General features: G+C 68.3%; 58 protein-coding genes, 1 pseudogene and 1 riboswitch (2 of these 60 only partly in view). Of the genes and pseudogenes, 32 read left to right on the forward strand and 27 right to left on the reverse strand.

Annotated elements, in window-relative coordinates:
• Positions 1-235, forward strand: the end of a protein-coding gene (locus tag MOM01_RS23190; RefSeq protein WP_308197008.1) for a DUF2156 domain-containing protein. 254 nt of this gene lie to the left of the window's left edge; only the last 235 of its 489 coding nucleotides appear in the window; its start codon lies off the left edge, out of view; it ends in the stop codon at positions 233-235.
• A gap of 184 nt (positions 236-419) precedes the next feature.
• Entirely contained in the window at positions 420-1,250 is an 831-nt protein-coding gene (locus MOM01_RS18340) for a pentapeptide repeat-containing protein (RefSeq protein ID WP_241386872.1), read from the forward strand.
• Here MOM01_RS18340 and MOM01_RS18345 read toward each other — a convergent pair.
• Entirely contained in the window at positions 1,240-1,440 is a 201-nt protein-coding gene (locus MOM01_RS18345; protein ID WP_241386873.1) for a DUF2188 domain-containing protein, read from the reverse strand. The genes MOM01_RS18340 and MOM01_RS18345 overlap by 11 nt on opposite strands.
• 59 nt (positions 1,441-1,499) lie before the next feature.
• On the opposite strand from MOM01_RS18345, the gene MOM01_RS18350 reads away from it, so the two are divergent.
• Positions 1,500-2,552, forward strand: coding sequence for a tyrosine-type recombinase/integrase (locus MOM01_RS18350; protein WP_241386874.1), 1,053 nt, complete (start codon positions 1,500-1,502; stop codon positions 2,550-2,552).
• A gap of 91 nt (positions 2,553-2,643) precedes the next feature.
• Positions 2,644-4,068 (forward strand): NAD(P)/FAD-dependent oxidoreductase, encoded by a 1,425-nt coding sequence (locus MOM01_RS18355; protein ID WP_241386875.1) that lies wholly within the window; start codon positions 2,644-2,646, stop codon positions 4,066-4,068.
• Between the two features lie 27 nt (positions 4,069-4,095).
• Here the strand turns inward: MOM01_RS18355 and MOM01_RS18360 are convergent, their stop codons facing one another.
• The 3 genes from MOM01_RS18360 to MOM01_RS18370 all read right to left on the reverse strand — a co-directional run bounded on the left by MOM01_RS18360 (position 4,096) and on the right by MOM01_RS18370 (position 5,469).
• A complete protein-coding gene (locus tag MOM01_RS18360; RefSeq protein WP_241386876.1) occupies positions 4,096-4,548 on the reverse strand; it encodes a PaaI family thioesterase in 453 nt (150 codons plus the stop codon).
• Between the two features lie 475 nt (positions 4,549-5,023).
• A complete protein-coding gene (locus MOM01_RS18365) occupies positions 5,024-5,179 on the reverse strand; it encodes a hypothetical protein (protein ID WP_241386877.1) in 156 nt (51 codons plus the stop codon).
• Complete coding sequence (locus tag MOM01_RS18370) at positions 5,176-5,469, reverse strand: hypothetical protein (protein WP_374112328.1); 294 nt, start codon at positions 5,467-5,469, stop codon at positions 5,176-5,178. Before MOM01_RS18370 ends, MOM01_RS18365 begins: the two co-directional genes overlap by 4 nt.
• 339 nt (positions 5,470-5,808) lie before the next feature.
• Between MOM01_RS18370 and MOM01_RS18375 the strand changes: the two genes are divergently transcribed.
• Positions 5,809-6,069, forward strand: coding sequence for a hypothetical protein (locus MOM01_RS18375; RefSeq protein ID WP_241386879.1), 261 nt, complete (start codon positions 5,809-5,811; stop codon positions 6,067-6,069).
• Between the two features lie 289 nt (positions 6,070-6,358).
• On the opposite strand, the gene MOM01_RS18380 is transcribed toward MOM01_RS18375, so the two are convergent.
• On the reverse strand, positions 6,359-6,700 hold the full coding sequence (locus MOM01_RS18380) for a hypothetical protein (RefSeq protein ID WP_241386880.1): 342 nt from the start codon (positions 6,698-6,700) through the stop codon (positions 6,359-6,361).
• A gap of 45 nt (positions 6,701-6,745) precedes the next feature.
• On the opposite strand from MOM01_RS18380, the gene MOM01_RS23195 reads away from it, so the two are divergent.
• The gene (locus MOM01_RS23195; RefSeq protein ID WP_277609925.1) at positions 6,746-6,868 is read left to right on the forward strand and encodes a hypothetical protein; all 123 of its coding nucleotides are present in this window, start codon (positions 6,746-6,748) and stop codon (positions 6,866-6,868) included.
• 166 nt (positions 6,869-7,034) lie between these two features.
• Here the strand turns inward: MOM01_RS23195 and MOM01_RS18385 are convergent, their stop codons facing one another.
• Positions 7,035-7,847 (reverse strand): hypothetical protein, encoded by an 813-nt coding sequence (locus tag MOM01_RS18385; protein ID WP_241386881.1) that lies wholly within the window; start codon positions 7,845-7,847, stop codon positions 7,035-7,037.
• Between the two features lie 173 nt (positions 7,848-8,020).
• On the opposite strand from MOM01_RS18385, the gene MOM01_RS18390 reads away from it, so the two are divergent.
• Complete coding sequence (locus tag MOM01_RS18390; RefSeq protein WP_241386882.1) at positions 8,021-8,665, forward strand: DUF1109 domain-containing protein; 645 nt, start codon at positions 8,021-8,023, stop codon at positions 8,663-8,665.
• 109 nt (positions 8,666-8,774) lie between these two features.
• On the opposite strand, the gene MOM01_RS18395 is transcribed toward MOM01_RS18390, so the two are convergent.
• Positions 8,775-9,383, reverse strand: a complete 609-nt coding sequence (locus MOM01_RS18395; RefSeq protein WP_241386883.1) for a DUF1109 domain-containing protein — start codon at positions 9,381-9,383, stop codon at positions 8,775-8,777.
• A 52-nt stretch (positions 9,384-9,435) separates the two neighbouring features.
• On the opposite strand from MOM01_RS18395, the gene MOM01_RS18400 reads away from it, so the two are divergent.
• Positions 9,436-10,050 carry a hypothetical protein gene (locus MOM01_RS18400; RefSeq protein WP_241386884.1) on the forward strand — a complete coding sequence of 205 codons (615 nt, stop codon included), beginning with the start codon at positions 9,436-9,438 and terminating at the stop codon, positions 10,048-10,050.
• 91 nt (positions 10,051-10,141) lie between these two features.
• Positions 10,142-11,143 carry a hypothetical protein gene (locus MOM01_RS18405; RefSeq protein ID WP_241386885.1) on the forward strand — a complete coding sequence of 334 codons (1,002 nt, stop codon included), beginning with the start codon at positions 10,142-10,144 and terminating at the stop codon, positions 11,141-11,143.
• Positions 11,144-11,180: 37 nt separating this feature from the next.
• Here MOM01_RS18405 and MOM01_RS18410 read toward each other — a convergent pair whose 3' ends face one another.
• On the reverse strand, positions 11,181-12,512 hold the full coding sequence (locus tag MOM01_RS18410; protein ID WP_241386886.1) for a hypothetical protein: 1,332 nt from the start codon (positions 12,510-12,512) through the stop codon (positions 11,181-11,183).
• Positions 12,513-12,555: 43 nt separating this feature from the next.
• Here MOM01_RS18410 and MOM01_RS18415 point away from each other — a divergent pair, with 43 nt between their 5' ends.
• The 3 genes from MOM01_RS18415 (at position 12,556) to MOM01_RS18425 (ending at position 16,058) form a co-directional block, all read left to right on the forward strand.
• The gene (locus MOM01_RS18415; protein ID WP_241386887.1) at positions 12,556-12,816 is read left to right on the forward strand and encodes a hypothetical protein; all 261 of its coding nucleotides are present in this window, start codon (positions 12,556-12,558) and stop codon (positions 12,814-12,816) included.
• 793 nt (positions 12,817-13,609) lie between these two features.
• A complete protein-coding gene (locus MOM01_RS18420) occupies positions 13,610-14,602 on the forward strand; it encodes a hypothetical protein (RefSeq protein ID WP_241386888.1) in 993 nt (330 codons plus the stop codon).
• Positions 14,595-16,058, forward strand: a complete 1,464-nt coding sequence (locus MOM01_RS18425; protein ID WP_241386889.1) for a hypothetical protein — start codon at positions 14,595-14,597, stop codon at positions 16,056-16,058. Before MOM01_RS18420 ends, MOM01_RS18425 begins: the two co-directional genes overlap by 8 nt.
• Positions 16,059-16,201: 143 nt before the next feature.
• Here MOM01_RS18425 and MOM01_RS18430 read toward each other — a convergent pair whose 3' ends face one another.
• Positions 16,202-16,933 carry a cold-shock protein gene (locus MOM01_RS18430; RefSeq protein ID WP_241386890.1) on the reverse strand — a complete coding sequence of 244 codons (732 nt, stop codon included), beginning with the start codon at positions 16,931-16,933 and terminating at the stop codon, positions 16,202-16,204.
• 397 nt (positions 16,934-17,330) lie between these two features.
• Positions 17,331-18,743: a hypothetical protein gene (locus tag MOM01_RS18435; RefSeq protein ID WP_241386891.1), complete on the reverse strand. Its 1,413-nt coding sequence runs from the start codon at positions 18,741-18,743 to the stop codon at positions 17,331-17,333.
• A gap of 488 nt (positions 18,744-19,231) precedes the next feature.
• Between MOM01_RS18435 and MOM01_RS18440 the strand changes: the two genes are divergently transcribed.
• From MOM01_RS18440 to MOM01_RS18450, 3 genes are all read left to right on the forward strand, one after another.
• Positions 19,232-19,609 carry a hypothetical protein gene (locus MOM01_RS18440; RefSeq protein ID WP_241386892.1) on the forward strand — a complete coding sequence of 126 codons (378 nt, stop codon included), beginning with the start codon at positions 19,232-19,234 and terminating at the stop codon, positions 19,607-19,609.
• Positions 19,610-19,707: 98 nt separating this feature from the next.
• Positions 19,708-20,307 (forward strand): hypothetical protein, encoded by a 600-nt coding sequence (locus MOM01_RS18445; RefSeq protein WP_241386893.1) that lies wholly within the window; start codon positions 19,708-19,710, stop codon positions 20,305-20,307.
• Complete coding sequence (locus MOM01_RS18450; protein ID WP_241386894.1) at positions 20,304-20,888, forward strand: hypothetical protein; 585 nt, start codon at positions 20,304-20,306, stop codon at positions 20,886-20,888. Before MOM01_RS18445 ends, MOM01_RS18450 begins: the two co-directional genes overlap by 4 nt.
• 225 nt (positions 20,889-21,113) lie before the next feature.
• Here MOM01_RS18450 and MOM01_RS18455 read toward each other — a convergent pair whose 3' ends face one another.
• Positions 21,114-22,151, reverse strand: coding sequence for a hypothetical protein (locus tag MOM01_RS18455; RefSeq protein WP_241386895.1), 1,038 nt, complete (start codon positions 22,149-22,151; stop codon positions 21,114-21,116).
• A gap of 70 nt (positions 22,152-22,221) precedes the next feature.
• Here MOM01_RS18455 and MOM01_RS18460 point away from each other — a divergent pair, with 70 nt between their 5' ends.
• Both MOM01_RS18460 and MOM01_RS18465 read left to right on the forward strand, forming a co-directional pair.
• Positions 22,222-22,581, forward strand: coding sequence for a hypothetical protein (locus MOM01_RS18460; RefSeq protein ID WP_241386896.1), 360 nt, complete (start codon positions 22,222-22,224; stop codon positions 22,579-22,581).
• Between the two features lie 334 nt (positions 22,582-22,915).
• A complete protein-coding gene (locus MOM01_RS18465; RefSeq protein ID WP_241386897.1) occupies positions 22,916-23,791 on the forward strand; it encodes a transposase in 876 nt (291 codons plus the stop codon).
• Between the two features lie 73 nt (positions 23,792-23,864).
• On the opposite strand, the gene MOM01_RS18470 is transcribed toward MOM01_RS18465, so the two are convergent.
• The 4 genes and pseudogenes from MOM01_RS18470 to MOM01_RS18485 all read right to left on the reverse strand — a co-directional run bounded on the left by MOM01_RS18470 (position 23,865) and on the right by MOM01_RS18485 (position 27,391).
• Positions 23,865-24,149, reverse strand: coding sequence for a hypothetical protein (locus MOM01_RS18470; RefSeq protein ID WP_241386898.1), 285 nt, complete (start codon positions 24,147-24,149; stop codon positions 23,865-23,867).
• Between the two features lie 2 nt (positions 24,150-24,151).
• Complete coding sequence (locus tag MOM01_RS18475) at positions 24,152-26,143, reverse strand: type IV secretory system conjugative DNA transfer family protein (protein ID WP_241386899.1); 1,992 nt, start codon at positions 26,141-26,143, stop codon at positions 24,152-24,154.
• Positions 26,144-26,158: 15 nt separating this feature from the next.
• Positions 26,159-26,467 (reverse strand): annotated as a pseudogene (locus MOM01_RS18480) (hypothetical protein); the annotation flags it as partial.
• A 207-nt stretch (positions 26,468-26,674) separates the two neighbouring features.
• A complete protein-coding gene (locus tag MOM01_RS18485) occupies positions 26,675-27,391 on the reverse strand; it encodes a hypothetical protein (protein WP_241386901.1) in 717 nt (238 codons plus the stop codon).
• A 198-nt stretch (positions 27,392-27,589) separates the two neighbouring features.
• Here MOM01_RS18485 and MOM01_RS18490 point away from each other — a divergent pair, with 198 nt between their 5' ends.
• The 7 genes from MOM01_RS18490 (at position 27,590) to MOM01_RS18520 (ending at position 34,886) form a co-directional block, all read left to right on the forward strand.
• On the forward strand, positions 27,590-29,011 hold the full coding sequence (locus tag MOM01_RS18490; RefSeq protein ID WP_241386902.1) for a FecCD family ABC transporter permease: 1,422 nt from the start codon (positions 27,590-27,592) through the stop codon (positions 29,009-29,011).
• A complete protein-coding gene (locus MOM01_RS18495; protein WP_241386903.1) occupies positions 29,008-30,138 on the forward strand; it encodes a FecCD family ABC transporter permease in 1,131 nt (376 codons plus the stop codon). Before MOM01_RS18490 ends, MOM01_RS18495 begins: the two co-directional genes overlap by 4 nt.
• Positions 30,135-31,004 carry an ABC transporter ATP-binding protein gene (locus MOM01_RS18500; protein WP_241386904.1) on the forward strand — a complete coding sequence of 290 codons (870 nt, stop codon included), beginning with the start codon at positions 30,135-30,137 and terminating at the stop codon, positions 31,002-31,004. The genes MOM01_RS18495 and MOM01_RS18500 overlap by 4 nt, the downstream gene beginning before the upstream one ends.
• Before the next feature lie 77 nt (positions 31,005-31,081).
• The gene (locus MOM01_RS18505; protein WP_241386905.1) at positions 31,082-31,492 is read left to right on the forward strand and encodes a BlaI/MecI/CopY family transcriptional regulator; all 411 of its coding nucleotides are present in this window, start codon (positions 31,082-31,084) and stop codon (positions 31,490-31,492) included.
• A gap of 13 nt (positions 31,493-31,505) precedes the next feature.
• Positions 31,506-32,456: a M56 family metallopeptidase gene (locus tag MOM01_RS18510; RefSeq protein ID WP_241386906.1), complete on the forward strand. Its 951-nt coding sequence runs from the start codon at positions 31,506-31,508 to the stop codon at positions 32,454-32,456.
• 73 nt (positions 32,457-32,529) lie between these two features.
• Positions 32,530-33,981 carry an NADP-dependent phosphogluconate dehydrogenase gene (gene gndA, locus MOM01_RS18515; protein WP_241386907.1) on the forward strand — a complete coding sequence of 484 codons (1,452 nt, stop codon included), beginning with the start codon at positions 32,530-32,532 and terminating at the stop codon, positions 33,979-33,981.
• The gene (locus tag MOM01_RS18520) at positions 33,981-34,886 is read left to right on the forward strand and encodes a DMT family transporter (protein ID WP_241386908.1); all 906 of its coding nucleotides are present in this window, start codon (positions 33,981-33,983) and stop codon (positions 34,884-34,886) included. Before gndA ends, MOM01_RS18520 begins: the two co-directional genes overlap by 1 nt.
• On the opposite strand, the gene MOM01_RS18525 is transcribed toward MOM01_RS18520, so the two are convergent.
• Positions 34,837-35,475 carry a class I SAM-dependent methyltransferase gene (locus MOM01_RS18525; RefSeq protein WP_241386909.1) on the reverse strand — a complete coding sequence of 213 codons (639 nt, stop codon included), beginning with the start codon at positions 35,473-35,475 and terminating at the stop codon, positions 34,837-34,839. The genes MOM01_RS18520 and MOM01_RS18525 overlap by 50 nt on opposite strands.
• A gap of 323 nt (positions 35,476-35,798) precedes the next feature.
• On the opposite strand from MOM01_RS18525, the gene MOM01_RS18530 reads away from it, so the two are divergent.
• The 6 genes from MOM01_RS18530 (at position 35,799) to MOM01_RS18555 (ending at position 44,625) form a co-directional block, all read left to right on the forward strand.
• Complete coding sequence (locus tag MOM01_RS18530; protein ID WP_241386910.1) at positions 35,799-37,169, forward strand: hemolysin family protein; 1,371 nt, start codon at positions 35,799-35,801, stop codon at positions 37,167-37,169.
• Positions 37,166-38,284, forward strand: coding sequence for a hemolysin family protein (locus MOM01_RS18535; protein ID WP_241386911.1), 1,119 nt, complete (start codon positions 37,166-37,168; stop codon positions 38,282-38,284). The genes MOM01_RS18530 and MOM01_RS18535 overlap by 4 nt, the downstream gene beginning before the upstream one ends.
• 88 nt (positions 38,285-38,372) lie before the next feature.
• Positions 38,373-39,314 (forward strand): 3-methyladenine DNA glycosylase, encoded by a 942-nt coding sequence (locus MOM01_RS18540; protein WP_241386912.1) that lies wholly within the window; start codon positions 38,373-38,375, stop codon positions 39,312-39,314.
• A gap of 81 nt (positions 39,315-39,395) precedes the next feature.
• Positions 39,396-41,579 carry a malate synthase G gene (locus MOM01_RS18545; RefSeq protein ID WP_241386913.1) on the forward strand — a complete coding sequence of 728 codons (2,184 nt, stop codon included), beginning with the start codon at positions 39,396-39,398 and terminating at the stop codon, positions 41,577-41,579.
• 203 nt (positions 41,580-41,782) lie between these two features.
• Complete coding sequence (locus MOM01_RS18550) at positions 41,783-43,462, forward strand: substrate-binding domain-containing protein (RefSeq protein WP_241386914.1); 1,680 nt, start codon at positions 41,783-41,785, stop codon at positions 43,460-43,462.
• A 2-nt stretch (positions 43,463-43,464) separates the two neighbouring features.
• Positions 43,465-44,625 carry a metallophosphoesterase gene (locus MOM01_RS18555; protein ID WP_241386915.1) on the forward strand — a complete coding sequence of 387 codons (1,161 nt, stop codon included), beginning with the start codon at positions 43,465-43,467 and terminating at the stop codon, positions 44,623-44,625.
• Between the two features lie 131 nt (positions 44,626-44,756).
• Here MOM01_RS18555 and gcvP read toward each other — a convergent pair whose 3' ends face one another.
• From gcvP to MOM01_RS18610, 11 genes are all read right to left on the reverse strand, one after another.
• Complete coding sequence (gene gcvP, locus MOM01_RS18560; RefSeq protein WP_241386916.1) at positions 44,757-47,612, reverse strand: aminomethyl-transferring glycine dehydrogenase; 2,856 nt, start codon at positions 47,610-47,612, stop codon at positions 44,757-44,759.
• A 164-nt stretch (positions 47,613-47,776) separates the two neighbouring features.
• Positions 47,777-47,871, reverse strand: a riboswitch (glycine riboswitch).
• A 71-nt stretch (positions 47,872-47,942) separates the two neighbouring features.
• Entirely contained in the window at positions 47,943-48,569 is a 627-nt protein-coding gene (locus MOM01_RS18565; protein WP_374112329.1) for a MerR family transcriptional regulator, read from the reverse strand.
• A 240-nt stretch (positions 48,570-48,809) separates the two neighbouring features.
• Positions 48,810-49,283 carry a bifunctional nuclease family protein gene (locus tag MOM01_RS18570; RefSeq protein ID WP_241386917.1) on the reverse strand — a complete coding sequence of 158 codons (474 nt, stop codon included), beginning with the start codon at positions 49,281-49,283 and terminating at the stop codon, positions 48,810-48,812.
• A 115-nt stretch (positions 49,284-49,398) separates the two neighbouring features.
• Positions 49,399-50,136 carry a transcriptional regulator FtsR gene (gene ftsR / locus MOM01_RS18575; RefSeq protein WP_241386918.1) on the reverse strand — a complete coding sequence of 246 codons (738 nt, stop codon included), beginning with the start codon at positions 50,134-50,136 and terminating at the stop codon, positions 49,399-49,401.
• A complete protein-coding gene (gene garA, locus MOM01_RS18580; RefSeq protein WP_241386919.1) occupies positions 50,136-50,597 on the reverse strand; it encodes a glycogen accumulation regulator GarA in 462 nt (153 codons plus the stop codon). The genes ftsR and garA overlap by 1 nt, the downstream gene beginning before the upstream one ends.
• A 139-nt stretch (positions 50,598-50,736) precedes the next feature.
• Positions 50,737-51,156, reverse strand: coding sequence for a glycine cleavage system protein GcvH (gene gcvH, locus MOM01_RS18585; RefSeq protein ID WP_241386920.1), 420 nt, complete (start codon positions 51,154-51,156; stop codon positions 50,737-50,739).
• Positions 51,157-51,198: 42 nt separating this feature from the next.
• Positions 51,199-51,963, reverse strand: a complete 765-nt coding sequence (locus MOM01_RS18590) for a DUF881 domain-containing protein (RefSeq protein WP_241386921.1) — start codon at positions 51,961-51,963, stop codon at positions 51,199-51,201.
• A 3-nt stretch (positions 51,964-51,966) separates the two neighbouring features.
• Positions 51,967-52,326, reverse strand: coding sequence for a small basic family protein (locus MOM01_RS18595; RefSeq protein ID WP_241386922.1), 360 nt, complete (start codon positions 52,324-52,326; stop codon positions 51,967-51,969).
• Entirely contained in the window at positions 52,323-53,186 is an 864-nt protein-coding gene (locus tag MOM01_RS18600; RefSeq protein ID WP_241386923.1) for a DUF881 domain-containing protein, read from the reverse strand. The genes MOM01_RS18595 and MOM01_RS18600 overlap by 4 nt, the downstream gene beginning before the upstream one ends.
• Before the next feature lie 4 nt (positions 53,187-53,190).
• Complete coding sequence (locus MOM01_RS18605) at positions 53,191-53,793, reverse strand: CDP-alcohol phosphatidyltransferase family protein (RefSeq protein ID WP_241386924.1); 603 nt, start codon at positions 53,791-53,793, stop codon at positions 53,191-53,193.
• A 99-nt stretch (positions 53,794-53,892) separates the two neighbouring features.
• Positions 53,893-54,510 (reverse strand): NUDIX hydrolase, encoded by a 618-nt coding sequence (locus MOM01_RS18610; RefSeq protein WP_241386925.1) that lies wholly within the window; start codon positions 54,508-54,510, stop codon positions 53,893-53,895.
• A 198-nt stretch (positions 54,511-54,708) separates the two neighbouring features.
• Between MOM01_RS18610 and MOM01_RS18615 the strand changes: the two genes are divergently transcribed.
• Both MOM01_RS18615 and MOM01_RS18620 read left to right on the forward strand, forming a co-directional pair.
• Positions 54,709-55,731 (forward strand): phosphotransferase family protein, encoded by a 1,023-nt coding sequence (locus tag MOM01_RS18615; protein WP_241386926.1) that lies wholly within the window; start codon positions 54,709-54,711, stop codon positions 55,729-55,731.
• 46 nt (positions 55,732-55,777) lie between these two features.
• On the forward strand, positions 55,778-56,062 hold the 5' portion of the coding sequence (locus MOM01_RS18620; protein ID WP_241386927.1) for an MmcQ/YjbR family DNA-binding protein. 111 nt of this gene lie beyond the right edge of the window; only the first 285 of its 396 coding nucleotides appear in the window; it begins with the start codon at positions 55,778-55,780; its stop codon lies beyond the right edge, outside the window.

Consider the following 56,062-nt stretch of genomic DNA (forward strand, 5'->3'; position numbering starts at 1 on the left):
CAGCGGTCTCGAGGCGATGCTCGATCTGCTCGGGGCCACCCTCGAGCCGGTCTACGGGTTCCGGTCGTTGCTGGCTTTCAAGGCGAAATTCCAGCCCCGTTACCGGCCGCTGTATCTGGTGTTTCCCGATCCGGCGGCGTTGCCGGCCATCGGGGTGGCCGTCACCCGCGCGTATCTGCCGCGACTGTCGCTCCACGACAGCCGCCGGTTGCTGGCCCGGTTGCTGCAGCGGTGAGTCCTTCAGGGTCTGCTATCGTCCCGAACCAGTGAACAATCTTCTTGTCGCGTGAGAGTGCTCCTGCGCGCCGACCGTGGCCTGCGCCGCCCGGGTGCGGCGGTGATCGCGTGCGTCCCGGGAGGGAACCCGCCGTCGGGTTCCCCGTGTCCGTCCTCGACCGGAACACTGCCCTGGAGTTCACATGACCATTTCCCGTTTTCCTCTCACGGTTCCCTCCCGCACCGACCTGCGGGGTGACTGCCGACGCTGTGTCGCCTTGTGCTGCACCGCCTTCGGGTTCACCCGGTCCGCCGATTTCGCGGTGGACAAGGAACCCGGCATCCCGTGCTCGCATCTGTCCCCGGAGTTCTCGTGCACCATCCACGACAGCCTGCTCGGCCGCGGTTATCGTGGCTGCACCGTCTTCGACTGTTTCGGGGCGGGACAGCAGGTGTCCGAGCACCTGTTCCCCGATAGGGCCGCGCACAGCCTGCCGCCGGTGCGGCGCCGGATGTTCGCGGTGTTCGCGGCGGTGAAGCAGCTGCACGAAATGTTGTGGCATCTCGGTGAGGCCGCGCGGCGCACCTACGATCCGGACGTCGTCGAGCGCGCCCACGCCACGGCCGCGTCGATCACGGCGCTGACCCGCAGCGCCGACGAGGTGCTCGCCGCCGACATCGCGGGCCTGCACGATCGGGTGCGCACCCTGTTGATCGACGTGAGCGCCGAGGTGCGGGCGTGCCATCTCGCCGCTGGGGAGCCGCCGGATCCGGCGTTGCGGGCCGGTGCCGATCTTGCCGGTCGCCGCCTGCGCGGACGGCGGTTGTGCGGCGCCGATCTGCGCGGGGCATGTCTGATCGGGGCGGATCTGCGCGACTGTGATCTGACCGCGGTGGATCTGCTCGGCGCGGACCTGCGTGATTCCCGCCTGCACGGCGCGGACCTGTCGGCGGCATTGTTCGTCACCGGCCCTCAGCTGGCGGCCGCGCACACCGATCGGCGCACGCGCCTGCCGGCGGGGATCACCCCGTGATGTCGCGGGGGTCGTGGCCGTAGGTCTTGCGTTCGCCGATGATGCCGTCGAGGTGGTGGACGAGATGCTCGACCTCGCGGCGCCGCGCTTCGTCGTGGCCCGCCTCCACCGCCTCCTCGCGGGTGGGATTGCACGGCCTGCTTCCTGTGCGGATCGGCGCCCCGGCGGTCACGTCGGTCCCTGCTGTCACACTGGTCTCGCACATGTGTACGAGTGCGGTGCGGGTGGACGGTCGAGAGGGAGGACATCGTGAGCGGCAGTGCGCAGCCGGGTCTGACGGACTGGATCGGGTCGTATCTGGAGACCCTGCAGACCGCCAAACGGTCCCCGCACACCGTCAAGGCGTATCGGCTGGATCTGCATGCGGTGTGCGCCGAGCTGGCGACGGTGTGCGCGAAACCGGAGACCGCGCTGCGACTCGAGGACGTGACGGTGCGGACGTTGCGTTCGGGTTTCGCGGCGTTCGCCGCCGAGCGTCAACCGGCCTCGGTGCGCCGCGCCTGGTCGGTGTGGAACAACTTCTGCAACTTCCTGGTCTCCGAAGGCGTATCGGAGGGCAACCCGATGGCGTCGATCGCGCAGCCGAAGAAACCGCAGCACACCCCCAAGGCGTTCACCCCCACCGCGATCGGCCGGCTCGTGGACACGATCACGGTGGAAGCGCAGCGCCCGGCGGAATCGTCGCGGGACTGGCCGCAACGGGATCTGGCGTTGATCGCGACCCTGCTGCTGACCGGAATCCGCTCCGACGAGCTGATCCGCCTCGATGTCGGCAGCATCCTCGGTGGACGCCGGGCCCCGGTGTTGCGGGTGCTCGGCAAGGGCGCCATCGAACGCGAGATCCCCCTCGAGGACAGCTGGACGGCCATCGTCTCGGCCTATCTCACCGAACGCTACGCGCGGTTTCCCCCCGGACGGCGCCGCGACCGCGACGGAGACGACCTGCCGGTGTGGGAGCGGCACGACCCCGCCGATCCGCTGTTCGTCGGCGCGGACGGCAAGCGCATCACCCGCGGCACCCTCCAGTACCGGGTGCGCCGTATCTACCGGCGCGCCGGGATCGAATCGGAACGCAAACGCGGGGCGCTCGCCCACGCCCTGCGGCACACCTTCGCCACGAGCCTGGCCGACAGCGGCGCGACGATGGTCGAGTTGCAGCAGCTGCTCGGACACCGTTCGTTGCAGACGGTGCAGGTGTACACCTCGGCGACGAACGACGCGGTGCGGCACGCGGCGCGGCACAACCCGGTGTACGGGCTGCTCGGGCCGGGCCGCGAGGCGGGCGGCGACAGGCAGGTCTAGGACGGAGGGGCGGCTCGCCGGTTGGGCTGTGGGCAAACGTGGTAACTGCAAGACTGGAGAACGATCCATCCGGCAACGTGAAGGAGCATCCATGAGTGTCGAGCAGACCGAACCCCGCCGTCATCGAGTGGTCGTGATCGGATCCGGTTTCGGTGGGCTGTTCGCAACCCAGGCCCTGGCTCGTGCCGAGGTGGACGTCACGCTCGTGGCCCGCACCAGCCATCATCTGTTCCAGCCGCTGCTGTACCAGGTGGCCACGGGCATCCTGTCGGTCGGCGACATCGCCCCCGCGACCCGGATGATCCTGCGCAAGCAGAAGAACGCGCAGGTGCTGCTCGGCGAGGTCGAGACGATCGATCTGGACAACCGGACGGTGACCTCCCGGTTCCTCGAGCGGTACACCACCATCCCCTTCGACAGCCTCATCGTCGCGGCCGGGGCCGGGCAGTCGTATTTCGGCAACGACCGGTTCGCCGAGTTCGCGCCCGGCATGAAGACCATCGACGACGCCCTGGAGTTGCGGGGCCGCATCCTCGGCGCGTTCGAACAGGCCGAACTCTCCCACGATCCGGTCGAACGGGCCCGGCTGCTGACCTTCGTGGTGGTCGGGGCCGGCCCCACCGGCGTGGAGCTGGCGGGGCAGATCGCGGAGCTGTCGCGGCGCACTCTCGAGGGCGCCTTCCGCAACATCGACCCGTCGGAGGCGCGGGTGGTGCTGCTCGACGGCGCCTCCGACGTGCTGCCGGTCTACGGCGGCAAACTCAGCCGCAAGGCCCGCACCACCCTCGAACGGCTCGGGGTGGAGATCCAGCTCGGGGCGATGGTCACCGACGTCGACGCCGACGGTCTGACGATCAAGGAGAAGGACGGTTCGCAGCGCCGCATCGAATCGCAGTGCAAGGTGTGGTCGGCGGGGGTGTCGGCGAGCCCGCTCGGCAAGCAGCTCGCCGAGCAGTCCGGCGCCGGCATCGACCGGGCGGGCCGGGTGGAGGTCCTGCCGGATCTGACGCTGCCCGGGCATCCGAACGTGTTCGTCATCGGCGACATGATGTCGCTGAACAAACTGCCCGGGCTGGCGCAGGTGGCGATGCAGGGCGGCAAGTACGCGGCCCGGCAGATCATCGCGTCGCTGGACGGCGCCACTCCGACACATCGGGAACCGTTCAAGTACTTCGACAAGGGCAGCATGGCCACGATCTCGCGGTTCAGTGCGGTCGCGAAGGTCGGCAGGATCGAGATCAGCGGGTTCCTGGGCTGGGTGGCGTGGCTGTTCATCCACCTGCTGTATCTGGTGGGATTCTCGTCGAAGGTCTCGACGCTGCTGTCCTGGGCGCAGGCATTCTTCTCCAGGGGCCGCAACGAGATGGCCGCGACCGAGCAGCAGGTGTTCGCGCGGCTGGCGCTCGAGCACCTGCGCGAGGAAGAATCGAACGGTGCCCCCACCCCGGCCGACCAGCGACCGTCCACGAAGGCGTCGGCGACTCCGGGACGCGGCGGGGCGCAGACCACGGGGTGATCTCCCCGCCCCGGCCGGAGCCCGCGGTCAGTGTCCGATGCGGTCGGCGTCGACGATGTTGGCCAGCCGGACCTGTCCCTGGGCAACCGGGCGGTCCTGGGCGTCGACGATCTCGACCCGCCACAATTGCTGGGTGCGGCCCCGATGGACGGGAGTGCCGGTCGCGGTGAGCACCCCCTCGCGGGTCGCGCGGAGGAAGTCGGTGTTGTTGTTGACGCCGACGACGTTGCCCTTGTCCCCCAGCCAGGTGGCCCCGGCGATGCTGGCGACGGTTTCGATGACCGCGCAGTAGACGCCGCCGTGCACGATGCCGTAGGGCTGATGCTGCGCCGGGGTGACCGTCCAGCGGGCTCGCACGAGATCGGGTCCGACCTCGGTGAACTCGAGACCGAGCGCCGTGCCGAATCCGCGGTCGTTGAGGGTCGTCACCGCCCGGGGGTCGCGCAGCAGTTCCGGATCGTGGGTGGGCTGGTCGCTCATGCGCATTCCTGTTCGTGCCGGGAGTGGATCGGCCACCGGAGCGGGTGGCCGTCGAACGATGGTAGGACATGGTGGTTTATGGACGGTCGGGTCGGAGCTCGTGGAGGTCTCCGCGGCCCGCATGTTGTATGAGCGCTCCCGGCCGTGTCCTGACCACAGCGTTGATCTTTCCCACAGACGGACCAGGGTTGCCGCGCTTCCGCCGCGGCGATCTGGCGCGCTAAGAGGCGATCGCCCGGCTGACCACCCCCGCCATGGCATCCCTTCCAGGCACGGCGCTCGACGAGATCATCGACGTCGGCGGTGAAATGCACGAGTCGGTTCTCCCAGCCGTGGGGCAGCACCACCGTGGTCCTTGTGGATGTCTTCGGCATAGACCCCGTGCAGATCGTGGAATGCGGAATCCTCTTGACGAAGACGTCCAGGACACTGAGCTTGTTCTGAAGATCGGTCCGGCTGTGAAGGCGCTACGCGGTTATATGCCCACCTCACGGGACACCGATGCCTCGGCGGGCAGCACGGAACCGTCGTAACTGGCCAGGATGGACTGCGAGCCGAAGACCACTACGTACGGCTCTTCGAGGTATGCACACGCGGTCCTGATCGCGCGGGCGAATTGTTCGCGGTTCACGCAGCACGATGTCGCAGGTCATCGAGCACCTCGAGACGCTCGGACTCGGCCATCAACACGGTCAGCGGTGACAGATTCCGTATCTCACGTCCCACCTCGTCATCGGAGAGCGCCCCGTGCCGGATCAGGTCGAGATCACCGGTTCGCAGCAGATGGTCCCACCGCTCGACGTGCTCGAGCAGGGACTTCCCGCAGACCTGCTCACGGATCCTGTCCAAGCTCCGGCGAACCTGGTCAGTGTCCACCGGCAGATGCTCACGCTCGATCTTGTCCAGGACCGCAGTCCGCATGAGTTGTTGGCGGATGACCCCTTCGCGGTACGACAGACATCTCAACTCCCCTCATGCTCAGCATCACAGTGCGTTGACCTGCCGCTTGACCGCTTTCAGCGTAAATGGTGCGGCCGGCAACGGCTGGAGCAGCGAGAGGAGCTTTGATGACCTCCTTACGGCGTCGGCTCACCATCGAACACCGAGGAGCCGGAGACCTTTCCCGCTACGGTCACGGTCGTCGGAAATGCGGAGCAAACCGACCCACAGACCGGACAGTGCATCATCGCCGCCGTCCCGATCGCACCGAACGACACGGTGTTGATACACGGCGAGAGCGCGGCCACCTCGGCACGTTCTGTGCTGGAAGTCGACACCGTCGAACGCAACGCCGACGGTACGGGAGTGTGTACCTACGTAGCGCACTTCGACGCGGTTCCCGCGAATCAACGCCACTACACAATTACCGTCAGTAGCTCGGCGCCTTATGCCCGAACCTTCGAGTCGCCTGCTTTCCATGCGGGCGAGATCGAAGACGGAGCGACGTTCTATCTGCAAGAGTTCCCGCCCGGCACCGACCCCTCGGGCATCGGTGACGGCGACCGCGGGGGGACACCATGAGTTGGTCGGAGCTCCTGTCCGCAGCACCTGACGGCGCTCGCTGAAATTGGATCTGGAGCACTTTCCCTGAGCCTCGTCACACCCGGCGCAGCGTGAAGGCCTGCCTCTTCAGGGCTCTCGGCGAGGCTGCGCCAATGATGGGTGAGTACGAAGACCAGTTCGCCGTGGAACAACGGCAGGTAGTGGCGGGCGAACCCGACTTCGGCGCCACAGGTCAGGGCAGGTGACCCACCCCCCGGGTGTCTCGAAGTGGTCGAGAGGTGCACCGCGGGTTGTAGCGGCTCAGCGCCTACGGGATGGGACGTTCGCCTTTGTCGATCCGCTGTTTGCGCAGGAGGTACTCGTCTTCCGAGATCTCCGCTAGAGCGGGCACGACAGGGCCGGCCCGCCCGCCGTCGATGGTGTGGGGGCAGTAGCCGACGGCAAAGCTTGCAGGCTCATTCTCGAGACCGACCCAGTCCACCAGGATGTGCTGGATCGCAGGACTGGTGATCCGGCCCGGATGGCCGTGGAACAGCATCGGAGGCCCCGTCTCGGGGTTGAGGATGTCGCGGTCGGTGTCGGGGCCGCGATAGGCCACCGGCACACCCTGGCGTACGCGCGTCGTCGCGATCGCCTCGTCCTCTCCCATGTCGTCAGTATCTCCTCCGACAACCATGTACTGCATCATCGGGAGATGACTTCCCGAGGCATCGTTCGATTCTGGAACAGCGAGGACGGGTGGGGCGTCATCGACTGCGAACAGACCCCCGGTGGTTGCTGGGCGCACTTCAGTGAGGTCGAGGTCGAGGGCTTTTAGAAAACTCACCCCTGGCCGGTACGTCGCCTTCGAGTGGCAGCAAACGAGCGGTCCGGTGGAGGGCTTCGCGTTTGTGGCGGTGCGCGTGCACCCGGTCGACGATGAGTGACGATCGTCGTCTCACCGGTGGAAGCGGGTGCGCCGAAGCGCAGGTGATCGTCGCGGGTTACTGCCCGTAGGGGCGCGGTGGGAGCGGGTTGATCTCGTCGCTGTCCCAGGTGACCTTCCGCAGGTTGCTGGTGTCGATGACCTCGAGGTCCGGGTGCGCGGCCAAGGTCAGGGCGCAGTCGGTGGACGAGCCGATGTAGGTCGACATCAGGTCGATGTCGGTGGCGACGAACCATGCCCGGTCCTGCGGCCACCACAGGTTCGGACCACACCCTCCGAGAGTGCGCACCGCATCGCGCACCGTGCCGTGCACCAGAAAGTTGTCCCGATGCGGGAGGCGGACCCGCGGTCCGGCTGCGGGACGGTGCAGGGCCTGGCCGGCGCGGCCTTCCCAGAAACCGAACCAGCACTCGTCCGGGGTGCTGGTGTGCTCGACGAGAACCTCGGCAAGGGCCGCGAACTGCTCTTCCGGCATATCACCTTCGTCGGGTTCCTGGTCCCACACGAGGTCGCGGCCGTCCCCGACCCCATTGTGGATACCGGCCTGCAGCAGCGAACCCCATTCGACGGTTTGGTGGATCACCCCGCCGGTATGGGCGGCGACCTCGGCCCAGCGCACCCGAACCTGCTCCCCGCTGTCGGGGTCGATCCGGGCGGCAGGATGCAGCACCCGTGAATACAGCGTGTAGATCGGGGGCACCAGCGATCCGACGGTGTACTCGAAGCGCGGCAGCGCCTCTGCGATCCAGTCGCCGCCGGTGGTGTCGTCGAGTACGTCATCGACCCGCCACACCAGCGACTGCGAGTTCGGGTCGACATGCCGATCCATCTGCTGCCGGTCAGCAGGATTCGAGGCGCTGTGCTCACTCACGTATCCGACCCTGCCACACCGCGGTCGTGCCGGGCGCCCGTCTACGGCCGGGATTCGCTCTGGCGGAAGAGATGCAGCGGGCCGTGTTCGAGGCATATTCCCGAACGCGGATCACCCAATCGGGTCGCGTCCAGATGACATGACTCGGTGCGCTGACGTGCAAAGCTCGACTCATGAACGGCGATGACACGTCACCGGCGCCGCGGCAGCCGTTGGTGTTGCGTGATCCGATCGGCCGCCCGGCACGCCCACCGGGGCTGATCGTGGCAGGGGCGTCGGTGCTGTTGTGCACCGGAATCGTGTTCGCCCTACTGGATTGGTGGCCGGCCCACGGGCACACCGTCGATGCCTTCACCAATTCGATGGTCGTCCTGGTCTTCGGGGTGTTGTTGGTCATCGTCGGCCTGGTGTGGGCGATCAAGTCCGCATACGTGATCGGGCGGGACCGGCGGTGGTCGTGGTGGATCGCGGCCGCTCCGATCGTCGTGGTCGCCGCGACCGTAGCCGCTGCGGTGATTCCGTCACCGTCGTTCGAGTCCTCACGCAGCGACTTCGACCTCGCCGCCCGGACGGCCTTGTCCTCCCCGGATCCGGCCGTGTTCGATATACCGGTCGGGCCCTACACGATGTCCCGGATCGAACGACGCAACAACGGTGCGGTGTACTTCTACGACGCCGACCAAAGCTTCCTGACCACCTCCGGCGGCTGGATCTACTCACCGGCCGGACCTCCGCCGGACCGTTCGGGAATCGATCGGATCGAGTCGACTCACCTCGACGGCCCGTGGTACGAGTTCACGGCGGTATGGCGCGAATGAACCGGACTCGCACACGCCTGCCGGGGCCGGCACATGGTTCGTCGACATCGAAGCCGACTGTGGAAGGCGCTCGGCAGTTCCGGAAAGGGTGCTGGTGATCGATCCGGACCTATGAGCTGCGCTCGAACTCGTACCAGGGACCTCCGAGATGCTCGATCGACCCGACATGCCGCTGGCCGTCCAGGTAGCCCTCCGGTGAGTAGATCCACCCGTGAGTGGTTCCGAACGAATCGTCGGACTCGATGAAGTAGACGGCCCCACCGAGTTGTTCGACACGCGAGATGTCGAGTCCACCGACCTCCACACCACTTCTGACGCCGTCGGGTTCGGTAAGGATCTCACGCGCGATCGCCTCGAGTTGGGGCCGGGCTTCGTCGAACCCCGGGCGGGGAAACAACACCACGACAAGCAGGGCGCCCAGGACGACCACCGGCGCCGCAGCAGTCCACCAGGACCAGGATCGGGTACCTCGAAGGGAGGACCACACACGAAAAGCCCACACCAGACCGGCTACACCGAGTAGCAGAAGCGCGGGTATCGCGATGAAAATCTGGTGATCGTAATCCAGAGCGCCCCCGACCGCCAGCCACCCGTAGTACATGCCGAGCAGCACGCTCAGGGACAGGATCGTTGCGAGGAGCAGACACACCTCGACCGCGACAGTTCTCACTCCTGCACTACGAGCTGTGGGCCGGGCCTGCGCTTTCGCGTCCTTCATTGCATCACCGTACCGAGCCGGTCCGGATGTGCAGCGTAGGCATGATGGGGTAATGACGACGCTGCGGATCGTTGTTCCCGAGGACTTGATCATGGACGGGATAGTCGGCATCCCTCGCATCGGGGACCGCGTCGACTACACGCTGCAGTTCCACGAAGCACGGCCGTGGATCCATCCGGAGATGTCGAACGAGGTCGTGGCACGGGTCGAGCCGTTGAACGACGGCCGGTGTTCGGCGGACCGGGTCGACCCCGACGGCCGGATCCGTGCCGGTTCCTACTCGATGCTGCTGCACGGTGACCGCTGGTGCGCGTACTTCGTGTCGAGCCGTCTCTACGAGGGCACAGCACAGTGTGCCGGGTGGTTCGAGGCCGACTGGCCGGGAGTGCTTCCGGCCGAGGCACAGGTCACCGGCACGGTGGCCCGATGCCGGTTGATCACCCGCGTGAGCGTTCCCGATGCCGACGGCCGACACACCCAGGGATGGACCGACACGCTCGGACCCGTACCGGACGGGCACACCGGCCTTCGGCTCGGGTTGGTACCTGCCACCCCTGTTCCTGCTGATCCACGGGGATGGCACAGCCCGATGATCCCGCCCCGGGACGGTCCGTGGACCCGCGAGGCCGGCGTCCTGGTGGACCTGGACGTAGGGCTGCCCCTCTGACGAAGCTCTCGGCAGCTAGGTCCCAGGCGATCACCTCTGACACCGCGTGTCCGCCTCTGGAGGCGGCGCGGATGTCGCTTAGTGTCGAATGATGACGGCGTGGATCGAGGTACTGCGGGCACTGACCACCGGTCCTGATCTGCCTGTGCGGGGAACGATCCGCGCGGTGCACCCGGACGGGCACACCGAGCAATTCGTCTCCATCGGGCGCAAGCTTCGGGTGATGGCCGGTAATGGCCACCGTATCTGGCGTCACGGCGCACGCCTGCGCGTCGAACGCGAGGACGGCACCCCGGTCTTTGTTACCGACGGTGTGGCCGCGTGGGATTTCACCCGGGATCCGCAACGGCCGCGGGTCGGTCCGGTCGGTCAGGTGCAGTATCTGGGCACCAGTCAGTTCCTGTTGCGGCGGCGCAGCGCGGCCGAATGGTCCGGTGACGACTTCGCCCAGCCGACCGGTCCGGTCGAGGAGGTCGAGTTCGCGGGCCGACGCTGCTGGACGGTGGAGTTGGCACCGCCGCCGCACAAGCCGTATCCGATGCAGATCTGGGTGGACATCGAGACCGGGCAGATGCTGGGCGAACATATCGAGCAGGCGGGGTTGGGCGAGCAGTTCGTCGACCTCGTCGTCGGCGAACCGGTCGACGACGCCCTGTTCGGGTGGGACGGGCCGGTACTCACCGCCGAGCAGGAACAGCAGATGTACCGCGAACGCCAGTTCGCTCTCGAACGCGACCAACAACACTGGTTCACCACCGCCGTCACCGAGGTGCCGCTCCGCACGCGGGTGCCGATGGATTTCACCCCCGACCGGGTACCGTTCCATGACCCGCAGACGGGGGCGTTCGACGCGGGAAACGATCTGACGATGCTCTCGCGTCGGCCCCGCAGCGCCGAGGGGTGGGAACCGTCGTGGGGCGCACTGTTCTACGTCTGGTCGACTCCCGACTGGGACTGGGCAGCCGGGGTGATCCACGGCGACCTCAACGACGACACCATCGCCGATCTTCACCGCATGCTTCACCCCGACGAACCCGTCGACCGGCAACGCCGCATCGACAAGGGCCCACGATCCCAGCGACATCGTAGATAACCCCACGACGTGCTCCGCTCGCTCGAAAGGCCTCGAGCTATTCGGTGCATAGCCGTGCAGCAACGTCGAGTTCGACGAGTGTGCCGACCGGATCGAGCAGGTACACGCCTTTCTTGGTGGCGACCCACACCTTTTTCTGCTCGTCTTTCTGCTCGTCGATCGTCACTGCCGGCTCCGGATCGTCGATTGCCGCCGCCGCGACGACCCGGTGGGTGGCGGGATCGAGCAGCACCAACAGAAACCGCCCGTGCTCGCGGGCCGGCACCTCGTCCGAACTGTCGAACGGCCACCAGCCGGTCTTCCCGGTGCCGTCGGGACGGTGGGTGGTCATCCACAGATAGCCCCCGGCTCCACCGAACGTCAGCGGCCGACCCGGGAGAGCGGGCACAGGCGTGCTCGTCAGATCCGCACCGATCGACACCGCCACACCGCGGCGATCGTAGATGGCCATCCGGTCACCGGTGGAGCCGACACGAACAGGAAACGACAACGGCATCTGCGGTCCGTCGGTGACCGTGCCGTCGAGATCGATGCGCACCATACGATAGATCCGCGGGAATGGCGCCGCGCAATCCTCGGGCACGGCCGGCACCACCGCCACGAACCCTTCCGAGGTAGCCGCCACCCATCGTGCGGTCGGCAACTCCACCCTCAGCGGTTCGGTGCCGGGGCGCAGCACAAACACGCCCTCGCCCGCAGTGAGCAGCACCGAGCCACAGGCCGCGGCCGCTGCCATACGGTGGCCCACATCGATTCGGTGCACCTCGAGGGCGCCGGCCGCATCGAGCGTGCAGCGCAGCACCGTCTGTTCGGCGACGACCCAGCAGCCCGACCCGTCGGCAACCACCCGCCCCCGCAGCGGCGAAAAAACCGTAGTGGCGATGGAGAGGGGCAGAAGATGCTCGGTCACTACCGCGGCCCCGGCCGGGTCGTCGATCTGCAGCAGGACCGGCAGTTGCCGGTCGAGCACCCACAACACCCGGCCGCCGCTGCTGATGACACCGGGACGCACCCGCGGTCGTAGCGGGGCCGGTTCGGCGGCATCGAGGTCCAGCTCGATCAGCACCCCCAGCTGACGCTCGACAGGATGGTCGGCGTGCGCGGGGTCCGGTGGGTCGGGGCGATCGAACCAGCGCGGCGAGGCCTCGATATCGGTGTAGCGGATGTCTTCGTCCGCCACCGCTGCCCAGCCGCGGGTGTGTGGATCGTAGGTGGTCTCGCCGGTCATCAACTGCACCCGCCGCACCAACCCGCGGGCGGTGCCGCTGCCGAGCTCGGTATGGGCGAAGAACATCCCGGTGATCTCGACATGATCGATCAGCGGCCGCGGCGTTCGGCACACTGCGCTCCAGCCGTCGCCGCGCAGCATGATCGTCCACCACCACTGCCCGTCGCGGTCGACGATCGGGGCTGTGTCCGCCTGGATCGGTTGCGCCCAGGCTCGCACCGTGCAGGTCCGCGGATCGGCCGGATCCGGTGTGTACTGGTGGAACTGCAAGGCCACCGACACTGTGTTCCCCACCTTCGGGGGCACGATCGATCCGTCCTCGATCACCCACCCACTGACCACCACTGTCAACAGACGACGCAGTGGGGGAACAACCGAGGAGGTCTTCAGATCCTGGGGGCGGGAGTGTTCGTTGTCGAACGACATGACCATCTCCGTGCACTAGGCAATCCGAGAGGCGACGCTCTCGGGCACGGAGTCACCGTGGGCAAGACCCTACCCGGTGATCGGGGCTCGGTGCGCATCGTCGCGGCCACAGACAGGTCCGGGTCACGACCTGGGCATTGTGTCGGGACCCGGGTCGCACTTGCGAAGGTATTCACGCTGGTTCTACTGGTTTGCGGACGTGATCGGCGGATTCCGGTGCTCTCCGGGTGCGTGAAACGGCTTCACCTGGCAATTTGGCGTCGATGGTGCGTAAACGGCAATTTACGTTCCCGACCCCATAGAAATCTGGAGTGACAAGGGCTCTGGATGGATATGCCCGATTTATGCAGGTGTATGTTTGTCGAGATGCAGCGAAGATTAGCGAGATGAGCGGGGTAGATTAACTGGGCCGACCGCAGCTTCATAAGGCTTCTGAGCTGCGGTTTCCCGGAATGAAACCTTGACCGGCGCTCTCGTCTCACCGAGCCTCTGTCAATCTGTAGCGGCGTGTCCTGTCGATCTTCACTGCATCTCGACAACTAGNGGCGCTCTCGTCTCACCGAGCCTCTGTCAATCTGTAGCGGCGTGTCCTGTCGATCTTCACTGCATCTCGACAACTAGCCCTGCAATCGGTCGTCAGTGCTGTTGACCCGGTCCCGCGCCGCCCGAAGTCGGCCGTAGGGAGGGACGGCACTGGTTGGGGAATCACGGCGAAGTCGGTTACTTCGAAACCGTCGGTGTGTCCAGCTTGTCCGTTCTTGCCGATACTCTCGTGTCGCCAGGGCACACCACAACGGAGTTCGGAGGTCTCGATGGTCGAACCACTCGAAATGGATATGACCAAGCCGAGGTTCGGCAAGACGGGCCGCGGCTTCGGCAGATTCGCACGAGGTAGCTCGAAGCAGCAGACCGAGCAGACCAGCGATCTCGAGGATGCCGCTGTGGACACCGCCGAGAGGCGGAGCGCGAAGAAACCCGATCCCTACGAGGAGGCGATAGTCGAGTACAACGGCGCGTTCACGTCGATGAACGACAGGGGCGTTTCTCTCCTACGCCAGCGCGAACGCTCGACTGACCTGATCGAGCTCGTCGAGCTGCTGGTGAACAGCATCGCCAACACCCCGAAGTCGTTCGAGACCGACTTCGACGAGATCGACATTCACAAAGCCCAGTTCCTGGCGGCGGAGGAGTTCGCGCAGAAGGATCTCGACGCCGCGAGGAAGTCGGCTGCCGGCGCCACTGCCGGGTTCGCCGCGGGCGCCGCGGTCGCGAGCATGGCTCCGACAGCGGCGATGTGGGTCGCCACCACCTTCGGCACCGCGTCGACCGGCACCGCGATCTCCACTCTGTCCGGGGCTGCTGCGACCAAGGCTGCTCTCGCCTGGCTCGGTGGAGGGGTTGTCGCGGCCGGCGGCGGCGGCACTGCGGCAGGTGGCGCCTTGCTCGCCCTCGCCGGCCCCATCGGCTGGACGGTCGCGGGGGCCACCCTCCTCGCGTCGATCGCTTTGTTCACCAAGAACAAGTTCGAGAACCGCGAGGCGAAGAACAAGGCGCTGACCTCGGTGAAGCAGAACACCGCGCTCATCAAGGGCATAGACGCCCAGATCGATGACCTGCTCCGACGCACCACGTCCCTTCGCGAGCTGCTCGTGCAGAGTTACCGCGAAGCGCTCAGGTGCTTCGGGACCGACTTCCTCGCGCTGTCCGCGCCCCAACAGTCCCAACTCGTCGCGCTGGTGAACAACACGAAGGCCTGCGCGGCCCTCCTGAACAAGCGCATCGCGCAGGGCGCCGGGAATGAGTGAGGCGGTCAGGCTGGGGAAGAGCAACCAGGAGCAGGCTGTCGCCGCCTGGGTGAACTATCTCAACCAGCTCCGGTTGGACAACCTGCTGAGCGCTCTCCACCGGCAGGACCGGAATCTCGAGGACGCGCTCGCCAGCGTCGGTGAGGCGATCCGGAAGATCGACCTCGAGGTGGTCGCCGCCAACCGTGGCGGGCTCAAGGGTATGCACGGCTTCATCGCCGAGGTCGCAGAGGTCGGCGTCGGCAATGCTCGCAGCCACATCCGTGGTGGGGACGCTGTCTACCAGTGGATTAATGACAACGGCCCTGTGGACCTGATGCGCAACGGCGTGGAGATCCAGCAGAAATTCGTCGCGGCCGGCGGCCGCTTCGGTCTCGGCGCGATCACCGAACACCTCGGCAAGTATCCCGACTTCGTCGCCAGCGGCGGGAAATACCAGATCCCCCGCGACCACTTCGAGGTGATCCAGAAGCTGCACGCCCTGCCACGCGAGGAAGCCGGCACACTCCTGACGCGTGGCGGCGACGGCCCGTCGTTCACGGACTGGGAGCGGATCCAGGCGTTCTTCGGCGAGGAGGGATCTGTCGGTATCGAGTCGCTCGAGCCTTCCCACCTGAAATACTCCGAGGTTCAGAAGGGCGCCTATGGGGCGACTTTGGAGACGGAGGCGGATTCCCTCCGCTCCACCGACCAGTCCCTGCGCGATGCCGCCTACCAGGAAGGTCGGCCGACCCTGGCGGAGGGCGCGAAGGCCACGTTTGCGGCCGCCGCCATTGAGAGCGGGACCGCCTTGGTGCTGGCCGTGGTCGACAAACGCCGTGCGGGCAAGCAGCTCAGAGAGTTCACTGTCGAGGACTGGACCGACATCGCCGGCGAAGCGAATCTCGGTGCCGCCAAGGGCGGTGTCCGAGGGGCCAGCATCTACATGCTCACGAACGTCACCGCCACCCCCGCGGCCGTCGCCAGCTCGATCGTCACCGCGGCCTTCGGCGTCGCCGAGCAGGCGAACAAGCTCCGTCGCGGCGAGATCGACGAGCTGGAATTCATCGAGAACGCGGAGCTCGTCTGCCTGGATACCGCCGTCAGCGCCCTGTCCTCCTTCGTCGGGCAGGCTCTCATCCCGGTGCCGGTACTGGGTGCCGTGATCGGCAATACCGTCGGCATCATCATGTACAAGGCCGTCTCGTCTTCCCTCTCCAAGCGGGAGGCGTCGCTGATCGTGCAGTACCTCGACGAACAGCAGGCGATGGACGAGCAACTCGCCGCCCAATACCAAGAGCTCATCGACAAGCTCGATGCGAGCATGTCCGACTACCTGGAGGTGCTCGAACGGGCCTTCTCCCCTGACGTGGAGGTTGTCCTCCTCGGATCCGTCGAGCTCGCACTCGAGCTCGGGGTGGCTTCGGACGAGGTCTTGGATTCCGAGGAGAAAGTCCTCGCCTACTTCCTCGACTAACGCTGTGGTCGTCCGTTCTCCGAGCACAGTGCGATAGTCGCGGGCAGCCCTCGCGCTCGGTCTCGTCCACATGAGGCGCCGTCATTGGAACTGTCGGGGCCGTTCCGAGCCTGACAACCTGAAGACCCTGCTATGAGATGCGGTCAGCCGGACTGCTGCTCGATTCGGGTGGCTCGATAGTGGTAGCCGTCCTGATCGGTGACCTGTTCCCAATCGAGGACCACGGTGGCTCCGACCGCTACGGTACGAAAACCCTCGCCGACGATGGTGCTGTAATGCGCCCAGCATCCGCCCGGGGTCTGGTCGGAATCGATCACTCCCCAGCCCTGTTCGTCGTTCCACTCCCGGACTGTGCCGACACTGTGGCCGGTCACCCGAGGCGGGACCGGTACGGGTGCGGAGGGTTCGCCTACGAAGTGCTCTTCCTCGATGCGGCCGTCGGGATGGACCGACCATGCGCGCGCCCCGAATCCGGTAGGGCGACGGAAGGGTTGTTGCCCGGCCGGCCATGCCCGCACACACTCGAACTCGAATTCGACACCCGCTGCCGGGTTCTCGGGGCGGATCCATTCGAACTCCACCTCGTGGCCCGGTGTGAGAGCGGGAAACCCGTCCACCGCAACGGCCGCGAAGTCGACATGGCATCCACCGGGAACCTCATCGCCGTCGATCACACCCTGCATGTGCTCGAGGTCCCAGCTGCGGACCACACCTCGACTCGGCATCGCGCCGTGATCTCCCGTCCCGGTCTCGGCGACACCGTCGCCGGGGCCGACAGCATCGGGGCCGGATACGGCACCGACGGTCCATATCCCCACGGCCGCGACCGCAGTGAGCACCACCGCGGCAGTGGCGGCCCGTACCGCTGTGCGCACCCACGTCTCCTTTCGCCGCGGTGATCCCCGCATCCTGACACTGGCGACAACTGCGGTGCGGAAAGCCCGGGTGTGCACCACCGGACTTCCCGCCGGCCACACACATCGGGGAGGAATGCGCGGACCGAGCGGCCCCACCGCTCCGAGGAGGGAGAAAAAACGGGGACCGCCGACAAACACATATGGACTTTCGCCTCTAGCGTTACATTTCGACCACACGCTCAAGTGAGGGTGGTGTTTACCCGTATCGTGGGTGCCTGGTGGCGCGACACCGGCAGTGCGTCGCTCATCAATGGCGCTGTCGGACATTCAAGACACGAGCTGGCCATGGAGAATCCGCAGCAAGAAACCTACGGCCGGGTGAGCAACCCGCAACGGTTCGCCCCACTCATCTCAGTTACCGGAGGCGGGAGCGGTCGAGGAGTTCGGCGACATCGAGAAGCTCCGGCGGGTTCATGTGCTGGCGCGGCAAGGCATGCACCCCCGCAGCAGTGACCCACACGGTGCCGGCTCCGTCGATGGTGACGTCCGGGCGGGGACTGCGGATCGGGGTGCTCGAGATCGGCTCCCAGGTGACCGGATCGAGGCGGGTGAACAGCCAGTATTGATGGTGATCGGCGGGATACACGGCCGGTCCCGGCAGTGGCCACCATCGCCCACGGCCGGAACCGTCCGGGGGATGGCCGACGATCCAGAGCAGGTCTTCGATCTGTCCGCCGCCGAGGACATGATCAGGCAATGAGTTCGGCTGGGCGAGAGTGAGATCGTCGAGTATCCGGTATGCAGCGGTGCCGTCGACGATCGTCGGTGGAAGACCGGTCAGAAACGGCCGATAGGACATCACCGCGGTCTCCAGCGGCGGACCGACGGTCACGATGCCGTGCAGATCGACCTGGACCAGGCGCGCCGCTCCGAGCGCGCCGGTGCTCGGATCACGCCGGCGAAACAGCAGGACAAACCCGTCCGCGCAGGTCGTCATCGATTCGAGGTCGCCCCACTGCTCGGCAGGGTGCCTCACCAGGTCCTGTCCCGGGCGAGCGAGGATCAGCTCGGCGGTGCCGCGGTCCGGCACCGCCACGGCGAGCAGGGTCTGGGCATGGGCTGCGCCGTCTCGAATCGGTGTGTCAGTAATCGCCTCGACGGTGCCACCCCGGGTGCAGTGGAAGATTCCGTCCCAGCCGCCCACCCAGCAGCCGTCGGCGTGCGCCCACACCGAACGGGTGCGATCAGCCGGCGGAGTATCGAAGATCTGCCCGGGCACGATGTACTCGCGCACGCGCCGGCCGGCGTCGAGATGCACCACCACGGGCAGTTCACGGTCGGCGATCCACAGATCGCAGTCGTGCGCGGATATCGCGGCGGGGATCACGCTCGGCCGCAGCGGCGGTGGCGGCACATCGGTCAAGTCGAGATCCACCAACACACCCACCTCGTGAATGCGTTCGACCAGCGGGTCGGGGCCGCTGAGCCGGGCAACATGGGCGAACGATCGCGGGGACGTGGTGACCTGCCGATAGCGACGGGTGCCAGCCACCGGCCGGAACGGCGAGTGCGGCTGATCGACCTCACGCCGGTACCGATCGGATGCGACGTGAATACGCCTGACCCGTCCGCGGATCCGCCCGGTAGTGGCGTACGACAGATCACCGATCAGCCGGCCGGTGACCTCGACCTGACCGAGCACCGGACGGCGGGTGTACCAGGTGGCCGTCCACCCCACACCGCGCAGCAGCACGGTCCAGTCCCACCACTGTCGTCCGTCCCCGGGCCGCTGCAACGCGGGCTTTCCCGAATGCAGGGGCTCGGCCACAGCGCCAAGCCTGACAATCGACGGATCCGCCGGATCGGCAGGCATCTCCTCGAACAACAACGGAAACACCGCGACGGCACCGACTTCCGGGGGCGGTGTCTCCCCGTCTTCGATCGACACAGCAGTCACCAACACCGGCAGCTGAGTCTGCGGACGCCACACCTGGTCAGGCTCTGTCACCCTGCCAGCGTGCCCGACACGCTGCCGCCGCGCACGATCGGCGATGCGGTCGACCGAGTCGCGCATTTGCACGAGTACTGTTGACACACCCGGGATCTGTCGATGTGCAGCAGCGTGTCCGGCCAGTCTTCGCTGCATCTCCACAGGAGGTTCCAGGATTCGTGTCAGTTTCCAAGATTCATGTCACTCGGGTGGGCCCTGTAAAGGTGCCCCGGACCAGCGAGGTTGAAGACAGGGTACGTCCAAGATCGCGGTCGACCTCAACAGAAGCGTCCTGATCGAAGCCGACAGCCGGAAGAATCCACATCATGAGCGTTCCCGATGCCGCCGAACTCGACCGACTCTTCTCATTGTGGAAGGACGCCCTGTGGAAAACACAAGGCATCACAGCCAGCGAGGCCGAGAACAACCGGAAGCTCTACCGGTACAGGATCACGAGCATCGACCAGCTCGACGCGAACTCGCTGGAAGTCCACGTCGAGTTCGCGCCGAACGCGGTCTACGGCATCGAGCACCTTCCCGGATCCAAGGCCAGCATCGTGATACCTCCGGTGACACGCGGTGAGATCAACGCACCACCGGAGATGGCTCACTTGTTGACCGAGTTCATCGCTTCCGGTGGGATCCGACCCGGTAACTTCATCGGGACGGATGCGGACGGCGCTCCCCGCGTCCTGTGGAATTGACACCAGGACATGCCCGGTGAGCGTTGCCGGAACGACCGGCTTCTGGGAGCGTCGACGAGGTGGCGATGACACAGGAGATCACTACGGAGAGTCTGCGTGTGCTTATCCCGGCAGACCTGATTCTCGACGGCATGGTGGAGTTCCCGCAGGTCGGTGACCATGTGGAGTATGCCTTGACCTTCGTCGAGCACGAGCCGGGGATTCCTCCCGAGATGCGCAACGACCTCACCGCCCGAGTGGAGGTGCGCGGTGACGGACGACTGTCCCGGGAATGGGTCGATCCGGCCGGACGGACGCATCCGGGAACCTATTCACTACTGCTGCACGGCCGGGGCTGGGGCTGGGGTGCAGCTCTGCACTCGAGCACGCTGTATCACGGCACCGTGCAGGTGACCGGCTCGTTGTCGGCCGACTTCCCGGCGCTGGTGCCGGAACAGGCCCGCGTGCGCGCCGCGGTGACCGGTCGCCGGCTGGTCAGTCATACGAGCTGGCCGGATGCGAACGGCCACTGCAGCGGGGGCGGGATCCATACCTTCGGGCCTGTCCGGGAGGGGCAGAACGGCTTCGCGACGGGCACGGTGCCCGAGTCGCCGATCATCGAGAGCTCGGGGAGTTGCATCAATCTGATTCCGCCACCGGAGGGGCCATGGACCCAGGAAGTCGGTGTTCTCGTCGAACTTCGGATAATCGCCGGGTGAGCTTCGAACTGTGCAACGATGCATCGGCCGCCGATTGGCTCGTCGAGCAGAGACTTCCGTGGTACCGATTGGCAGGCCGCGGCCCAGTCGGATATCCGAGCTATGCGCGGGTGAGGTTCATCCCCGACCCGAGCTTTCCTGGACAGAAGACGAGTGACGTCGATTTCGATCAGAACGCATTGTCGGAGAAGGATCAGATCGGCGTGGCAGTAGAGGTTCTGTCTCGATACACGACCACACCAGACGAGTGCTACTTCTGCCTGTGGGAAGGGTGGGGCACCACGACCATCAACTCGGCGCCCAACTTCGCGATCCCCAATCGCGTCTACTGGTTGTTCCGCGGCACGCTGGCGGACTACGCACACTGGAATAGCGACGACACAGCGCGGTGGCCGTACGGCGACTCGCCTGATCCCGCCTTCATCTGGCCGGCAGACCGTGCCTGGTGCATTACCAACGATGTCGATCCGCACTTCGCCACGATCGGCGCCAGTGCGAACGCAATCGACCGCATCGTGGCCGACCAGCGAATCGACGCAGTACTCGACGATCCTGCACGCGAGCCGCCGTACTGGGAGTAGTCAAACCCCGAGCCGGTTCGCGTCCGCTCGAGGGAACCTGACCAGGCCCAGTGCTGGAGGGTCGACCGAGTCCGTGTTCTCCGCTCGGGACGGACTCGAAAAGCATTGAGCGATCGAGGAATTTCGGAGCGGAGCGAAGTGCCCAGCAGCACGCACGGCAACGAGCAGGCCGATCGAAGCCAATCGACCATCATGGCGCCGGATTCGCAGGGGCCAGCGTGGTGTTCATGTTGCTGATCTCGGCATCCAGGGTGTGTCGCCTGTGCGGTGCCATTCGACGGGTCGGCCGTCGACTCGGACCAGGCGCGGGTCGAGCCAGAAGGTAGCGTCGGGATCCCATCCGGCCAGGACACTGGCCCCGGTGTGCGTGGTCAACGGGAGCGCCAGCCCGGGGGTGGTGAGATACCCGAGAACGGTCAGGTGCACCGCGTCGTAGTCGACGCTCACCGCTGCCCAGTCCGGCAGGTACCACTGCAGATGCTTGCCGGTGGCCTCGTACCAGTCGGAGCGCCGCGACGCCGGCACCGCGAGGGGATACGCGTCGACGAGGTGAGTCCAGGCGTCGGGGCCGGTGATCTCGTAGACCCGCGCCGAGTCGTCGACATGCACCGGCCACACCCGGGCGTGGCGACCGTCGGAGATGTCGTCTTCGGCGAGCAGCAACTCCACCGCACCCAGATTCTGTCGTGCGCGGCTGGTGACCCGGATTCTGCTCGGGACCGGCGTGGACCACCACTCGCCGCTGATCTGGCGCTCGGGTTCGGCGTCCAGAAAGCGCCGGAACCGATCCTCGTCGTCGAGGACATGCCGTCGCCAGGCGGTCAGGTCGGCGTCCTGGTCCTGGTTGCTCCAGAACGTCTCGGACCATTCCTCGGTGGAGGGGTAGCGCTTCTGCACTGCTCGTTGGCACGTCGGATCCATCGGCGTGCTCCACCACCGGGCATGGTCGCAGGCCAGCACCGCCTCGACGACCGGGTGCAGGGCCGCGACGATAGCCGGATCGCCGAACCAGAGGTCCTCCTCGTCCGGCGGTTGCCAGTACCGCGCGAAATCCGTTGCCCGGCCCAACGCTTCGAGCACGTCGAGCTCAGACAACTGCGCGACGGTTTCGGCGTCGACGGCGGCCAGGACGTCGAGGGCATCTGCCCGGGTGAGGGGTTCGCGGTAGTTGCTCGCTCGCTCGTCGGTGCTGCACGCATAGCCGAGGTGGGCGGCGAACCGCCGGCCCCGGGGTGCGGCCAGCACGTGCTCGGCGGTATCCATGCCGACGAACCTACCGCGACGACCACCAGGGCAGACCCGGCTCGAGACACAAGAAACGCTAGGGTGCGATATGCCGGAAATCGCGCGCCGGCGGCGCACCCAGCCGCCCCCGCCGCACATCGTCTACCAGGCGCTGATCGACCCCGACCGTGATCCGAGGCGTCCGTGGTTGATTCTGTACGAGGACGAACAACGCCCCGAGGTCGTCGAGGCTGTCGAGCCGGATCTGGTGGTGTGGACCTCGATCTGGCCGTGGCGTCGCGACGCACGGATCCGGTTCGAGCTCTCCGGATCCCGGCGCAGCAGCACCACCGTGTGCTGGATACTGACGGTCGACGAGCCGGTACCGGACGACGAGACGATCCTGCGGATGCGCACGCGCGTGAACGAGCTCATCAACGCACGTCTGCGCTCTACGTTCGGTCAGTAGCTGCCGCTTGCCGCTCCTACCCGAGATGGAACCGATCGGGGCGGCTGCTCACCCGTTTGGTGTCGGAGAGGGTGCAGCCTCGTGCGCTACCGTGCCTTGATGAACCAATCCGGCGTGGCCGTCGCGGACCATCATCAGTTCGTCCTGGGATCTGTGACCGCGGAAACCTACGAACCGTCGGAGACCGGCAGCGTCATCGAGGTCGGGCAGAACTTCGCCACGGTCATGACCGGCATCGCCTACGGTCCCGTGTCGTTGACACGTCGAGGTCTGCGACAACGAGCCGGCTTTCCACGCCGATCGGTGCGCGTGGGAGGTCGTCGAGGAAGCCACGGTGAAGGTGACCAGGGCATTCGCCGTGATCACCCTCAGTGGGGAGAAGCTACCCGACTTCGGCCGGCTGGCCATCGGCCGCGGGTCGTATCGGTTCCGGGTGTCCGGTCGCGGTCGGGACACGCACTGGGCTCTCGAGGTCGACGAGCCCACCGAGGAGTATCTGGTGCAGGTATGGCGGGTGAATCGGCCCCACGGGATGGTTCGTCTTCACAAGACGGACAGTGCCTGGGAGCAGGAGATCGTCGAACATCCGACCCGCACGTGGTGGGACCCCGATCCGGCCGCCGACGCAACCGTCTACCTGAGGGTCGGCTACGAGAAGATGGCCGAGGCGGCGAAACAGGAGGCCATCCGATGGGGTGGGAGACCGCCGTCCGAGAAACTGAGCCGATGCCCCCAGGCGATCGACCTCGCCGGTGTCGATCGCGCGCTTGCGGACGCGATCGCGAGGGCTCGCGAGCCGAAACTTCGGCGCATTACCGTCTGGGCTGTCCGACGAGCCTTCACCATCGCCGGCATCGCCGACAGGGATTGGATCGCGCCGGCACTGGATGCGCTCGAGGACGGCAACCGGACGTTGCCGTCCCCGTTCGGCCGCGACGAACGTGAGCAGCTGTGGCAGGCGTTCCAGGACGACCCCACCATCGACACCACAATCCCTGAGAACGGTCCGGCTCCGGCGCCGGGCATCGCGATGTACGCGGTGCGAGATGCCTCCGAATCGTTTGCATTCGATCCGCTGCGGGGCACGTTCCAGAGCCTTGCAACTGCCGCACGCACCGACGGCGGGAACTACATCGCGCTGATCCGCGCCCTACGAAGGGAATTCTTCCCGAAGCTGATGCCCGCCGACCGGTACGAGAGGTGGATCTGATCATTGCCCGCCGCTGCGCCCCGGGGGCCATGCCGTTCTCACCGCTCAGAACCGTGCCACCTTTCGCCGAAGATCACACCCAAGACAGGCCGCCGTCGTTGTCGCTGATCCGGCGGCGAATCACCGGCAGGAAGAAGCCGTTGACCCACTCGATGACATTGACGAACTTCGGTTCCTTAGTGGGAGGCGCGTCTGCCTCGTCTTCGTACTCATCGGCGGCATCGTCTGTCTCATCTTCGTACTGGTCCGGCTCATCTTCGTACTGGTCCGGCTCGAGCTCCTCTTCGTAGTCGTCACCGTCCGGTGCTTCGTTGTCGGTGTCCCATTCGTCGGCCGCTGCGATATTGACCTCGACCATGTTCAGTCCTTTGTCAGAAACTCGGAGTGGAAGAGCCGGTCTGCGCGAGAAGTCTCGGGCGTGGGCTCGTGGGGAATAGGCGCCGTGTCGGCCTGTTCTTGGGACGGCACCACCATGTCGGCGACCACAGCAGGGCGTTCGGATTCACCGACGGGCAGGGCCTTCTGCTGGGCCGGTGCGTGTTGCTTGCTCTCCTGCTTGGATTGGCGGATCGCATCGGCGAACGGTGAGTCCCCCCAGAACGCTTTGCGGACCAGGATCGGGGTGGAGCCGCCGATCGTGACCAGGGCACGGGTTTTCGGCAGTGCCCGCAGGTCCCGCTTTTCGAAGATGTTCTCCTTCTGCCAGTTGTTCGACACGCTCGCCTGGCTACTGGAGAAGAAGCCGGCGCCGCGACTTCGAGATTCGGTGTCGACGTAGTGTGTGCCGACCGCATCGACCAGACCGGACAGAAACGCATCGTCTTCGACGTTGCCGCCGTACCAGATCACACTGCACGCATCGACCATGGACTTGAACGCTTCGCGTCCCCAGACCTTCTCACCCTGGGAGGGGGACTGGAAGAAGGTGATGAGGATGATGCCGCGGCCACCGAATTGCGAGTACCACCGCGGCAGGTCCTCGATCTTGCAGATGTCGGCAGCCTCGTCGAGCACCGCCGTCAGCGGGATCGGCCTCCGCTCCGATTCCTGCTGCTCGGAGTATTCCTCGGCGCAGGTGAGGATCTGCCCGACCAGAGCACTCGAGATCGCCGAGGACGAATCGGGGCCGTCCTTGGACAGCGCATACATCGTGTCGGTGCGGGTGACGAACTCGGCGGAGATGAACTCCGGCAGCTCATGAACATGCTGGCCAGGAGTGATGATGACGTTGCCGTGGGTGTCGGTGCCGATCACCACCCGTCGGTTCGGCAGAACTGCTTCGGCATAGCGAGGTTCGTCCAACGGCGAGAGGAACCGGCGAGCCATGTCGTAGAAGCCGCCGCGCTGCTTGGCGTTGACGGCCTGCTTGCCGCGCATCGTGCGGGCGAGCTCCGGGTAGCCGTACTGCTCGAGCACGGCCGGGGGGATCTGCGACTGGGTGTTGGTCAGCCACTCCACCACATGCCGGATGTCCCCGCCGACCAAGGCGGCGGCGAGCAGGTAGGAGGCGAACAGGTCACGGGCGTTGCCGTCGAAGTAGGCATCGACACGCGCACCGGCGTCGGTGGCAGCGGAGATGAAGTAACCGCACACCGCCGCAGCAGAAGGCAGGTCGGTGACGTTACGCAGCGGGTCGAACCAGAAGCTTGCCCGCTGCTGCCGGTTACCGGTGCTCACCCCTTGCAGGTCGAACACCCACACCCGCCCCGTTTCGCGGCGGATACCGACGGTGTGCGAGTACACATCGCCGCGGTTGGACGCCACCAGCGCCGCCCCCGGGGCGTGGCAGATCGCGGGGATAGCGAACGATGCCGACTTGCCCATGCGGGCACCGGCGAAAGCGATCGCCACGAATTCCCAGGTCATGTGCAAGGTGCGGCCTCCGACCACAGTGTTGCCGAGGGGGATACCGAGATAGCCGGGATGAGTCTGTGAGATGGCCGGGGCGAGCCGGTCGGTGGAGGCGGCGAGGTACTTCGGGTCGGCCTCATCGACCTCCCTCGGGTCGACCATCGTGCGGGCGAGGCGGTCGATGCGCTTTTCGAACTGCTTGCCCTGCACGGTCTCGATGGCACCGAACCGGCGCAGCACCCACCAGCCGAACCCGACGACCGCCGCACGCAGGACCAGCTCGACACCGAGGATGATGGTTGCCCCGGCCGGCCAGCTCGTCGATCCGAACCCCAGGGCGAAGATCAGGCCGATCGGGTTCCAGGTGGGGTCTGCTCCCCCACCGGTGTTGTAGGCGATCGTCGGCAGATAGGCCGCCACCAGCAGGGCAGGGAACGCCTTGAGGAACATCTCGTCCGCACTGGAGGAGGTGCGGGGCCGGTCACGTCTGGTGTGTGCCATCGTCGTGTGCCCCTTCTACTGCTGGAATCGGTAGTCGGTCAGTCGCCACCCGTCGTCGGTGCGGACGGTGGTGGTGCGCCACAGCTGCGGGGTCAGGCGGGTGCTGCGCCCCCTGGCGTGCAGCACCGTTTGGGTGCAGATCACGTCGATGACCACGGTGCGCATCCCGGCCGGGGCCGCCGGGGTGGTATCCGAGTGAGCGCAGACCGCCGTCACGGCGTCTTTCGCCGCCGCCCACTGCTGCCAATCGGCATCGGGCCGGACTTCGGCACGGCTGCCGGATTCGGCGACGGCGAGCAGGTCTCCGCCGAGATACGGCGTGGCACACACAGGACAGCGCATCAATCGTGCTCACGTCGACGGCAGGTGGCAGGACCGGATCCGCGCAGCCGCATCCGAGCCGAGAACGCCGAAAGTCGTCGGGTACACGACGGCGGGCCCCACGAGAACGTGGGGCCCGCCGCGGGAATGGACCGGGAGTCACTGCAGCCCTCAGGACTCCGCTGCGGTCCAGCAGCCGGAACGATTCGATTATAGGGAAGGCTGCCCTAATCCGGCAAGGCCTCGGACCGGATATCCGGCAGCGACGAAGGCGTCGAGCAGGGCCTGGCCGCGTCGCGCGGCGGTGCGGCGCGAGGCACCGCCGAGCACGGGCAACTGGGCGGCGCCGGTGACGATGGTGCGCCCGACGATCCCCCAGAACCGGAAGGTCGACAGCGGGGCCAGGGCGCGGAGCGCGGCGTGCACGGCGGTCAGGGCGGTGGTGGCCCGATGTGCGGTCCACACGGCCATCGCATCCTCGCAGGGCAGCACCACGACGTGCCGTGCGCCGGCGGCCCGGTCCCCGGGCAGGACCCGCAGTGTGTCGTCGCCGATGCCGGCCCAGTCGATGCAGCCGTCGCTGTCCTGGTGCAGCCACAGGTTCTCGAGGCCGGGATCCCAGACGCGGCCTTCGAGAGCGTAGGGGGCCAGGACGCGTCCGACGATGGCGTGGATGAGGGCCCCGGCGACCTGTTCGGCGGCGATGCGCGGGTCGTCGACGTCGAGCAGGGCGCGCTCGTAGAGCATCTCGATCCGCTGCTGCCGTTCGGGGCCGCCGAGGAACCACCAGCGCCGGCGGGGTTCTTCGTCGATACAGGCCACCGCGTACACGCGGGGGGCTCCCGCGGCGAGGGCGCGCAGCCGGGTGCGCGTGTCCTCGAACGGGCGGACGGGTGCCTCCATGGGCGGCAGCAGCAGCGTCGTCATCCGACACCTCCTGATCGACGGCGAATCTTGATTAGGTAAGCCTAACCATTGCATCCAGGGGTGGTGTGCGCAACCCCGTCCCCTCTCCCGCCGAGACATAGGATTCCGTAACCTAACTCCGAAACCCTTCGCGTTCCCCGCGATCCGTGACGACCCGACCCCGCCTTTCCCGCCTTCTCCGAGGAGCACCCCGCGCCCGTGACCGCCACCCCGCACGCCGCCCCCGCGGACACCGACCCGGCGACCCCACCCGGCACGGGCCGCCGGCTCGCCGCCGCCCTGTGCGACCTCGCGCTCCTCGCCGTCCCCCTCCTCATCGGTGCCCTGCTCGTCGACACCCTCGCCGACGCCAACGGCGGCGGGCAGACCGACCGCATCGTCTTCGGCGGCGCCGCCGTCCTCGCCGCCACCGCCCTGCTGTGGTGGAATCTCGGCCACCGCGCCGGCCGCACCGGCCGCAGCCTCGGCCTGCAGTGGACCGGCCTGGTGCTGCGCGACCGGCACACCACCGGCCCGGCCGGCACCCGCCACGCCCTGCTGCGCCGCGGCACCGAGATCGTCACCGAACGCCACGCCGACCACGACGGGTTCACCCCCCTCGCCGCCGACACCGGCATCACCGCCCTGCGCCGCCGGCGCCTGCTCGGCCTCGCCGCCCTGACCGTGCTGCTGGCGCTGTGCATCCTGGCGAGCATCGCCATCGGTGCGCGCCCGATGAGTTTCGCAGAGGTCTTTCACGCGCTCGTCGTCAACGACGGCTCCGAAACCGACGTGATCGTGCATTCGCTGCGCATCCCCCGCACCCTGCTGGCCCTGCTCGTCGGCACCGCCCTCGGTGTCGCCGGCGCCCTCATCCAGGGACACACCCGCAATCCCCTCGCCGACGCCGGCCTGCTCGGCATCAACGCCGGCGCCGCCTTCCTCGTCGTGCTGTCGATCTACCTGTTCGGGCTCAGCACCCCGGCGGAATATCTGTGGTTCGCCTTCGCCGGGTCCGCGCTCGCCAGCATCGTGGTGTTCGGTTTCGCCTCCGTCGGCAACGGCCGCTCCAGTCCACTGAGCCTGGCCCTCGCCGGCGCGGCGGTCGCCTTCTTCCTGCAGGCGATGATCCAGACCATCGTGCTGCTCGACCAGACCAGCCTCGACGGTTACCGCTTCTGGGTGGTCGGGTCCGTCGCCGGCCGCGGCATGGACGTCTTCTGGCAGGTACTGCCGTTCATCGTCGGCGGCCTGCTCGTCGCCCTCGCCTCCACCCCCGCGCTGAACCTGCTCAGCCTCGGCGAGGACGTGGCCCGCTCGCTCGGCACCAATGTGCTCACCACCCGGGTGATCGGCATCGCCGCGATCACCGTGCTCACCGGCGCCGCCACCGCCGCGTGCGGCCCGATCGCCTTCGTCGGGCTGGTCGTCCCGCACATCGCCCGCGCCGTGACCGGACCGGACTACCGCTGGCTGGTGCCCTACGCCGGGCTGCTCGGCGGGGCACTGCTGCTGCTCGCCGACATCGTCGGCCGCATCGTGGTGCGCCCCGGCGAACTGCAGGTCGGTATCGTCCTCGCCCTCGTCGGCGCGCCCTTCTTCATCGCCCTCGTCCGCCGCCGGAAGCTGGTGTCCCTGTGAACGACTCCCCGACCGGCACCGCCCCGGCCCCGACGACCGCGCGGCGCCGCTCCGCGGTCGAGCTGACCACCCGGGTGCCCGGCCGGCCCGCCTTCCGGCTCGGATCACTGTCGGTGGTGTGGCGGGCCCGCATGGTGCTCGTGTGCGCCCTGCTCGTCGCCGCGACCGTGCTGCTGCTGTGCGTCGCACTCGGCCGCGGCGACTATCCGCTGAGCCCACTGCAGGTCGCCGAGGTGCTCGTCGGCGGCGGGGAACGCCTCGACCGGTTCATCGTGTTCGACCTGCGGCTGCCCCGCGGCGTCGCCGCCGTCGTCGTCGGGGCGGCCCTGGCGGTCTCCGGCGCCATCACCCAGTCGGTCTCCCGCAACTCCCTGGCCAGCCCCGACATCCTCGGCATCACCGCCGGAGCGTCGGCCGCCGCCGTCGCGCTCATCGTGGTCACCAGCAGCGGCTCGATCGTCGGCATGCTCGCCGTCCTCGGGCTGCCGCTGTCGGCGCTGCTCGGCGCGGTGCTCACCGCCACCGTCATCTATCTGCTCGCCTGGCGGCGCGGCGCCGACGGATTCCGGCTCGTGCTCATCGGCATCGGGGTCAACGCCATGCTCCTCGCGGTCACCCAGTGGATGCTCGTCTCCGCCGACATCAACGACGTCAGCCGCGCCCAGGTGTGGCTGACCGGCTCGCTCAACGGCGTGTCGTGGAGCCAGGTGGTGCCCGCCGCGATCGCCCTGCTGCTCGTCGGCAGCTGGGCCGCGACCGCCTCGTTCACCGTCGGCGCGCTCCGCCTCGGCGACGACACCGCCCGCTCCCTCGGGGTACGGCTGCAGACCCAGCAGGCCCTGCTGCTGATCGCCGCCTGCGCCCTGGCGGCGGTGGCCACCGCCGCCGCCGGCCCCATCGGCTTCGTCGCCCTCGCCGCCCCGCAGATCGCGTTGCGGCTCGTCGGCTCGGCCGGCCCGCCGATCATCGCCTCGGCGCTGACCGGTGCGCTGTTCGTCGTCGCCGCCGACCTGATCGCCCGCACCATCCTGCCCGTCGCCCTGCCGGTCGGTCTGGTCACCTCCGCCCTCGGTGGCCCCTTCCTGCTGTATCTGCTCGTGCGCTCGAACCGAAAGGTCTCCCGATGACCGACACGCACCTGTCCGCCGACCCCGCCGGCCACCCGCACGCGGCGCCACCGCGGCTGGTCGCCGAGCACATCAGCCTCGGCTACGGCGACCGGCTCATCGTCGACGACCTCGACCTGGCCATCCCCACCGGCGTGGTCACCACCGTCATCGGTCCCAACGGCTGCGGCAAGTCCACCCTGTTGCGCTCGCTGAGCCGGTTGCTCAAGCCGCGCACCGGCACCGTCCTGCTCGACGGCGCCGACATCACCACCATGCGCACCCGCGAGGTCGCCCGCGTGCTGGGCATGCTGCCGCAAGCGCCCGTCGCCCCCGAAGGTCTCACCGTCGCCGACCTCGTCTCCCGCGGCCGCCATCCCCACCAGTCCTGGTTCCGGCAGTGGTCCTCCGACGACGAGGACGAGGTGGCGCTCGCCCTCGAACGCACCGGCATCGCCGACCTCGCCGACCGGCCCGTCGACGAACTGTCCGGCGGGCAACGCCAACGCGCCTGGATCTCCATGGCCCTGGCCCAGGGCACCGACATCCTGCTGCTCGACGAACCCACCACCTATCTCGACCTCGCGCACTCGATGGAGGTCCTCGACCTCGTCGACCGGCTGCACAGCGAACTCGGCCGCACCGTGGTGATGGTGCTGCACGATCTCAACCTCGCCGTGCGCTACAGCGACCATCTGGTGGTGATGAAGCAGGGCCGCATCGTCGCGTCCGGTCCGCCGGCCGAGGTGATCTCCGTGGAGTTGTTGCGTGAGGTGTTCGGTCTCGACGCCTCCGTGATCGCCGATCCCGTCTCCGACCGGCCGCTGATCGTGCCCATCGGCACCCGCCACGTCTACGGCGCCGCCGGAGGTCCCGGCCCGGCCTGACGGACGACCCGACCCCACCGGGCCCTACGACCGGGGGTAGTACGCACGTTCGTCGGAGAAGGCCGTAGAATCCTCCCATGGCAGCACTCGGAGAACTCGAACGCGCAGTGATGGACCACCTGTGGTCCTCCCCCGAACCGCAGACCGTCCGGCAGGTCCACGAAGCCCTCGCCACCCGCCGCAACCTCGCGTACACCACCGTCATGACGGTTCTCCAACGTCTCGCGAAGAAGAATCTGGTCATCCAGCAGCGCGACGACCGCGCCCACCGCTATCTGCCCGTGCACGGCCGCGAAGAACTCGTCGCCGGCCTCATGGTCGACGCCCTCGACCAGGCCGACGAAACCGCCGGCCGCGCCGCTGCCCTCGTACACTTCGTCGGCCGCGTCGGCGCCGACGAGGCCGCCGCCCTGCGCGCCGCCCTCGCCGAACTCGAAGCCCGACAGGCCGGCACGGACACCGACCACGACGCCGAACGGGCCGGCTGACACACTCGATGCCATGAACGCGACCACGGCGCTGTTCTTCGGAACCACCGCGCTCCTCCTCGCCGGCCCGGTGCCGGGGCTCCTCGCCCGCGCCACCTGGCCGCACCGCAACCCCCGGGCTGCTCTGGTGCTGTGGCAGGCCGTGGCCCTGGCAGCGGTCCTGTCCGCGTTCAGCAGCGGCCTGGCCATCGCCGCCCGCCTGCTCGCCCCCGGCGCCGACGGCCGCCCCACCACCGACCCGCTCGCCGAGATCAACGTGCTCGGCCTGCCCCTGTGGCTGACCTACATCGTGGTCTTCGCCCTGACCGTGCTCATCGGCGCCCGCCTGATCTACTCCGTGCTGCGCGTGGCGGTCCGCACCCGCCGCCGCCGCGCCCGCCACCGCATGCTCGTCGACCTGCTCGACCAGCGCGACAGTGGCGCCGCCGTCCGCCGCCACCCGCACGTGCGCATCCTCGACACCGCCGACCCCATCGCCTACTGCCTGCCCGGGCTGCGGCACCGGGTCGTGCTCAGCGAAGGCACCCTCGACAATCTCGCCGACGACGAACTACGCGCGATCCTGCGTCACGAACACTCCCACCTGCGCGCCCGCCACGACCTGATCCTCGAGGCCTTCACCGCCGTCTACGAAGCGTTCCCCCGCTGGGTGCGTTCCGGCTCCGCACTCGACTCGGTGAAACTGCTCGTCGAGCTGCTCGCCGACGACTCCGCCGTCCGGGTCACCGGCCCCACCCCCCTCGCCCGCGCCCTCGTCGCCTGCGCCGGCGCCCGCACCCCCACCGGAGCACTCGCCGTCGGCGGCCCCACCACGGTGCTGCGCGTGCAACGACTCGCCGGTCCCGGACCGAGCCTGCGCGTCTCGCTCACCGCCTATCTCGCCGCCGCCGCGATCCTCGTCGTCCCCACCATCGCCGTCGCCGTGCCCTGGCTGACCGAGCTGTCCCTGCTGCTCGGCCTCTGACGACACCGGCACCGCATCCCGCCACCGCGCGTTCGATTTCGATCGGACCCCGTTTCGGGGGAAGCTGGTAGCCATGACCGTCGAAAGCACCGAAACCCCGCAGGCCCAGATCGGCGTCACCGGACTGGCCGTCATGGGCTCGAACATCGCCCGCAACTTCGCCCGCCACGGCTACACCGTCGCCCTCCACAACCGCAGCATCGCCAAGACCGACGCGCTGCTCGCCGAACACGGCAGCGACGGCACCTTCGTCCGCACCGAGAGCATCGAAGACTTCGTCGCCGCCCTCGAACGACCCCGCCGCGTCCTGATCATGGTCAAGGCCGGCGACGCCACCGACGCGGTCATCGACGAGCTCGCCGACGCCATGGAACCCGGCGACATCATCATCGACGGCGGCAACGCCCTCTACACCGACACCATCCGCCGCGAAGCCGCCCTGCGCGCCCGCGGCCTGCACTTCGTCGGCGCCGGCATCTCCGGCGGGGAGGAAGGCGCCCTCAACGGCCCGTCCATCATGCCCGGCGGCCCCGCCGAATCCTACGAAGTCCTCGGCCCCCTCCTCGAAACCGTCGCCGCCCAGGTCGACGGCACCCCCTGCTGCACCCACATCGGCCCCGACGGCGCCGGCCACTTCGTGAAGATGGTGCACAACGGCATCGAATACGCCGACATGCAACTCATCGGCGAGGCCTACAACCTGCTGCGCGACGCCCTCGGCTACAGCGCCGGACAGATCGCCGACGTCTTCGCCGACTGGAACACCGGCACCCTCGAGTCCTATCTCATCGAGATCACCGCCGAGGTGCTCCGCCAGACCGACGCCGCCACCGGCACACCGCTCGTCGACGTCATCGTCGACGCCGCCGAACAGAAGGGCACCGGCCGCTGGACCGTCAAGTCCGCCCTCGACCTCGGTGTGCCCGTCACCGGCATCGCCGAAGCCGTCTTCGCCCGCGCCCTGTCCGGCTCCCGCGACCAGCGGGCCGCCGCCCGCGGCCTGGCCGGTGGCAGCCTCGGCGCCGCCCCCACCGACGCCGCTCGGTTCACCGAGGACATCCGCGCCGCCCTCTACGCCTCGAAGATCGTCGCCTACGCCCAGGGCTTCGACCAGATCGCCGCCGGCAGCGCCGAATACGGCTGGAACATCGACCGCGCCGCCCTGGCCACCATCTGGCGCGGCGGCTGCATCATCCGCGCCCAGTTCCTCAACCGCATCAAAGAGGCCTACGACGCCGACCCCGACCTGCCCAGCCTGATCCTCGCGCCCTACTTCCGCGACGCCATCGCGGCCGGTATCGACAGCTGGCGCCGCGTGGTGGTCACCGCCACCGAACTCGGCATCCCCATCCCCGCCTTCGCCTCGTCGCTGTCCTACTACGACGGTCTGCGCGCCGAACGCCTGCCCGCCGCCCTCACCCAGGGCCAGCGCGACTACTTCGGCGCCCACACCTACGAGCGCGTCGACCGCCCCGGCAAGTTCCACACCCTGTGGAGCGGGGACCACAGCGAGATCGAGGCCTGATGACCGGCACGGCAGTCGCCGTCGCCTGTGCCCTCGCCGCCGCCCTGCTCGCCGCAGTCGGCAGCGTCGCACAGCAGCGCTCGGCGGCTGCCGTGGCCTCCTCCGACTCCCTCCTCGGCAGCCTGCTGCGCAGCCCCCGCTGGTGGGCGGGCATCCTCGGCGACAGCGGCAGCTACCTGATGCAGATCATCGCGCTCGCCGTCGGCTCGGTGCTGCTCGTCCAACCCCTGCTGGTGGCCGCGCTGCTGTTCGCCCTGCCCATCGCCGCCGCCACCGGCGGGCGCCGCATCACCCGCACCAGCTGGCTGCTCGCCGCCGCCCTGTGCGCAGCGCTGGCGGTGTTCCTGCTCGTCGGCAATCCCACCGCCGGCAGCGGCGACCCGGCGGCCGCCCGCTGGGCCCTGCCGCTGGGCATCGTGCTCGCCCTCGTCGTCGCCGCGATCGCCGTCGCCGTTCTCACCCCCACCCTGCGCGCCCTGGCCTTCGGGACCGCCGGCGGCATCCTGTACGGAGTGACCGCCGCCTTCACCAAGCACGTCACCGACCTGTTCGAACAGGGCATCCCCGCCGTGCTCGGCTCCTGGCAGACCTGGGCGCTGATCGCCGCCGGCGTCGCCGCGGTCTACCTGCAGCAACGCGCCTTCCAGTCCGGATCGCTCGCCGCCTCCCTACCGGCCCTGACCGTCGGGGAACCTCTCGCCGCGGTGTTCCTCGGCATGACCGTGCTCGGCGAACGTCTCCGCGTCGACGGCCCCGAACTCGTGCTCGTGATCGCCGCCGTCGTCGTGATGGCGGCGACCACGGTGGCGCTGTCGCGGCAGGAGGCCCCCGCCGACGACCCGGCCGCCACGGCGGTCACCGCGCGCGGGACAGCACCGCCACCAGAAACTCCGCGTCCTCGTTGAACGGACGCACATCCCACGTCGACAGCAACAGCTCCGGAACCAGCCCGGCCGCCTTCGCATCGGCGAGGAACTGCCCGAACTCGTAGTCGCGGCCCGCCCCGAAACCGATCACCGCCCGCCCCTGCGGGCCCAGATGCGCCGCGAACGCCCCCAGCACCGCGACACGGGTCGACGGCGCCACGAAGGTCATCACATTGCCGGCGCACACGATCGCGTCGAAGTCCGCCGCGATCCCGCGCGCGGGCAGATCCAGCGCAGCCAGATCCCCGACCAGCCAGGTCGGTCCCGGATGATCCTCCTCCGCCGCCGCGATCAGCACCGGGTCGACATCCACACCCACCACCGTGTGCCCGGCCCGATGCAGATACCCACCGGTCCGGCCCGGCCCGCACCCCGCATCGAGGATCCGCGCCTGACGCGGCACCATCGCATCGATCAGGCGGGCCTCACCGACGGTGTCCTGCCCCTGCGCAGCCATGCTGCGGAACCGGTCCACATACCAGGACGAGTGCGCCGGGTTCTGCGCGACCATCTCCTCCCACAGGCTCGGTACCCGCCCGGTGCCCTCCGGCATCTCTGCCCCGCTCATCCACGCTCCTCCACCTCGTCGCCTGCACTCCGACCCACGGTAGGCGCCCACCGGCGCCGCAGCGCACGCGCCCACCGGCGCAGCGGCACACCGGTCCCGGTCGCCGCCGTCCCGCGACACCCGCGGTGCCCGCCGGTAGAATCGGTATCCGTCGACACCAGCTCCGGGAGGTGGACCCTCGTCCGCGACCGGACCGACGAGAGGACACCGGTGCCCACGGCACCCACCGTCACCCCACCCCCCGATGCCCCCTCCCCACCCGCGGCGTGCCACTGCGGGCCGGGCCCCCGCGCAGGTCGCCGCCCCGCCCGGGACCGGTGCTGATGACCGTTCTGCTCGATATCGCCGCGCTGCTCGGCTTCGTCGCCCTCACCGCCGGCACCGCCCTGTTCGTCGCCGCCGAGTTCTCCCTCACCGCTCTCGAACGCAGCACCGTCGACGCCGAGGCGCGGCACGGCGACCGCCGCGCCCGGCAGGTCCAGCACGCCCACCGCACCCTGTCCTTCCAGCTGTCCGGCGCCCAGCTGGGCATCACCATCACCACCCTGATCACCGGTTATCTCGCCGAACCGATCCTCGCGCGGTTCCTCGCCCCGCTGCTCGACGCGATCGGACTCGGCGCCACCGCCGCCGCGACCGTCTCGCTGATCCTCGCGCTGCTCATCGCGACCTCCTTCTCCATGGTCTTCGGTGAGCTCGTCCCCAAGAACATCGCCATCGCCCGGCCCCTGGCCACCGCCCGCGCGACCGCCGGACTGCAGCTCGCCTTCTCGCTGCTGTTCCGCTGGGCGATTCTCGGCCTCAACGGCGCCGCCAACCGGATCGTGCGGCTGCTCGGCATCGAACCGGCCGAAGAACTCCGGTCGGCGCGTTCCCCGCAGGAACTCGGCTCCCTCGTGCGCACCTCCGCCCGCAGCGGCAGCCTCGACGAGCACACCGCCCGCCTGGTCTACCGGTCACTGCAGTTCGGGGACCGCACCGCCGAAGACCTGATGACCCCACGCAGCACGATCGAAAGCCTCGACCGGTCCGCGAACGTGCTCGACCTGATCGATCTGTCGGCCCGCACCGGCTACTCCCGCTTCCCGGTCGTCGACGGTGATCTCGACGCCCCCCGGGGCGTGGTACACGTCAAACAGGCCTTCACCGTGCCCGCCGCGGCGCGCGGCGCCACCACCCTCGACGGTCTCGCCCGTCGCGTCCCCACGGTGCCGTCGACCCTCGACGGGGACACCGTCATGGAGCGGGTCCGCGCCGACGGCATGCAGGTCGCGCTCGTCGTCGACGAATACGGCGGCACCGCCGGGATCATCACCATGGAAGATCTCGTCGAGGAGATCGTCGGCGACGTCCGCGACGAACACGACGAACACGAACTCGACGCGCACCGCGTCGACGACGGCTGGTCGTGCACCGGCTTGCTGCGCACCGACGAGGTGGCGCGGCTCACCGGATATCGGGCCCCCGACGGCGACTACGAAACCCTGGCCGGACTGATCCTCACCGAACTCGGCCGCATCCCGCGGGCCGGCGACGAGATCCGCCTGCCGCCGCGCCCCGGCGACGACGACCGCAGCTGGTGCGCGCGCATCCTCGGGATGGACGGGCACCGCATCGACCGCGTCCTGCTCGTCCCCGCCGCCCCGGCGGGCGCGGACGAGGACGTGGACGACGAGGCCGGTGAGCGGCGATGAACGACTGGCTCGCGATCGTCCTCGCCGTGCTGTTGCTCGCCGGCAACGCCTTCTTCGTCGGCGCCGAGTTCTCGCTCATCACCGTCCGCCGCGACCGGCTCGAAGCGCTCCTCGCGCAGGGCAAGACCAGGGCCCGCACCGTCATCCGGGCCGGGGAACATCTGTCCCTGATGCTCGCCGGCTCCCAGCTCGGCATCACCATCTGCTCGATCCTGCTCGGCCGCGTCGCCGAACCTGCCATCGCGCATCTGATCGAAGTGCCTCTGCACACCCTCGGGGTCCCCGAGTCACTGCTGCACCCGATCGCCTTCACCCTCGGTCTGAGCCTGGTCGTGGTCCTGCACATCCTGCTCGGCGAGATGGTGCCGAAGAACATCGCGATCGCCGGGCCGGAACGGGCCGCGATGCTGCTCGTGCCGGTGCACCTGATGTTCATGCGCCCCGCCCGGCCGGTCATCGCCTTCTACAATCTGTGCGCCAATGCCGGGCTGCGGGCCGCTCGCATCACTCCCCGCGACGAGCTCGACACCTCCGTCTCGGCGGTCGAACTGTCCGCGATGATCGGCGAATCCCGCTCGGAAGGGCTGCTCGACGAAGAAGAACACCGGCGGCTGACCCGCGCGCTGGCCACCGGTGGCCGCACCGTCACCGACGTGCTGATCCCGCTCGCCCGCGTCCGCACCGTTCCCTTGACCGGGGCGGACGCCACCCTCGGCGACGTCGAACGTGCCGTCACCGCGACGGGATATTCGCGCTATCCCACCCGCCGCGCCGACGGCCGCATCACCGGATACATCCACATCAAGGATGTGCTCGAGCTGGTCCGCGACCAGTCCGCCGGCCCGGACACCCTCATCCCGGCGTCGATGATCCGCCCGTTGCCGACCATCGCTGCGACCGCCGGTCTCGACCGGGCCCTCGGGGTGCTGCAACGCGCCAACGCGCATCTCGCCGGGGTGATCGACGCCACCGGGACACTGCAGGGCATCGTCGCGCTCGAGGACCTCGTGGAAGAGTTCGTCGGAACGGTCCGCGATGCCACCCACCGGGTCGCGGATCCGCTCGGCAACCGACCCCGCACGGCCGCACCGCGATCACCCGAACACGACGGGTGATCGCCGGCCCGGTCTGCACCTCGATCTCGGAAGGAGGACGGCGCTCGCACGCGGTCGCGCACGGCGACGGGCACGCGCCACACACCGGATGGACCTCGCCCCGCGGACGCAGCCCACCCTGTCCCCGGATCCCGGTCCGCGGATCCTGACCGAGGCCGAGTGGACCCCGCTGCGGGCGCAGCACCACGCCGCCGTCGACGAGTTGCTCGCCGGGCATCTGCAGCGCCGCGCCGCCGGCCGTACGCATCCGGTGCACGACTTCCTGTTCACCTACTACAGCCTGCGACCGAATCAGCTGCGGCGCTGGCATCCGGGTTTCGGCACCGTGCTGCTCGGGGCGAGCGCGGTCCGCGATTATCGCGATCATCCCGGTTACGAGCGGGTCGTGCACGCCGGGGTGCCCGGAGTGCAGGTGGCTCGTGCGGTGCTCGACCGCCGCGCCGAGACGGTGGATTTCGTCGCGCGACTGCTCACCGCGACGGCGGCCCGGCCGGCGCAGCTCGGCTGCTTCGGCCTGCACGAATGGGCGATGGTCTATCGCACCGGCGGGGAGGGGGTGCGGCACTCGTCGGTGCCCTTGCGTCTCGGCCACGACGGTACGGATGCAGTGGTGGAATCAATGCAGTTGCGATGCACTCATTACGATGCGTTCCGGTTCTTCACCCCCGCGGCGGTGCCCCGCAACGCCGAGACGCTGACCCGCGGCGAGCAGATCCGCACCGAGCAACCCGGCTGCCTGCACGCCGGGATGGACTTGTACAAGTGGTGCTACAAGTTGCTGCCGCTGACCGATTCGGCGCTGACGTTGCGGTGCCTGCGACACGCGGCCGCAGCCCGCGAACTGGACATGCGGGCGAGCCCGTATGATCTCGAGGACTACGGCTACTCGCCCATCAGGATCGAGACTGCCGCCGGACGCGCACAGTACGTCCGCGAGCAGTCGGCGCTCACCCGTCGCGCCGCAGCTCTGAGAGAAGAGCTGATGAATCGATGTACCGCCTTGCAGGCGCTCGGAACCACTGCGCCCTAATCTACTGGCGGGTAACATAAGCGACGATTCCGTGCGGCCGGGACGTTTCCGGCCGCACAGCAACCGGAAAGAGTGAGGGTGATGACAGAACGCGTGCAGGTCGGCGGACTCCAGGTCGCACAGGTTCTCTACGACTTCGTCAACAACGAGGCCATCCCCGGCAGCGGGGTCGACGCGGACACCTTCTGGACAGGTGCCGACAAGATCATCCACGACCTCGCCCCCCGCAACCGGGAACTGCTCGCCAAGCGCGACGACCTCCAGGCGCGGATCGACAGCTGGCACCGCGACCGTGCCGGCCGACCCCACGACCCCGCCGCCTACAAGGCCTTCCTCGAGGAGATCGGCTACCTCGTCCCGGCCCCCGAACCGTTCACCATCGGCACCGAGAACGTCGACACCGAGATCGCCGCCACCGCCGGCCCCCAGCTCGTCGTGCCCGTCCTCAACGCCCGCTTCGCCCTCAACGCCTCCAACGCACGCTGGGGCTCCCTCTACGACGCCCTCTACGGCACCGACGTCATCCCCGAAGAAGGCGGCGCCGAGAAGGGCACCGGCTACAACAAGGTCCGCGGCGACAAGGTCATCGCCTGGGCCCGCGACTTCCTCGACAAGGCCGTCCCCCTCGCCGACGGCTCACACGCCGACTCGACCGGCTACCGCATCGACGGCACCGCCCTGCAGGTCACCCTCGGCGACGGCACCGTCACCGGCCTCGCCGAGCCCGACAAGCTCGTCGGCTACCTCGGCGACAAGACCGCGCCCTCCTCGGTGCTGCTGCGCAACAACGGCCTGCACATCGAGATCCAGATCGACCCCGAGTCCCCCATCGGCAGCACCGACGCCGCCGGCGTCAAGGACGTCGTCCTCGAATCCGCCGTCACCACGATCATGGACTTCGAGGACTCCGTCGCCGCCGTCGACGCCGACGACAAGGTCATCGGCTACCGCAACTGGCTCGGCCTCAACCGGGGCGATCTGTCCGAGTCCTTCGACAAGGGCGGCAAGACCCTCACCCGCAAGCTGAACCCGAACCGCATCTACACCGCCCTCGACGGCAGCGACCTCGAACTGCACGGCCGCTCCCTGCTGTTCGTCCGCAACGTCGGCCACCTCATGACCAACCCCGCAGTCCTCGACCGCGACGGCAACGAGGTCCCCGAAGGCATCCTCGACGCGCTGATCACCAGCCTGTGCGCCATCCACGGCCTGCACACCGACGAAGCACACGGCCCCCTCGCCAACAGCCGCACCGGCTCGATCTACATCGTCAAGCCCAAGCAGCACGGCCCCGAGGAATCCGCCTTCACCACCGAACTGTTCGGTCGCGTCGAAGAAATCCTCTCCCTGCCCACCAACACCCTCAAGGTCGGCATCATGGACGAGGAGCGACGCACCACCGTCAACCTCGCCGCCTGCATCAAGGAAGCCGCCGACCGCGTGGTGTTCATCAACACCGGATTCCTCGACCGCACCGGCGACGAGATCCACACCTCCATGGAAGCCGGGCCCGTCGTCCGCAAAGCCGCCATGAAGCAGCAGCGCTGGATCGCCGCCTACGAGGACTGGAACGTCGACACCGGCCTCGCCTGCGGCCTGCAGGGCAAGGCCCAGATCGGCAAGGGCATGTGGGCGATGACCGACCTCATGCGCGACATGGTCGAACAGAAGATCGGCCAGCCCAAAGCCGGCGCCAACACCGCCTGGGTGCCCTCACCCACCGGCGCCACCCTGCACGCCACCCACTACCACGAGGTCGACGTCTTCGCCGTCCAGGACGAACTGAAGGGCCACACCCGCGCCACCGTCGACGACATCCTCACCATCCCCCTCGCCGAGAACCCGAACTGGACCGACGAGGAGAAGCGCGAGGAACTAGACAACAACTGCCAATCCATCCTCGGCTACGTCGTCCGGTGGATCGACCAGGGCGTCGGCTGTTCCAAGGTCCCCGACATCCACGACATCGCCCTCATGGAGGACCGCGCCACCCTGCGCATCTCCAGCCAGCTGCTCGCCAACTGGATCCGCCACGGCGTGGTCACCGCCGAGGACGTCGTCGCCTCCCTCGAACGCATGGCCCCGGTCGTCGACCGCCAGAACGACGGTGACCGCGGCTACCGGCCGCTGGCCCCGAACTTCGACGACAGCATCGCCTTCCAGGCCGCCAAGGAACTCATCCTCGAAGGCACCACGCAGCCCAGCGGCTACACCGAGCCGATCCTGCACCGCCGTCGCCGCGAGTACAAGGCCAAGTACGCCTGACCGGCACACCCACCACGGGCCCCGATTCCACGGATCGGGGCCCGTCCCGTCTCCCGCCCGCCCGGCGCCCCCGCGGACACCCACCCGCCGCTCACTAGACTCGACCCCCGAACCGACAAACGAAACGAGGCGGACACCACGTGAGCGGGCGACATCGCGGCAGCGGACGACGAGGGATCAGCACGAGCGTCATCGTGCTCACCGTGAGCGCAGTACTCCTCGTCGTTGCCGTCCTCGGCTGGTTCGGCATCCGCGACCGCATCGACGACCAGGCCACCGCCGCCGCCGAAACCTGCGTCGAAGGCGACACCGTCCTGCACATCGCCGCCGACCCCCTCATCGCCCCGGCACTGACCGAACTCACCGAAGGCTGGACCGGCGAGGGCCCCCGCGTCATCCGCGACCACTGCGTCACCGCCGACGTCACCGCCGTCGACAGCCTCGCCGCCGCCGACGCACTCGGTGCCGGACAGTGGGATCCCGCCCTCGGCCCCGAACCCGCACTGTGGGTGCCCGTCGACACCCGCCTGAGCGCCCGTGCCCCGCACGCCGTCGACGGCACACCCCGCTCCCTCGCCACCTCCCCGATCGTCCTCGCCGTCCCCACCGACCTCGGCCGTGCCCTCACGACCGCCACCGTCCGCTGGCAGGACCTGCCCCGGCTCCAGAACGACCCCGCCGCCATGCGCGCAATCGGACTCGACATCTGGGGCAGCCTCGGACTGGCACTGCCCACCGGCACCGACACCCACGCCACCACCCTCGCGCTCGAAGCGGTCGCCGCCTCCGTCACCGACAGCGGCATCGGACCGATCACCCTCGAACGGGCAGCCACCCCCGCCGCGATCACCGCCGTGAGCACCCTCGCGCTCGGCGCCGACACCCTCGGAGCGGTCGGCACCACCGGCGACACCCTCTCCGCGCTCGGTGCCCGCCCGACCACCGACGCCGCCGTCCACGCCGTACCCGTCGTCGAACAACAACTGCTCCGCGCCCTGGCCGACGGGCAGATCCGCGGGCTCACCGGACATCTCCCCATCGGTCCCGCACCCGTCGCCGACTTCCCCGCCGCCGTCGTCGACGCCCCCTGGATCGACGAGACCCTCGCCCGCGCCGCCGCGGAATTCGCCGACTACGCCCGCCGCCCCGAACAAGCCGCCGCCCTCGCCACACACGGTTTCCGCACCGCCACCACCGACCCGCAGCCCCCCGGCGAACTGCCCCTGCCCCGCATCGACACCGTCCTCGCCCCGGCCGACCCCACCGTGGACGACGTGCTCGCCGCGCTGCGTCTCGCCCCCGTCACTCCCCGCAAGATCACCATGGTCGTCGACACCTCCACCTCCATGCGCACCGCCGCCGGGGACGGCACCCGACTGAGCGCGACCGCCGACGCCGTGCGCGAAGCCATGCGGCGCGCCTCCCTCAACTCCGTGATGGGCATGTACGTCTTCGACGACGACACCCCCGCCGGGCACCGCGTAGCGATCATCCGCGACGGCCTCACCGACACCAAGCGCACGGCGCTCTCGACCGTCCTCGACGACATCGATCTCTCCGAGGACGAACCGGTCTACGCCACCCTCACCGCCGCCTACCGTGACGCCGTCGACAACTACGACCCGATACGACCCAACTCCGTACTCGCCGTGATCGACAGCGACGATCCCGACGAAGCAGCCGCCGCCGACCTGCTCGCCGCGATCGACGAACTGTCCACCCCTGAGACCCCGGTACGGATCGACGTGGTGCTCCTCGGCGACGACGTCACGGATCCGGCCGCCCTTCGCCGCGCCGCCGACCTCACCGGCGGCACCTTCACCCCTGTCGAGCCCTCCGACGCGTCCGCACTCTCCGAACTCCTCCGAAAGCTGGCTTCCTGACCGTGGTCCGACTGCTCGTCATGGGGGTCTTCTTCGCCCTCGTCACCTACCTGCTGCATCGACGACTCGTCCGGGCCCCCGGACTGTCCCGCCGCGCCGCCCTCGCCGCCGACCTCGCTCTCGTCGGGATGCTCCTGCTCACGCTCGGCGCCGCCGAGGTGGGGACGGTGCTCGATCCCGCCTGGGCGCGTCCCATCGGTTATCTCGGCTGGGCCTGGCTCGCCGTGGTGCTCTATCTGGCACTCGGCCTCCTGCTGATCGGGGTGGGCCTGCTGATCGCACGACTGACCCGCCGCGTCCGTCGCCGCACCACCGACAGCGGCATCCCCGCCCCCGCACCGTCACGACGAGGTCTGCGCATTGCGACCGCCGTGCTGGTCGTGGCGGCACTCGGCGCCGTCGGCTACGGCACGGTCGAAGCGAACCGGCCCCACGTCGTCACCGTCCCCGTCGCCCTGCAGGATCTTCCCGACGGTTTCGAGGGAACCCGCGTCGCCCTGATCACCGACCTGCATGTCGGGCCCGCGCGCGGCGCCGACTTCGTGCAGCACGTCGTCGATCTCGTCGCCGAACAGCAACCCGATCTCGTCGTGCTCGGCGGCGACCTCGCCGACGGCACCGTCGCCCTCGTCGGATCCGACCTCGAACCGCTCCGGCAGTTGCAGGCCCCGCTCGGGGTGTACGGGGTCAGCGGCAATCACGAGTACTACTCCGACGACGCGGAGTCCTGGCTCGACCATTGGGAGACGCTCGGTGTGCGCGCCCTGCGCAACGAACACGTCCTGCTCGAACGCGAGGGTGACGTGCTCGCGCTCGCCGGCGTGCACGACTACACCGCCACCGAACCTCACCATCCCGACCTGCCGGCAGCCCTCGACGGCATCGCGGACGGTATCCCTGTCGTCCTCGCCGCGCATCAGCCCCGCCATCTGGACGAAGCCCGCGAACTCGGCGTGGACCTGCAACTGTCCGGCCACACTCACGGTGGTCAGATGTGGCCGCTGCGGCCGTTCGTCTCCCTCGCCAACCCCACCGTCACCGGCCTCGACCGGTTCGGCGACACCCAGATCTACACCTCGCAAGGCACCGGCGCCTGGGGTCCGCCGGTGCGAGTGGGCACACCGCCCGAGATCTCGATCCTCGAACTGACCGCAGCGAACTGACCTCGTTCTCGGTGTAATTCGTGAGGTGTGTGCTCGACGGGCGAATATTCTAGAATTTCACGGTTTCCGTATGGTGCGGATTCAGAAAGATCGGTAAGAGGGCCGGCGGGTATCCCGCCGGCCTTCCCCTGTCAGCTGCTGTAGGCCGCCAGCGGCGGGCACGAGCACACCAGATTCCGGTCCCCGTGCGCACCGTCGATCCGCCGCACCGCCGGCCACACCTTGGCCCGCCCCTTCCCTATCGGGAACACGGCGACCTCACGCGAATACGGATGGTTCCACTCCCCCACCAGGCATTCCGCAGTGTGCGGAGCTCCACGCAGCGGGTTGTCGTCCACGGGCCACTCCCCTGCCCCGACCCGATCGATCTCGCCCCGAATGGAGATCATCGCGTCGATGAACGCGTCCAGTTCGGCGAGATCCTCGCTCTCGGTCGGCTCGACCATGAGCGTGCCGGCCACCGGGAAACTCATCGTCGGCGCGTGGAAGCCGTAATCGGCCAGACGCTTGGCGACATCGTCCACGGTCACCCCGGTCGCCTTCGTGATCGGACGCAGATCGAGGATGCACTCGTGCGCGACCATGCCGTTCTCCCCGGTGAACAGCACCGGGAAGTACTCGTCGAGACGACGGGCGATGTAGTTGGCCGACGCGATCGCCGTCAACGACGCACGCCGCAGTCCCTCGGCACCCATCAGCCTGATGTACGCCCAGGTGATCGGCAGGATCGACGCCGATCCGAAAGGCGCGGCCGAGACCGGCCCGGCTCCCCCGAGGCCCGGCTCGGCCGGATGGCCCGGCAGGTACGGCGCCAGATGCGACCGGACACCGATCGGTCCGACACCCGGACCACCGCCGCCGTGCGGGATACAGAACGTCTTGTGCAGATTGAGGTGGCTCACATCGCCGCCGAACTTGCCCGGTCGCGCCAGCCCCACGAGAGCGTTCAGATTGGCGCCGTCGATGTACACCTGGCCACCGGCATCGTGCACGGCACCGCAGATCTCGGCGATGTCGTCTTCGTAGACGCCGTGCGTCGACGGGTAGGTGATCATGATCGCGGCCAGACGCGCACCGTGATCGGCGATCTTGGCGCGCAGATCGTCGAGATCGACGTCTCCGTTCGCTCGGCACGCAACCACCTCGACGCGCATTCCCGCCATCACGGCGGACGCGGCATTGGTGCCGTGTGCGCTCGACGGGATCAGACAGATGTCCCGCTCGGTGTCGCCGCGGTCGAGATGGTAGTGACGGATGGCCAGCAGTCCGGCGTACTCCCCCTGGCTGCCGGCATTGGGCTGCAGGCTCACCGCGTCGTAACCGGTCACCGCGGCGAGCCAGCCCTCCAGATCCGCGATGAGACGCCGGATCCCGGCCGTACGGTCCGCCGGTGCGAAAGGATGCAGCCCCGCGAACTCCGGCCAGGTGATGGCCTCCATCTCCACCGCGGCATTGAGCTTCATGGTGCACGAACCGAGAGGGATCATCGTCCGGTCCAGCGCGAGGTCCTTGTCGGAAAGACGACGCAGATACCGCATCATCGCGGTCTCGGTGCGGTAGCGGGTGAACGCCTCGTGCTGCAGGAACTCACTCGTGCGGGTCAGCGCCTGCGGAAGCGCCGTCGTGTCCTCGAACCGTCCGCCCTGTTCGGCACCGAAAGCTCCCAGCACCGCGTCGATGTGCGCGACGGTCGTGACCTCGTCGCACGAGATCGACACGTGGTCGGCGTCGACCCGATACAGGTCGATACCGGCCTGCCGCGCGGCGGCGAGAACGTCGTCGGCGCGGCCGGGGACACGGGCGACGACGGTGTCGAAGAACTCGTCGTGGACCACCTGTACGCCCGCGCTGCGCAGACCCGCGGCGAGTCGCTGCGCGTGCCCGGCGACCCGCCGGGCGATCGCCGTCAGGCCCTCGGCGCCGTGATACGAGGCGTACATCGCGGCGAGGACCGCGAGCAGCACCTGCGCTGTGCAGATGTTGCTCGTCGCCTTCTCCCGGCGGATGTGCTGTTCGCGGGTCTGCAGCGCGAGGCGGTAGGCCGGGTTGCCGTCCGCGTCCACCGACACGCCCACCAGACGCCCGGGAAGGGTCCGGGTGTGGGCGGTGCCGACCGCGAGGTAACCGGCGTGCGGACCGCCGAAGCCCATCGGCACACCGAAACGCTGAGTGGTGCCGAAGCAGGCGTCGGCTCCCTGTTCGCCGGGCGGGGTGAGGAGGGTCATCGCCAGCAGATCGGCGCCGACGGCCACGAGCGCACCCCGTTCGTGGGCGGCCGCGATGATCGGCGCCGCATCGACGATCCGGCCGGACGCTCCCGGGACCTGGAAGATCACCCCGAAGAACTCGCCGTCGGGCAGTCCGTCCGCGGCCAGATCGGCGGTGACGATCTCGATGCCGAGCGGTTCGGCGCGGGTGGCCAGCACCGCTGCGGTCTGCTCGAACAGGTCGACGTCGACGGCGAGCCGCGGGCTCGTGCAGGAGCGGTTCGCGCGCCGCAGCAGGGTCATGGCCTCGGCGGCGGCCGTGGCCTCGTCGAGCATCGACGAGTTGGCGATCTCCATCCCGGTCAGGTCGGCGATCATGGTCTGGAAGTTCAGCAGCGCTTCGAGACGCCCCTGGCTGATCTCCGGCTGGTACGGCGTATAAGCGGTGTACCAGGCGGGATTCTCGATGATGTTGCGCAACAGCACGGGGGGCGTGAGCGTGTCGTAGTAGCCGTGGCCGATCATCGACGTCGCGACCGTGTTCTCGGAGGCCAGGGCCTTCAGTTCAGCGAGCACCTCGTGCTCGGATCGCGGGGGGTCGAGCACGTCGAGTCCGGTCGGACACTCTCCGGTGCGCTCGTCGAGGATGGAGGCGGGCACTGCGGCCGAGGCGAGAGCATCGAGCGAATCGACCCCGACGACATCGAGGATCCGGCTCAGGCCGGTCCGGTCGGGGCCGATGTGACGGTCGGCGAAATTCGAGGTGAGGGCATCTGTCATCGCAGCTCCCGGGCTGGTCGGCGAGGTCCACCTCCGTGCGCGGTCGCACGGTGGGGTTCCTCCCCCTCTGTCGTGAGCTCGCGAGGCGAGCGCCTGAGAGATTCGGCCGGCCAGAGCCTTTCCCCGTGGGCGGGCGGGTACTCCCACCGCTTTCCAGAGACGTCGGAGCTCACGCGGTCCTGGTGCCTGAGAGATTGACGGGGAGGTGCTGCTCCTTCGGCGCCCGGCTCGGTGACCGGAACTCTCCCGCGTGATGGCGACGCGATACCGAGTCTAGATCACGTCGCTGTGATGTACGTACCTCGGTTGCGCAGGAACCGGGAGCGAAATTCAGCCGATTCGGCGATTGATGCGTTCACGGCGGCGGGACGCGAGCTCGTCCTCGGGGCGTTCCTCGACACCACCGCCGTCGGCGCGTTCCGCGGGGAAGTCGGCGATACTGCCGGTGAGCTCACGCATCGCTCCGCTCACCGCGATGCCGAAGACGCCCTGCCCGCCCTGGAGGAGATCGACGACCTCTTCGGGCGATGTGCACTCGTAGACGGTCGTGCCGTCGGAGAAGAGAGTGATCTTCGCGAGGTCGCCCACGCCGCGACTGCGGAGGTGGTCGACCGCGACCCGGATGTTCTGCAGCGAGACACCGGTATCGAGCAGCCGCTTGACGATCTTGAGGACCAGGATGTCCTTGAACGAGTACAGGCGCTGGCTACCGGAACCGGCTGCGCTGCGAATCGACGGGACCACCAGGTTCGTGCGCGCCCAGTAGTCGAGCTGCCGGTAGCTGATCCCCGCGATCTGACATGCGATGGGCACGCGGTAGCCGACGAGTTCGTCCGGCACCGAGTTGTCCGGAAACAGACCCGGCTGGATCTCGTCGGTCTCGGTCGTCCGCGGCGACGAATTCGAGCGATCGCCGGAATCGACGCCGTCTGGCTGTCCCTTCGTCCGATCTCGCACTACTGACTCCCTCTCGCGCGCCCAGTTCTGCCTCGCAACGATCGATGGGCGGACCCCACCACATCCGATCATCGAGCGCTCCCAGGCTCACCGAGTCATCCCTTGCGGATCAACTCAGCGTACGCTCCGGTGCTGGGCGCTGGGCTGCAACACGCCGACCGGAAGGGCAACGTTCGACACTACTCCCGCTACGGCCTACGCGCGCGTCCAACGCTCGTCGCCGTACGGACCGGACGGTGTTCAGCCGTCCGTCGCCTTGAAATCGTCGGGCGATACGGAATCGAGGAACTCCTTGAACTTCTCGACCTCGTCTTCTCGTTCGTCCGGCATGACAAGTCCCGCCTCGGTGAGCACCGGTTCCTCGACGAAGACCGGCGCGCCGATGCGCAAGGCTACAGCCACCCCGTCGGACGGACGGCACGACACGCGCATCCCCCCGTCGAACACCAGATCGGCATAGAAGGTTCCCTCCCGCAGGTCGACGATGCGCACTTCGCGCAGCGCATGACCGAACGCCTCGAGAAGGTTCTTGATCAGATCGTGGGTGAGCGGCCTCGCCGGCTCGATCCCCTGCTGTTCGAGGGCGATCGCGGTCGCTTCGTTCTGACCGATCCAGATCGGCAGGTAGCGATCCCCGTCGGCCTCACGCAGCAGCAGGACAGGCTGGTTCTGCGGCTGCTCGATACGAATCCCTACTATCCGCATCTCGCTCATCGCGATGCCTCCGTCCTGCTGCTCGTCCGTGGTGCACCACCCGACAGGTACTGCCTGGAATTCTAGTGTCCTCCAGCGCATCCGTCAGGTGCCGTCCGTCACCGGCCGGCTTCCGTCAGCGGTCGAGTGCTCCCTGCACCGCCGCTTTCACCAAACAGGTGTGCAAGGTCAACGACAACGCCGCCAGCTCGCGCACCATTTCCTCGGCCCGTTGCCGCGCGCCCGCATCGCGTCCCTTCGCGATCGGACCGGCGATCTGGGCGACGAGTGAGGCCTCGCGGTCGGCGGCGAGCTTGAACGCCCGCAGATGCCGAACCTCGAGACCGAACTCCGCCATCGCCTTGGCCGTGCGGGCGAGCAGCACCGCGTCCTCGTCGAAGAAGCCCGCCGGGCCGGGCGTGAGAAGCCCGGCGCCGACCAGCTCCGTGAGGAAGGCCGCGTCGATTCCGGCCCGGCTGCACAGATCCTCACGGCTCACCCGGATCTCGCGGTCGCTGCGCAGATCCTCCGGGGAGACCTCGCCGCGGGCGACCGCCAGGGGGCGCGGCCGGGAGATCCGGGTCTCGACCGAGCCCACCGTGGCGGCACCCCGGTCGATCGCCTCGAGCTGTTCCTTGATCACCTTGAGCGGAAGGTACTGGTCGCGCTGGGCGGTCAGTACGTACCGCAGACGCTCGCAGTCGGCGACGGAGAAACGTCGATAACCCGACGGCGTGCGTTCCGGGCTGATCAATCCCTCGGCTTCGAGGAAGCGGATCTTCGAGATCGTCACGTCCGGGAACTCGGGACGCAGACGGTCGAGCACCGACCCGATCGACATTCCGGCCGGCGCCGGCTGACGGGCCGCGGTCATCAGCTATCAGCGCCCTGCGAGCCTCGCGGACCGGTCAGGAAGACCAGCCGGAACTTGCCGATCTGCACCTCGTCGCCGTTGGCGAGCACGGCCGAGTCGACCGGCTCACGATTGACATAGGTGCCGTTGAGGCTTCCCACATCGACCACCTGGAACTCGCCCTCGTCCTGACGGAACTCGGCGTGGCGACGGCTGACCGTCACGTCGTCGAGGAAGATGTCGCTGTCGGGGTGCCGACCGGCCGAGGTGGTCGGCTGATCGAGCAGGAAGCGCGATCCCGCATTGGGTCCACGCTTGACCACCAGCAGCGCCGACCCGGCGGGCAGGCCCTCGACACCCGAGACGGGCGCTTCGGTGGTGGCCGAGCCTGCACCTTCCACTTCGTTCAGGAAGTCGGCGCGAAATACCGAAGTGGTCTCTGCAGGAGTCTCCTCGTAGCCCGCGTTGCCGTTCTCGCTCACCGTTTCTCCTTATCCCTTCGACCACCCGGGTGATTCCGGGCGCTCGCTGATTCGTTCGCCCGCTCAGGTCCGATACGGCACACGCCGTATCCGACCGTACCCCGCGCGGGGGCAACTGACGCAGACAGTCGCGATCACGTTACCTGTCGGTCCCGTCACCTTCCGTGATCCCGCGGTAACCCTCCGCATCCATGGTCTGCGCGAGGGCGTCGTCGAGCTCGCTCTCGCTGCCGACCTCCACCTCGACGAGCCAGCCGTCCTCGTACGGACCGGTGTTGACCAGATCGGGATTCGACTCGAGATCCGTGTTGACGGCGCGCACCTCACCGGTGAGCGGCGCGAACACGTCCGACACGCTCTTGGTCGACTCGACCTCACCGAAGGACTCACCGGCGGTGATCCCGGCTCCGGCCTCGGGCAGCTGGACGAAGACCACGTCGCCGAGTTGGGACTGTGCGTAGTCGGTGATGCCGATGCGCACCGTCGTCGTGCCGGTCCTGCGCACCCATTCGTGCTCCGCGGTGTAGCGCAGGTCCTCCGGTGTCGCGAAATCGGTCAAGACTTGTCCTTTCGGAGACGACGTTCGACCGGAACGTCGGATTCAGTTTCCGGGCCGAGAGTATTGGCGTGGCTCGATCTCCCGCAAGGCGGACACATCCACCTGCGGAAACTGCTGTACGGACAATGATCCGCCCGCGCGGGCGACCGTGTCGACCACCCCGCCGGGAATGTTGAGCGCCGCGGCGAGCGTGGGTCCGTCCCCGATGGCCGTGACGGTGTACGGGGCGTCGAGCCGCCGGTCGTCCACCGTGACGTCGCCGCCGGAACCGGTGACCCACGAATCCACTCCGATCCGGACGGTCTCGCCGTTCGCTCCGGCGATCTGCATCGTGTCGGCGCCCGCCGCGCGCAGTTCCTGGATCATGTCGAGCAGTATCTCCGATCCGACACCCTCCCGTGGGTCATCGACGGTGAGGACCACCCCGGGGCCCGTGGCAGGTTCGGTGCCGAGTTGCACCGACAGCGTGTACAGCTGCGACCGGGCTTCCTCGAGAGCGGCTTCCGAGCCTTCCTGTTCGAGACTCGAGAGACTGCGCTCGAGTTCGGTGATCTCCTGACGCAGGGCCGCTTCCCGCCGGTTGAGGTTGTCGAGCAGCACGAGCAGGTCTGCCGGGCGCGCCGAATCGAGCGCGTCGCCGGTGTCGGTGGTGCGGACCTGGGTGGCGATGCCGGCGCCGAGCAGGACGATCAGCACGCCGGCGAGCGCGAGGAAGACGGGCTTCGATCGGGGGGAACGCGCAGCCGGAGGGACGTCGGGCGTCTCGCCGTCGGCGACGCGGTCGTCAGGGGGCCGGGGGTCGTTCACCGTTCACGCTCCGAACAGGCGACGACGCAGCGCGGCGGCGTTGCCGAAGATCCGGATCCCGAGCACGACGATGACGGCGGTCGAGAGCTGGGTGCCCACCCCCAGCTGATCGCCGAGCCACACGATCAGTGCGGCGACGAGGACGTTGAAGACGAACGACACGACGAACACCTTCGCGTCGAAGATGTCGTCGAGATAGGCGCGCAACCCACCGAAGACCGTGTCGAGAGCGGCGACGACCGCGATGGGGAGATAAGGCTGCACGAAGTCCGGCACCTGGGGGCTGAACACGATCCCGGCGCCGATCCCGATCGCCAGCGCCAGCACCGCGTAGAGCGCGTGACCGTGTTCGAGCCGCTTCACCTGTACCCCGTTTCTCCGCTGTTTCCGAGCTTCCGGACCGTCGCGGCCGGAAGCTCGAGGTCGTCCTCCGCGGTGAGAGAGAATCCCACCCCGTAGAGCTGCTGTATGCCCGCGACGCGCAGGTAGGCGTCGCTGACGACGAAGGACGTCTGCAGCCGGGACGAGGATCCCACCGCCGAGATCGTGTAGGGGGAGAATACGGGCCGGTTGTCGACGAGCATCGCTCCCCCGGCCTGGCGGATCGTCACCCCTGGCCCTACCCGGACTCCACCCACCTCGATCGCCTCCGCACCGGCCGCCCAGAGGGCATTGACCACCGCCTGGAGGTCGCGGTCGAGGACGAGAGCGCTGGGTGCGTCCTCGTGCTGCGAGGCGTCGGACAGATTCGGGCGCGCTGCGGGTTCGGTGAGCGTGACCGTCATTCCCGGCCCCCGTACCGGTGTCGCCGCCGCGGCGGCTTCGGCTTCGCCGAGTTCGTCGAGGACGGTCGCACCGTCGCCCCCGTCGGCGAACAGCGCGGCGCGTCGCTCGTCGATCGCGGCACCGAGTTCGTCGCGTTGCGCGGTGAGCGCGGTGATGCGTTCCTCGCCGGACCGGAGGGAGTCGAGGATCTCGGTTCGGGCCTGGTCGTTGCCGGGCTGCAGATCGGAGTTCTGCTCGTAGGCGACGCCGATCACCAGTCCGGCGAGCAGGACGCCGACGCCGAGCCATACGCGCGACGCCCGCGCGGTGGTTCGGGTCCGCCCGGCGGCCCTGTCCGCGGCGGCGGCCGCGTAACCGGGATCGAGGTGGTCCTCGAGGAGTGACTTCAGAAGCGAGGGCACCGGGTTGCGCCGGATGCGTTCCCACGCGCGGGTCATCGGCTCACCTCCCGGCCGGCACGACCCGTGCCGTCGCAACGGCCTGCGCGAGGTACAGAAGGGCGGTCCATACGTACAGCACCGTTCCCCAGATCAGCGCGGCCCAGCCGAGCGGAGCCGTGACCGGTTCCGAGGCAGGCACCGCGACGGCGCCGAGCAGCAACGGCAGGGCACACATCAACAGGAAGGTGGCGCCCTTGCCGAGATAGAGCACTTCCGGGGGCGGCAGGGCCCGCCGCCGGTAGACCGCGAGTGTCGGCGCCAGGATCAGCTCGCGGCCGACGAGGATCGCCGCGATCCACCACGGGAGGATGTCCCGTACGACCAGCGCGACGAGTGTGGTGACCACGTAGAGGCGGTCGACGAACGGATCGAGGAGCGCGCCGAGCCTGGAGGTCTGGTCGAGCAGCCGGGCCAGTTTGCCGTCCGCCCAGTCGGTAGCGCTGCTCACGGCCAGCAGGATCAGTGCCCACAGGTCGGCGTGGACGACGAGTACGAGATAGAGGAAGAGCGGCACGCCGAGCAACCGGAGGAAGCTGAGCGCGTTCGGCACGGTGAGGATACGGTCCGCTCCGCGGTCCTCCGCGGTTCCGGTCGCATCGGTCATGGTGTTGCCGCTCCTCGCCTGTCGTGGTGTGGTCGCCGATCCCCTCCCGGGCGCGTGGTTCCAGCCTTGCACAATCCCGATTCCGTCGATCCGGGGGTGTCAGCGCCAGGCGAAGACCGGCTGTTCGAGGTCGTCGATCCGGGTGGGCCGCCGGTGGAGGACCACTTCCCGGAACTGGTAGATCACCGCGGCGGTGGGCGCGTGGACGAGATGTCCCCGGAAGGGCCACTGGATGACGGGCTTGTCGGATTCGGGAATCGTGACGAATCGGGGTTCGGCGTCGAGTTCGTCGGCCGTGACCGAGAAGAGCACGTCCACCTCGTCGGGACTGGGTTTCAGGTCGGTCACCGCGGTGTCCGACCACACGACGAAGGGCGACATCACGTAGCCGGATCGGGTGACGTAGTCGTCGAGCCGGCCGAGGACGGCGTCGGCGCCGAGGTCGAGCCCGAGCTCCTCGTGGAGTTCGCGCAGGGCGGCGCGCTCGGGGGTCTCCCCCTCGTCGAGCCGGCCACCGGGAAGAGCGAACTGGCCGGGGTGCGCCCGCAGGCGGGTCGGACGCCGCGTGAGGGGCATCACGGGATTGCCGGCCCCGTCGTCGAGGACCGCCACGACGACCGCCGCGTGCCGTCGACCGTCGAGCGGCAGTCGGCGCGAGTCGAATGCGTCGAGTGCAGCGAGGAGGTTGTCGCGGTCGAGAGGGTGCGGTGCGGGCATGGGTCGACAGTAGTTCGTCGGTTCTGCAGGGCCCGGAAGGCGCATCGTGGCGGGTTTCGGGGACGATGACATTCCCAGAGGGAGAAATTCTGTAATTCTATCCATTCCGTACCATCCGGATTTTCTGCAGGCGGGTGGGAGTTCCCCGGACGCGGAAGGCCACTCGCCGTCATAGTGGGGACCGACGAAAGGACCTCGATGAACGATGTGCCCGCCGGTCTCGACCTCGACGCGCTCGACGCCCACGTGCGGCGCAGCGCCCCCGACCTGTTCGCCGGTCCGCTCCGTGCGCGCCTGATCAGCGGTGGACGATCGAACCTCACCTACGAGGTGACCGACGGCGAGCGGCGAGTGGTGCTCCGCCGCCCCCCGCTCGGACACGTCCTGGCGACCGCCCACGACATGGCGCGCGAATACCGCGTCATCTCGGCGCTCGCCGGCACTGCGGTACCGGTCCCCCGCACCTACCTGTTGTGCGAGGACGACTCGGTTCTCGGCGCACCGTTCTATCTCATGGATCTCGTGGCGGGAATGCCCTACCGCACCGCCGAGGAACTCGAACCACTAGGCCCCGCACGCACCCGGATCATCTCCGAACGGATGATCGATACCCTCGCCGCGCTGCACTCCGTCGACCCCACCGCGGTCGGCCTGGCCGACTTCGGCCGCCCCGGTGGCTTTCTCGAGCGGCAGGTCCGGCGCTGGACCACACAACTCGAGAAGTCGCACAGCCGGGAGCTTGCCGGCGCCGGCGAACTGCACCGGCTGCTCGTCGACAATCTGCCCGGCGACGGCGAGGTCGGCATCGTGCACGGCGACTACCGTCTCGACAACGTGCTCGTCGACGAGGACGACAAGGTCGCGGCCGTACTGGACTGGGAGATGGCCACCCTGGGCGATCCCCTCACAGATGTGGCATTACTGCTGGTCTACCAGCGGCTCGCCCGGGAGAGCACGGAGTTCCCCGTGTCCACGGTGTCGCGCGCGCCGGGTTTTCTCGGCGACGACGAACTGCTCGCCCGATACGAAGCGGCCGGCGGACGGGACGTGTCCGAGATGGGATTCCATCTCGCCCTCGCCTACTACAAACTCGCGGTGATCCTCGAGGGCATCTACTTCCGTTTCCGGCAGGGCAAGACCGTCGGAGAAGGATTCGAGGAGCTCGGCCGCGGAGTCGAACCACTGCTCCGCGACGGCATCGCCGCACTGAACGATCGATGACGGCGATCGCGGGACCGCTGTCGTAGGCGCTCGGTACGCTGCGCGCATGCCGCATCCGGTGATGTTCGACGAAACCGATCCGCTGCTGGCCCGGGTCCGTGATCTCGCGCTGGCCTTACCCGGCACCACCGAGAAGATCTCACACGGTCGTCCGTTCTTCTCCACCAGGACGGCCTTCGCGGTGTACGGGGGCTCCGAGAAAGACACCCGCGCACCGTTTCCCCGTTCCTTGATCGTCAAACCCGACGAGGAGGAACGCCGCGCGCTGCTCGAAGAGCGCCACACCTACCTGCCGATGTATTTCGGGCCGTCCGGCTGGGTCGGATACGAC

Source organism: Rhodococcus sp. CH91, from assembly GCF_022554085.1.
GTDB lineage: Bacteria > Actinomycetota > Actinomycetes > Mycobacteriales > Mycobacteriaceae > Rhodococcus.

Bases quoted from the DNA above. Each gene is read 5' to 3' on its own strand.
- MOM01_RS18380 (WP_241386880.1), bottom strand. From the start codon at position 6,700: ATGGGAGAGGACGAGGCGATCGCGACGACGCGCGTACGCCAGGGTGTG.
- MOM01_RS18520 (WP_241386908.1), top strand. From the start codon at position 33,981: ATGACCGGCACGGCAGTCGCCGTCGCCTGTGCCCTCGCCGCCGCCCTG.
- MOM01_RS18460 (WP_241386896.1), top strand. From the start codon at position 22,222: ATGCCGGAAATCGCGCGCCGGCGGCGCACCCAGCCGCCCCCGCCGCAC.
- MOM01_RS23195 (WP_277609925.1), top strand. From the start codon at position 6,746: ATGACTTCCCGAGGCATCGTTCGATTCTGGAACAGCGAGGACGGGTGG.
- MOM01_RS18395 (WP_241386883.1), bottom strand. From the start codon at position 9,383: ATGAAGGACGCGAAAGCGCAGGCCCGGCCCACAGCTCGTAGTGCAGGA.
- MOM01_RS18475 (WP_241386899.1), bottom strand. From the start codon at position 26,143: ATGGCACACACCAGACGTGACCGGCCCCGCACCTCCTCCAGTGCGGAC.
- MOM01_RS18530 (WP_241386910.1), top strand. From the start codon at position 35,799: ATGACCGTTCTGCTCGATATCGCCGCGCTGCTCGGCTTCGTCGCCCTC.
- MOM01_RS18440 (WP_241386892.1), top strand. From the start codon at position 19,232: ATGAGCGTTCCCGATGCCGCCGAACTCGACCGACTCTTCTCATTGTGG.
- MOM01_RS18600 (WP_241386923.1), bottom strand. From the start codon at position 53,186: ATGACCCGCGCGTGGGAACGCATCCGGCGCAACCCGGTGCCCTCGCTT.
- MOM01_RS18470 (WP_241386898.1), bottom strand. From the start codon at position 24,149: ATGGTCGAGGTCAATATCGCAGCGGCCGACGAATGGGACACCGACAAC.
- MOM01_RS18420 (WP_241386888.1), top strand. From the start codon at position 13,610: ATGGTCGAACCACTCGAAATGGATATGACCAAGCCGAGGTTCGGCAAG.
- MOM01_RS18545 (WP_241386913.1), top strand. From the start codon at position 39,396: ATGACAGAACGCGTGCAGGTCGGCGGACTCCAGGTCGCACAGGTTCTC.
- MOM01_RS18455 (WP_241386895.1), bottom strand. From the start codon at position 22,151: ATGGATACCGCCGAGCACGTGCTGGCCGCACCCCGGGGCCGGCGGTTC.
- MOM01_RS18570 (WP_241386917.1), bottom strand. From the start codon at position 49,283: ATGAGCGAGATGCGGATAGTAGGGATTCGTATCGAGCAGCCGCAGAAC.
- MOM01_RS18340 (WP_241386872.1), top strand. From the start codon at position 420: ATGACCATTTCCCGTTTTCCTCTCACGGTTCCCTCCCGCACCGACCTG.
- MOM01_RS18410 (WP_241386886.1), bottom strand. From the start codon at position 12,512: ATGCTGCGCGGCGACGGCTGGAGCGCAGTGTGCCGAACGCCGCGGCCG.
- MOM01_RS18370 (WP_374112328.1), bottom strand. From the start codon at position 5,469: ATGCGGACTGCGGTCCTGGACAAGATCGAGCGTGAGCATCTGCCGGTG.
- MOM01_RS18505 (WP_241386905.1), top strand. From the start codon at position 31,082: ATGGCAGCACTCGGAGAACTCGAACGCGCAGTGATGGACCACCTGTGG.
- MOM01_RS18390 (WP_241386882.1), top strand. From the start codon at position 8,021: ATGAACGGCGATGACACGTCACCGGCGCCGCGGCAGCCGTTGGTGTTG.
- ftsR (WP_241386918.1), bottom strand. From the start codon at position 50,136: ATGACCGCGGCCCGTCAGCCGGCGCCGGCCGGAATGTCGATCGGGTCG.
- MOM01_RS18605 (WP_241386924.1), bottom strand. From the start codon at position 53,793: ATGACCGATGCGACCGGAACCGCGGAGGACCGCGGAGCGGACCGTATC.
- MOM01_RS18610 (WP_241386925.1), bottom strand. From the start codon at position 54,510: ATGCCCGCACCGCACCCTCTCGACCGCGACAACCTCCTCGCTGCACTC.
- MOM01_RS18500 (WP_241386904.1), top strand. From the start codon at position 30,135: ATGACCGACACGCACCTGTCCGCCGACCCCGCCGGCCACCCGCACGCG.
- gcvP (WP_241386916.1), bottom strand. From the start codon at position 47,612: ATGACAGATGCCCTCACCTCGAATTTCGCCGACCGTCACATCGGCCCC.
- MOM01_RS18535 (WP_241386911.1), top strand. From the start codon at position 37,166: ATGAACGACTGGCTCGCGATCGTCCTCGCCGTGCTGTTGCTCGCCGGC.
- MOM01_RS18355 (WP_241386875.1), top strand. From the start codon at position 2,644: ATGAGTGTCGAGCAGACCGAACCCCGCCGTCATCGAGTGGTCGTGATC.
- MOM01_RS18425 (WP_241386889.1), top strand. From the start codon at position 14,595: ATGAGTGAGGCGGTCAGGCTGGGGAAGAGCAACCAGGAGCAGGCTGTC.
- MOM01_RS18525 (WP_241386909.1), bottom strand. From the start codon at position 35,475: ATGAGCGGGGCAGAGATGCCGGAGGGCACCGGGCGGGTACCGAGCCTG.
- MOM01_RS18540 (WP_241386912.1), top strand. From the start codon at position 38,373: ATGGACCTCGCCCCGCGGACGCAGCCCACCCTGTCCCCGGATCCCGGT.
- gndA (WP_241386907.1), top strand. From the start codon at position 32,530: ATGACCGTCGAAAGCACCGAAACCCCGCAGGCCCAGATCGGCGTCACC.
- MOM01_RS18615 (WP_241386926.1), top strand. From the start codon at position 54,709: ATGAACGATGTGCCCGCCGGTCTCGACCTCGACGCGCTCGACGCCCAC.
- MOM01_RS18485 (WP_241386901.1), bottom strand. From the start codon at position 27,391: ATGACGACGCTGCTGCTGCCGCCCATGGAGGCACCCGTCCGCCCGTTC.
- MOM01_RS18510 (WP_241386906.1), top strand. From the start codon at position 31,506: ATGAACGCGACCACGGCGCTGTTCTTCGGAACCACCGCGCTCCTCCTC.
- MOM01_RS18405 (WP_241386885.1), top strand. From the start codon at position 10,142: ATGACGGCGTGGATCGAGGTACTGCGGGCACTGACCACCGGTCCTGAT.
- MOM01_RS18360 (WP_241386876.1), bottom strand. From the start codon at position 4,548: ATGAGCGACCAGCCCACCCACGATCCGGAACTGCTGCGCGACCCCCGG.
- MOM01_RS18400 (WP_241386884.1), top strand. From the start codon at position 9,436: ATGACGACGCTGCGGATCGTTGTTCCCGAGGACTTGATCATGGACGGG.